The sequence below is a fragment of the Planktotalea frisia genome (genome assembly GCF_001890925.1).
In the GTDB taxonomy this organism is placed as follows: Bacteria; Pseudomonadota; Alphaproteobacteria; order Rhodobacterales; family Rhodobacteraceae; genus Planktotalea; species Planktotalea frisia.
Map to the genome: position 1 here is coordinate 1 of NZ_MLCB01000099.1, position 47,260 is coordinate 47,260.

Below are 47,260 nucleotides of genomic sequence, written 5' to 3' on the forward strand. Positions count from 1 at the left end.
GATGGTTGAGCAAACTCTACATTAAACTGAGGGAAGTTTCGGGGGGCAGGTCACGGAAGATAGCGTTTTAGACGGCAAACCAAGTTTGCGCGCAATGCGCGTCAAAGTGAGGTCGGGATCAAGATAAAGCCGGCCCTCCTCCATCAACACATCGAGGCGCGCAATAATGACAGCATCCTCAGGCGTTGGGCTTTGGGATGGCTGCGATGTTGCATCCGTCTCAGCGCTTTTTTCAGGCACATCGCTAATCGCGCGTGACAGGCTAAGCGCGCTCAGCATTAAAAGCATGCCAGACGATCCAGCACCGATAATCCAGCCGCGCCATGCTTCAAAACCTGCGATGATCGCTGCAACGATCGCAACATCCACAAGCGCGGAGCAGATCAGCGCAGCCCCAATCCAACGCCAAACACGACCCGATGCTTCACCGCTTTCAAGCCGCACATGCGGCAGCGCATCTGCCCCTTTTAAAGAACGCAAAACAATCACAGTACCGTAGCCAATATACAAAAGCGGGATCATCACATCTAGCACATGAGGCTGAACCAAAATCGCAACCAAAGCAACTATTGGCCACAAAAGATGCACCCAAAACTGTGACGTCACAGTCGCGCCCAATCGGCACATCGTGATCCATACCAAGGGCGGAATCACCGATGCAACAATCGGTTGGAAAAAGCGCAGCGCCGTCACCTCATAATGTTGCACGAGCGCAATCAGCGCCGATTGAACAGCACAAAGCGCAAGCAATGCAACGAGCAGCACAGACCGCTCCCGCGCTAGCAGCATTTGAAGCGCCAGAAACCCCATCAAAAAGGCTCCGAACATCGGAAGTGGCAGGCTCGGCAGCATAAAAAGCGCTCCAAAAGGACTAAAACCGGTTTTGCTACGTCCCAAAACCCGTTTCAGGACGCAAGTTCAAGTGGGTTTGGCCAATCTGAGACCATCAACACCAAATTGGAAAGACCAAAACAATGACCATCAAACGACATATCACCCAGTTCCTTTCATTCAGTGCATGTAGTGCAGCTGCCCTCTTTGGAGGTGCATGGGCGCTCAGCACGCAAACGCCCGACCTTTTGCAAACCCGTGTTGGCTTTACTCAGATGCCGCTAGAAACCGAGCATCGCGAACGCGCTTTAGATTTGCACATTTGGTACCCCGCAAGCGCCAGCGCTGACGCAGATCTGATTGCGCAAAACGCGCTCATGTATGGTTTTCAAGCACAGCGCGACGCAGAGCCGCAAACCGGAGCGCATCCGTTGATCGTGTTCTCACACGGCTCTGGCGGACGCATGTCCCAGATCGCTTGGATGGCATCTGCCTTAGCGCAAGAAGGGTATATCGTTGCGGGGGTAAACCATCACGGCACCACGTCGCGTGACAGCGATCCCCATCAGACTGTGCAAACATGGATGCGTCCACAAGATATCAGCGCAGTGCTTGATGCCTTTGAAACGGGCGCGACTGGGATCACCGCAGACATGGAGCGCGTAGCGTCCAGCGGCTTTTCCTTCGGAGGCTATACAGCATTGGCAATGGCAGGCGCACAGCTGTCCAAAGCTCAATTCATCGATTATTGCGACGCGTTCAGTGGGATTTTGGATTGCGGTTGGTATCAAAATGCGGGCGTTGATATCACATCGATTGATGCAACCCGATATGAGGCGGACTTCAGCGATGCGCGTATAAGCGCCACCATTGCCATTGACCCTGCCTTGCCGCGCGCGATGACCAAAAGCTCCCTCAGCGCGATGGAATTGCCAACTTTGATCGTTAACTTTGGTCGCGCGGATGAGATCCCCGCAGGCGTGCGCGCAGACGGAATCGCTGCGACAATGCAAAACGCTCACTATGTGGACACCGCAAACGCGTGGCATTTCAGCGGGATCAACGCATGTAGCTGGCTTGGTTGGGGGATCATCGGTGCCTCAGGTTTCTTTACCGGCGAGGACAATATTTGCGCAGATGCCGGACGATCCCGTGGCGACGTACAACGCGAGGTACTCGAACCGATCCTCGCCTTCGCAAAAGAGCATATCTAGAAAGGAATAATGATAGGGCAGCGCGGTTTTAGCTGCCCCAAATCACCTTTACATAGTTGCGTGTCTCTTTGAACGGAGGCACGCCACCATGATTTTGAACCGCACCGGGACCCGCATTATAGGCCGCAAGCGCAAGACGCCACGATCCAAACTTGCGGTATTGCTCTTTAAGATAGCGCGCGCCGCCTTCGAGGTTCTGCGCCGGATCGCTTGGATCAACGCGCAAGTACTGTGCCGTACCGGGCATCAACTGCGCCAAACCTTGCGCGCCCGCGTGCGAAACGGCGTTCGGGTTCCAATTGCTCTCTTGTTGGACGAGGCGCAAAAACAGATCCTCTGGGATACCATGTTTGCGCGCCGCTTCGCGGGCCATCTTGGAATAGATACCCTTGTAGCGTCCTTTGTATTTCGGAGAAGCGTTCTTGGTGCTCCACTTCGTCGGTGTTTCAACGGTTGGCGGCTTGAGCCGCACAGAGGCTTTGTATTGCTGCGATGCGCGGTTATCCAAAACTTTAGACTGGGACTTGAACAATTTCTGGCGAGACTTCGAAGATAGGCTGTCCGCCGCGACAGGAGTTGCCAATGCGACAATCAGCAACGCCGCAATGCCTTTGCGTCCACGCTTTGAAAATACGCTCATCCAGAAAAACCTGCCTGCCTGTTAACCAGTTATTGGGCGCAATATAGTGGATTTTCGCCGCTCGCCTAGGGGTAGCGTCGTTATTCCGTTTTTAACCATGATATGGTGGTGTAGGTTCGGCAAAAGTTCGCTGACTGAGTCGGTGGATTTGATGCGACAATATTTTTCAAGAGGGACAACAATGGCCGGTTCAGTTAACAAAGTCATCATCATTGGTAATCTTGGGGCCAACCCAGAAGTCCGCACATTCCAAAATGGTGGAAAAGTGTGCAACCTTCGGATTGCAACGTCTGAAAACTGGAAAGACAAAAACACCGGCGAGCGTCGTGAAAAGACGGAGTGGCATACGGTTGCTATTTTCCAAGAGGGTCTTGTGCGCATCGCAGAGCAATATCTGCGCAAAGGTTCAAAAGTTTACATCGAGGGCAAGCTGCAGACCCGCAAATGGCAGGACCAATCCGGTCAAGATCGCTATTCCACAGAAGTTGTTTTGAATGGCTATGATGGTGTTATGACGATGCTTGATGGACGCAATGACAATCAAGGCGGCAGCCAAGGCGGCGGTTACGATGGTGGCCAGGGCGGCGGCGGCTACGGCGGCGGTGGTCAAAGCGGCGGCCAAGGTGGTGGCTATGACCAAGGCGGCGGTTATGGCAGTGGCAGCAACCAAAGCGGTGGTGGCGGTGGCGGCGGTGCCCCATCGCGTGATCTGGATGATGAAATCCCGTTTTAATCACTTCGAAATCAAAAGACCCAGCGCCTCAAACCTTTCGTTTGGGGCGTTTTATTTTTGGTGACAGCTTTTCAACTTCTGCTTAGGCTCATGGGATTAAACCACCCTAGTTTGAAAAGAGACTTTTATGTTTGCTGCCACAAACGCATTTTCCATCCCCCTATCCAACACTTCGCGCATCGTTTTGCTGACTTGCTTGGCCCTGTCTTTGAGCGCCTGCGGCTCTAAGACACCCGATGTTATCACCGTTGCTTCGAACATTCGAACGACAGGAGACGACGGCTTTGTTGTTTGGGACACGCTCTTTGAAGAGCAAAACACCCAACACTTAGACGACGATAATGTCGGCTATGCATTGAAAACAGGTGTGAACAGCAATGGCACAGCCATTGCCTTTGTTGGAATGTTTAATGAGGATCAGATCGAGCCGCCCACTGGGTCCGGCACCGCAGTGTATCGCGGAACGTCACGTGCCGTAAGCATGCGCACGCCAAATCTTATCGAAGCAATTGCGACATTAGGATTGGTTGACGGATCGTTCGTGCGCGCGCATCACACCGCCCCTGTGACCCTTCAAGCAAACCTTGATGACGGCACATTCCAAGGCGAAAACGGGGAAACAACAGACGACGGCGGCTTTACTCATCGCTTTAATGGTCAATTTACAAATGGCCGAATGACAGGCGAAGGTCTTATCAATACCGGAACATTGTCTTCCCTCGGAACAAAGCTTGAGGGCCGCATCGGGGACGACAAAACAACGCTCGTTTTCAAAGCAACGCGCACGGATCAGATCGCCATCGCGGGCGGTATGAACTTGGAGCGTTCAAACTAGAAGCATTAAGCCCTGTCGTTCAACGCGTCTTTGAGCAATTGTAAAACGGTGTCCTTTGGAACGTCTGACGTGACAAAGGCATCGCCAATGCTGCGCGCAAGGATAAAGCGCAACTGGCCGTCGACGACTTTTTTGTCCTGCCCCATCAGATCCAAAAGCACATCAGCGCTCGGCAAATCGCCCTCAATATCAGACATATCAACCTTCATGCCCATCTCGCGCAAATGCGCACGAACGCGGCTTGGATCTTCTTGAGAGCAAAGCCCAAGTCGTGAAGACAACTCAAACGCAAGGGCGCACCCGATTGAAACGCCCTCTCCGTGCAACAGTCGATCTGAATATCCTGTCGCCGCCTCAAGCGCATGACAAAAGGTGTGACCAAGGTTCAAAAGCGCACGATCCCCTTGTTCTGTCTCGTCGCGCAAAACGATGTCAGCTTTCATTTGAACGGAACGCCGTACAGCTTCTATGCGGGCAGCTTGGTCACCTGAACGCAGCTTGGGGCCGTTAATCTCAAGCCATGCAAAAAATTCTGCATCCCCCAGCATGCCATACTTGGCAACTTCGCCGTAGCCAGACAGAAAATCACGCGGTGTAAGCGTGTTGAGAGCATCGGTATCGGCCAAAACCAGCGCGGGCTGGTGAAACGCACCAATCAGGTTTTTGCCCTGCGGCGCATTGATACCAGTCTTGCCACCCACAGAGCTATCGACCTGCGCCAACAACGATGTTGGCACTTGCACAAATCGGATACCCCGGCGCAAAACTGCAGCCGCAAACCCAACGAGATCTCCGATAACACCACCACCAAGCGCTATGACAATATCACGCCGCTCGATCTTTTGCTCTAGCAGCCATTCTACGCAGCGGGTGAATTCGGGCCACGCTTTCGTGCTTTCCCCAGCAGGTAATTCGAGCGAGACCATATCGATCCCCTCAGCGTTCAACCCTGCGCGCAGAGTTTCCAGATGCAGCGGGCCTACGTTCGCTTCCGTTACAACTGCAACACGCGGGCGCGCCAAGAAAGGAGCGATGTTTTTGCCAGCTTGCGCAATTAAGCCCGGTCCAATGCGCACCTCATATGCGCGTCCGCCTAAAGGAACGTGAACAGTTTCAAGCATTGGCCTTCTCCAAAACATCCATACGGCTTTGCAAAGACGTCAGAACGCGCTGCGCCATGTCCTCGATCGAATACATTGGGTTCGCTTTCACGGACACATCCGCCAAATTGTAGATTGGTGCACGCGCGTCAAAAAGCGCGCTCAAGGTTGCTTTTGGGTCCGCAGTTTGCAGCAATGGGCGCGTATCTTTGCTGCGGACGCGCGACCATAAAAGCGGCAACTCCGCCTCTAAACACACAGATACGCCGCGCGCAGAGATTAAGCTGCGATTGCGTTCTGCCAAAAACGCGCCGCCCCCTGTCGAGAGCACACAGGGCGTGCCATCCAAAAGCCGACTGATCACTTCACTTTCTCGCGCCCGAAAAAACGGCTCGCCGTCCCGTTCAAAAATCTCGGCGATGCTCATGTTTGCCGCACTGACGATTTCTGCATCCGAATCAAGAAATGGTACACCAAGCAAATGCGCCAGTGCTTTGCCCACAGCCGTTTTGCCCGCACCCATCATGCCGACCAGAACAACCGTTTTGTGCAATTTCCAAACCATTTGAGTTAAATCCAAGCAATGACATCGGCCAATGCCCGCCAAATTTCGATTTGTCTTCTCAATGACGTGAACTTACCAAAAAGGCCATATATAAACGTGACAAAAGACGGCAGGCAGGCAATGATCAACTTCATGTGGCGCATTATCAAATTGTTGTTGTATCTCGCGATACTCGCTGGGCTGGCGTTGATCGCTTACGCCTATCTTGGGCCGTTCTTTGGTGCGGACTTTTCTGCGCCATTGCATGAAATTCGCGTGCCGGTGGATTTGAATGACGGGAGTTAAGCGCTCAATCACACTCGCGGGCTTGGCTTGGGCTATGTTCTCGTTTCCAGCATTGGCGAATGATCCGCTCTCAGCCATTGAGTGGTTGGAGAAGCGGCCCAAACAAATCGTCGTGCCGCTCAGCGAATTCCCGCAATCAAATACAATCGACGAGCCCGCTGTCGCGGGGTCCGTTGTCACGCCGCAGGTCACAGTTTCCCCGCTCGGTGCCCCTGTTCGCGCGGCAGCAGGTTTGCTTCCGAGCAATGTAACAGGTCTGCCGCGCACGCTGTGGCAAGGCAGCGACGTAGAAACATTAACCACATTGATGTCTGCAATAGATGTTGAACAACACCCAGCGCTTCAGTCGTTGTTGTACACACTTTTGCTCGCAGAGGCCGATCCCCCCCAAACCGATCAAAATGAAAGCTTCATACGTGCACGGGTCCAAAAGCTGCTCGAACTTGGTGCATTGGATCCCGCGACGGCACTGCTCGAACGCGCGGATCCTGCGCATGTGGACCTGTTTAAGCTCTACTTTGACGTCTCGCTTTTGAACGGCAACGCGGAAGCCCCTTGCGAAGCGTTGCGTCGTAATCCCAACCTAAGCCGCGATTTTGCACCGCGCATCTATTGCGACGCCTTGGGTCAAAAGTGGGACAGCGCAGCCCTCACCCTCGCCACCGCGGATGCGATTGGCGCGTTAGAACCATTAGACGTTGCGCTGCTCGAGGGGTTCCTTGATCCAGAATTGTTTGACACCGTACCCCCTGTCCCCCAGCGACCAACGGTTTTGCAATTCAGGTTGTTTGAAGCCATCGGCGAAGCACTGCCAACCTCGTCGCTCCCGCGCGAATTTACGGCGACAGATATCTCCGGCGATGCCGGCTGGAAACCGCAGCTGGATGCGGCAGAGCGATTAGCACGCGTCGGCGCGATCTCTGAAAACCGTCTATTGGGCATTTATACCAGCCGTATTCCATCTGCATCTGGCGGCATTTGGGACCGAGTGGAATCGATGCAACGCCTTGAAACCGCATTGAAATCAGGTGATCCAACTGCGATCCTCAAGCAACTCAAACGCGCATGGGGCAAAGTGAAAGAAGCCAATCTCGAAGTGCCAATCGCCACGCTGTTTTCACAGGACTTGCTACGCTTGCCAAGCACTGGCGCGGATGCCGACCTTATTTCTCGCATCGCATTACTCTCACCTGATTATGAAAGCGTGGCGCAGCGCGAAACCAGCGATGCAACCCTCAAAGTCGCGCAAAGTATTGCGATAGGAGAACCCGAAGCGGATAGCACTGTCCTAATAAGTGCCGCAATCGAGGCTGGCTTTAGCGGCTCCGGTGCGCCTGCCCGTTTGAGCGAAATGGTTGCAGATAATCGTCTCGGCGAAGCAATATTACGCGCAATGGCTTTGACTGCTTCAGGGGCTGCTGGCGATTCCGCCGCTTTGCAAAGCGGGCTCGCATTTCTGCGCAGTGTTGGTTTGGAAGACACGGCAAGACGCACCGCGCTGCAAGTGCTCTTGCTCGAGCGCAGAGATCAAGGATGACGCCAACACACGATCATCTGCGCTGGATCTCGACCTTTTTGGACGCACAAGCGGCCGAACTGGGCGCAGCAAACAATACACAGCTCGCATATGCGCGTGATCTAAAAGACTTTGCAGGTTGGCTTTCGGGGAAGTCCGTCGGTTTCGATGCGGCAAGCCGTGATGATGTCGAAGCCTATCTAATCTATTGTGATGCGCAGGGCTTGGCAAAATCGACCCGCGCGCGACGGCTGTCTGCGATCAAACAACTCTACCGGTTCGGCTTTGAAGAAGGTTGGCGCGAGGATAATCCGGCCATACAGATCGCGGGTCCAGGTAAAGATAAACGACTGCCCAAAACACTGAGCATGGCCGAAGTTGATGGCCTGCTCGTCTCTGCACGCGAAGTTGGTCGCAGCAAATCGGATCGCGTCCGCAACACATGTCTGATGGAACTGCTCTACGCCACAGGTATGCGCGTAAGCGAGCTGGTTTCCCTGCCCGTTGCGGCCGCGCGTGGCAATCCGCGCATGCTGCTCATTCGTGGAAAGGGCGACAAAGAACGCATGGTTCCGCTCTCGCCGCCTGCGCGCGACGCTTTGGTTGTTTGGCTGGAGCTTTGGCAAGAAACACAAGACGCCGCCCGTCTCAAAGGCAAAGCTGCCTCGCGCTTTTTGTTCCCGTCACGCGGTAAAGAAGGGCACCTGACGCGGCACCGTTTCTACATCTTGATCAAAGAACTCGCGGTCCACGCTGGAGTTTCGCCAGCCAAGGTAACACCGCATACATTGCGCCACGCCTTTGCTACGCATCTTTTAGAAAACGGCGCTGATTTGCGCTCGATCCAAACATTGCTAGGCCACGCGGATGTGGCCACAACAGAGATTTACACCCATGTTCTAGAGGCGCGTTTACAAGAGCTCGTTCTGACGCACCACCCTCTCGCAAAGGATAAAGACTAACGCCTAAGCGCCTGAGGTAAAACATCTTCTGAAGGCCAGACACCTGAGCTCAACGCGCGATGATACCCTTGTGTTAGTCCTGCGTCTTGCATGTCTTTCACTGCGCTATCCACATCATAGCTCAATCGCTCAAAACGATATTCACCGATATCAGAAATGCGCAAAAATTCGGTCCGCGCGGTCCCATCATGCGGCGGCATCCCGATCACGCCCGCGTTGATCCAACGCACGCCTGCAATCTCGCGCTCGAAAGCGATGCCAGAATGCCCTGCAATCACCACATCCACATCGCCACACAGTATATTCAACGCATCAAGTTCCTCTAAGAAGTGCTGCTCAGGCGAAACACTCCATAAAAATAGCGCCACATCCGTGATGCCGCCATGCAATAACGCCGTTTTGCGACCCATTTGAGTGAATGTTAAAACATCAGGCAACCGCGCCATCCAAGCCCGTGCATCCGCGCCAACCTGAGCGTTCGCATAAGCATACCAAGCTGAAGACAAAAGATCGCAAGTCGTGCCATCCTCAAATCCGCACCCACAATCCAGGGCATTGGCCGCGAGTTGCTTTTCACAATTCCCGGCAAGAAGATGGACATCGCTTTCTTGAATCCGCTCGATCACTGCATTAGGTGATCCACAATAGGCAACCAGATCACCCGTGCAAATCAATGTGCCGCGCGCCGTCGCCATGAGCGCGACTAGCGCCTGAATATTGGAATACGGACCACCAAAGACCGTAACTTCACCGTTCAATTCGCCCAAATCGTCTATACGCATGACCCGTTCCCTTGAAGTGCCGACCGCCCGCCCCCATAAGATGAATAGCATAAGGAAAGACAAGCCCGATGGACACCATTTCACCCGTTCTTGATAGCGCATTCTGGATCACAGCTGGATCAATCCTGCTGTTGCTGGTCCTGTCTGGCTTCTTCTCAGGGTCGGAAACAGCTTTGACGGCAGCGTCGCGCGGAAAGTTACGTACCCAAGCAGATAAAGGGTCGCGCGGGGCACAGCGCGCCCTGGATATTACGGAAGACAACGAACGCCTGATCGGCTCTGTGTTGCTGGGCAATAACTTGGTTAATATCCTTGCTACATCTCTGGCGACGGCGCTTTTCACGCGCGCATTCGGTGAAAGCGGCGTGGCGATGGCAACTTTGGTCATGACCTTGCTGGTCTTGGTCTTTGCTGAAGTTTTACCCAAAACCTACGCCATTACGAATGCCGAACGCGCAGCCGCGCTTGTTTCGCCTATTATCCAATTGGTTGTCACAGTTTTCTCGCCGGTGGTAACTGCAGTGCGCTTTTTCGTGCGCGGTATACTGCGGATTTTTGGAATTCAAACCGACCCTGATAGCCATATTCTCGCGGTGAAAGAAGAAATTGAGGGCGCTCTAAACCTTGGTCACTCCGAAGGTATCGTCGAAAAAGAAGACCGTGATCGCATTTTGGGCGCGCTCGATCTGAGCGAACGTGCGGTCGAAGAAATCATGCTTCACCGTTCGGGCATCGAGATGATTAACGCAGCGACAGATCCCGCTGCAATCTTGCGCCAGTGTTTAGAGAGCCGCCATACCCGCTTGCCAGTTTACGATGGTGAGCCAGAAAATATTATCGGCACAATTCACGCAAAAGATTTGTTGCGCGCGATGCATCGTTTGATCGATGCGGATACTGGCTCTGTCACTGGGTTAACTAAATTCGACATTCGCGAAGTCGCGATGCCACCCTATTTCGTGCCTGAAACCACGACTCTAGATGACCAAATGCGCAATTTCCTGCGTCGTCGCACGCATTTTGCGTTGGTTGTCGATGAATATGGCACGTTGCAGGGCTTGATCACGCTCGAAGATATTCTCGAAGAAATTGTGGGCGAAATCACGGATGAGTTTGACCTTGAGGAAGATGCCACCCTCGCCCCAGACGAAGATGGCCACTACAAAATTGATGGCTCAATGACGATCCGCGATCTCAACCGCGCGGTTGATTGGAACTTGCCGGACGAAGAGGCCAACACAGTCGCCGGTTTGGTGATCCATGAAGCGCAAATGATCCCAACAACGGGTCAAGTGTTTAGCTTTCATGGATTTCGCTTTGAAGTCGCGGAACGCGAAGGTAATCGGATCACTCTACTGAAGATCCGACCACTCTAGCATCATTTTGCGGCCGCGCGTTTGGCCGCAACTTCCAGCATCGGCTTTAGATAATGGCCTGTGTAACTGCCTTCCGTCTCGGCGACCTTTTCTGGCGTTCCGGTTGCGACAACTTCTCCGCCACCATCACCGCCCTCAGGACCGATATCGATAATCCAGTCTGCGGTTTTGATCACATCTAGATTGTGCTCAATCACGATGACTGTATTGCCTGCTTCGACCAGTTCATGCAGGACTTCCAACAGCTTACGCACATCTTCAAAGTGCAAGCCTGTTGTAGGTTCGTCCAAAATATACAATGTGCGTCCGGTGGAACGTTTGCTTAGTTCTTTAGAGAGCTTCACGCGTTGCGCTTCACCACCCGACAGGGTCGTCGCTTGTTGACCAACCTTAATATAGCCGAGACCAACACGCATAAGAGCATCCATTTTCTCACGAATGCTTGGCACTGCTTTAAAGAAATCTTGCGCGTCTTCGACCGTCATGTTCAGAACGTCGGCGATGCTCTTGCCCTTGAACCTGATTTCGAGCGTTTCACGGTTGTATCGCGCACCTTTACACGTCTCGCACTCGACATAGACGTCTGGCAAGAAGTGCATCTCGATCTTGATGACACCGTCACCCTGACAGGCCTCACAACGCCCACCTTTGACGTTGAAACTAAAGCGTCCGGGCTTGTAGCCGCGCGTTTTAGCTTCAGGCAGTCCAGCGAACCAATCACGGATCGGGGTGAACGCCCCTGTATAGGTCGCCGGGTTTGATCGCGGCGTCCGACCGATCGCACGTTGATCAATGTCGATCACCTTATCAAGATGCTCTAGTCCTTTGATCGTTTCACAAGGCGCAGGTGTCTGTCGCGCGCCATTCAAACGCATAGAAGCAGTCTTGAACAATGTTTCAATCGTCAGAGTAGACTTACCCCCACCAGAAACACCGGTAACGCAGACAAACATTCCAAGCGGGAAATCAACGTTGACATTCTGAAGATTATTGCCTGTTGCTTTAACAACCTTAAGCTTCTTCTTGTTCCCTTTACGACGCTCCGTAGGCACTTCAATCTGGCGTTTTCCACTTAAGTATTGCCCCGTGACCGAATTTTCGTCCGCAATAATTTCTGCAGGTGTCCCTTTCGAAACGACTTGCCCGCCATGCACCCCTGCCCCTGGGCCGATGTCGAAAACATAGTCGGCTTCACGAATAGCCTCTTCATCATGTTCCACTACGATCACAGTATTTCCCTGATCTCGCAGGTTCTTGAGCGTCAGCAACAACCGGTCATTGTCGCGCTGGTGCAAACCGATGGATGGCTCATCGAGCACGTATAAAACGCCTTGCAAACCAGAACCGATTTGACTTGCCAATCTAATTCTCTGGCTTTCTCCCCCACTCAAAGTGCCGCTTGCACGCGACAATGTGAGGTACTCTAGGCCGACATTGTTAAGAAAACCCAAACGCTCCTGAATTTCCTTCAAAATCGCTTTGGCAATCTCATTGCGCTGAACGGTCAACGACGCAGGCACCGTCGCACACCACTCATATGCCTCACGGATCGACATTTGAACGACGTGACCCACGTGCAGCCCTGCGATTTTCACGGCCAACGCTTCTTCGCGCAGACGGAAACCTTCGCATGTGCCACAAGGTCTATTGTTTTGATAACGCTCAAACTCTTCGCGAATCCAGTTGCTATCAGTTTCGCGGTAACGCCTCTCCATATTCGGAATGACGCCCTCGAAAACACGGGTCACTTGGTAAACGCGCCCGCCTTCATCATAGCGAAACGCGATCTCTTCCTCGCCCGAACCATAGAGGAAAACTTGCTGTACATTCTCAGGCAAATCTTTCCATTTGGTGCTCTGGTCGAACTTATAATGTTTTGCAATAGCTTCAATGGTTTGCAGGAAATATGGCGACTTCCCTTTGCGCCAAGGAGCCAAAGCTCCGTCAGAAATTTTCAAAGCAGCGTCGGGAACCACCAAACGTTCATCAAAAAATAACTCTTTTCCCAGACCATCGCATTCAGGACAGGCACCAAACGGTGCGTTGAAACTAAACAGACGAGGTTCGATTTCTGGAATGGTGAAGCCACTGACAGGACAGGCAAATTTCTCTGAAAAGGTGAAGCGCTCAGGCTCTCCTTCAGATGGTGCAGACTCAAGAATCGCAATGCCATCCGCAAGATCCAAAGCTGTTCTGAGACTGTCCGCGAGCCGTGTTTCGAGACCTTTTCGGATCACAATCCGATCCACAACAACGTCGATGTCATGACGGAATTTCTTGTCCAGTGTTGGCGGTTCATCCAACTCATAAAACGCGCCATCCACTTTGACCCGTTGAAAACCTTGCTTACGCAACTCCATGAATTCTTTGCGGTATTCGCCTTTTCGATCCCGAATAATTGGGGCCAAAAGATACCCACGCGTTCCCTCTTCCATGGCCATGATACGATCGACCATGTCCTGCACCTGCTGCGCTTCAATAGGCAAACCAGTCGTTGGCGAGAACGGCGTTCCAACGCGTGCAAACAACAATCGCATATAGTCATAAATTTCGGTTACAGTCCCGACGGTGGAACGCGGGTTTTTCGACGTTGTCTTTTGTTCGATTGAAATAGCAGGGCTAAGACCACTGATGTGATCCACATCAGGTTTTTGCATCATATCAAGGAATTGGCGGGCATAGGCACTTAGCGATTCAACGTATCTGCGCTGGCCTTCAGCATAAATGGTATCAAAGGCAAGAGATGACTTTCCAGATCCAGAAAGTCCGGTGATAACAACGAGTTGATCACGGGGGATATCAACATCAATCGACTTAAGATTGTGTTCACGTGCACCGCGTACTTCGATATTTTTCAGCTCAGCCATTTTGCGCCCCTATGCTTCAGCACTTACACATAGGCAAAGCCTCGGATTCGACCAGCCCTCATGTGAAGAATAGAAGTAGAACAAATCAAGAATATACGAAAGATTAATCTCTCTGCGCTATGTGGGTTGAGCGTTGCCGTGCGAGCAAGACGTGGACGAAAACACCAAAAAAGCAGAACAGAAGGACAAAACCGACAGTTCCGTATACTCCTGATATCGAAATAATCGCAGCTAACAACGGCGGACCGCAACTCGTACCCAAGTTGCCCAACTGAGCAATGGCACCTGTCGCGTAAGCCCTGTCCTGATCGGTCAAATTGAGTTCCGCCAATGCCGCAAATGACGCGCCGGGCACAATACCTGTAGATCCAAGCAAAATGATGCTGAACACGACGAATAACGGATCGTTTCCAACCACAAACAAGAGCGGAAATGCGCAAGCACCAATCAGAAGATACCCAATGATAACTGCATTTACCGGACGAACAAAGCGTAACAAGACAACGCCAAACGTGAGTGACGTGACAATGGAAGCAAACGGAAGACTTGCAGACAAGCCAGTTCTTAACGCGGGTGCAACGAACTCGGGAATGTAGGTAAGAAGCGCAATATAGAGGCCAGTGTAAAACACAAAACCCAACGCAGCAGCACTGAGCCAAGGCGACTTATAAATCTTCAAATGCAATTTTAAGAGGTTCGGAAGATCAAAATTGTCGTGTTCTAAATCAAAGCTGGTTTGCGTTTTAGCAATTGGCAGCGCCTGAGAAAGTAATGCTCCAAGCACCAACATGTAAAAAGCGTGCCCTATGAACAGGCTTTGCAGGCCAAAATGGCCAATGACCCAAGGCGCAATCAACGCAACCAGCATGTATGAGAGGCCAAAAAAACTACTCCAAAGCGTCATGATGCCTGGACGCGTGCGCGAAGAGCTATGCCGCGCCATAAGTATGGGCCCCGCGATAACAATAAAAAGGTGGCTGGCCCCCTCCAAAACCCGCAAAATGATCATTGCCGAATACGGAATCGAAAAGGATTGTAGCGCTGACAAAATCGCTGCAGAAAACATCCCCAATATGAACATTCTCTTGATGCCTAATCTCGGACTTAAGATCCCTCCGACAACTCCGAAAAGAAGTCCGACAAAACCCACGCAAGAAATCAAAAACCCTAACGCGACCTCGCTGACCGCATAGATGTCTCGAAATGCATCAAGCGTTACAGCGATTTTGCCAAATTGCGCTGCGGCTCCTAGACCAGCGGCCCAGACCAGCAAAACGATGAGCCAATCGGTGCGGTCTTCAGGCTTTGACAGAGACCGTGAGCCAGCAGAAGTTTCAGATTTTTTGTGCAAGCGCCCAAGCCGTAATCGGGAACACGGGATCGTTCGTCAACTCATCTGTTTCAGGCTCATGTTCAGGTGGCCAGACCTCTTCAAGGTTTCGCAGAGCAGCGGCGCGATTACCCCATTGGCCCGTGCGAATACCTGTTTCGTCAAACCCACATTCAACCAAAAGATTCTTCAAACCACGCGCGGACCAACGCGAATTATCCTGCGGTGCCGCATGAAAAGGAATAAAAAACGGGGTCGCTAGATAAAAATAAGAACCTCTTTTCATCATCTTACGGACATTTTTTGTTGCTGCATAAGGACGATCCAGATGTTCCCAAACCTGATCCGCAATGATCAAATCAAATTTACGCGGGCGTCCATCCTCACCTTCAAAGAGTCCTTTGCAGATATCATATTTTGGAAACCGAAACTGCTCATAAGACCCAAAGTTGAAATACTTCCCCCACTGGCCCGAAATCTCAGCAACAGACATACCGCTCAAAGGCAGTTCCTTCAGCCAAGAACGGCTGATGCGGCGCATCTCGATGCGGTTCAAAGAGGGCATGTTAAATCCTTAAAAGTGGATCGCACGATCATAGGCGTCGAGGACACTTTCATGCATCATTTCGGACAACGTCGGATGCGGGAATACGGTGTGCATCAGATCATCTTCTGTCGTCTCTAGTTGACGTCCGATTACATACCCTTGGATCATTTCAGTCACTTCAGCGCCGATCATATGCGCGCCCAGAAGTTCACCGGTCTCGGCGTCAAAAATCGTTTTAACCAAGCCTTCGGCCTCGCCAAGTGCAATGGCTTTGCCATTTCCCATAAACGGGAAGCGGCCCACTTTGATGTCATGCCCAGCCTCTTTTGCAGCGGCTTCCGTCATGCCGACACTCGCAACTTGCGGATGACAATACGTGCAGCCCGCGATGGACCCCGGCTTTATCGGATGCACGGTTTTGCCTGCAATGAGTTCAGCAACAAGCACCCCTTCATGCGAGGCTTTGTGAGCAAGCCAAGGTGCGCCAGCAATATCGCCAATCGCATAAAGTCCTTCGACCCCTGTGCGGCAATATTCGTCGGTCAAAACATGCGTGCGATCAACGGTGACGCCAGCCGCCTCAAGCCCCAAGTCTTCGACATTTCCAACGATGCCAACAGCAGAGATAACGGTGTCGAACTCTTCCTTAACAGTTTTCCCACCCGTCTCGATATGCGCCGTAACTTTGCCCTTGCCGCGATCTAGCTGTTTCACCATCGACTTTTCGCGGATCTTCATCCCTTGCGCAGTAAAACTTTTCTTCGCAAATGCACTGATTTCAGCGTCCTCAACAGGTAAAACGCGATCCATGACTTCGACGACAGTCGTGTCTGAACCGAGCGTGTTATAAAAACTCGCGAACTCGATCCCGATTGCGCCAGAACCGATCACCAGCAACTTTTTAGGCATACGCGGCGGTGTCAGCGCGTCTTTGTAGGTCCAAACCAAATCGCCATCGCCTTCGAGACCTGGCAATTCGCGCGCACGCGCACCAGTGGCGAGAATGATATGTTTGGAGCTAAGCGTTTGCTCGCCTTTGTCGCCTTTTACAGCGACACTGCCCTTACCGGCCAAACGGGCTTGCCCCATCACGACGGTGATCTTGTTCTTTTTCATAAGATGAGAGATTCCGGAAGACAGCTGGCCCGCAACTTTGCGCGAGCGCTTCACAACAGCCTCCAAATCATAATCGATGCCTGTCGCGCTTAGTCCAAATTCCTTTGCGCGATGCATGAGGTGGAAGACCTCCGCAGAGCGCAACATGGCTTTGGTTGGAATACAGCCCCAGTTCAAACAAATGCCACCCATGTGCTCGCGCTCGATAATCGCAACGCTCAGGCCCAATTGTGCGCCGCGAATGGCTGCAACATAGCCCCCCGGTCCTGCTCCAATCACGATCATGTCGTATGAATCTTGGGCCATGGATAGCTCTCCTGTTTTTAAGTGCTCAAAGACAGGCTAACCAGCGCGCGCGCAAAAGAAAAGGGCAGCCAAGCAGCCACCCTTAACGAATTCGCCTTAAACGACTTTATGCAGTGACAAGCTGCTGATCACGCACAGTCGAGCCATATCCACCAGCCTGAATATAGTCTTTTTCAATCTGCGTGTAGCGACGTGAAAGCGCGTCGTTTCGATAAGGAAAGCGACCAAACTTGCGGATCACTTCACGGTGCGCTTTAGCGTGAAGCAAATTGCTGTCACCCGAGTTTGGCATACGTTCTTTCATCAGACGGATGCAGCGCTCTTGGTCACATAGGCTTTCGGAATGCATCAAGGGCATGTAGAAAAACTGACGCGCAGGTTCATCAATGCGCAGATCCCATTGCCGATCAATTGCGATTTTGGAGGCCGTAAGCGCGACACGATCAGACGCGAATGCCTTGCCAGTGCCGCGAAACATATTTCGTGAAAACTGATCGGTCAGAACGATATAAGCCAAAGCCCCACTTGGGTAGGTTAGCCAAAGCCCAAACTTGCCATCCATCGCAGCTTGCCACGTGTCGCCAAAGCGTTCTCGTATCTCTTGATCAAGGCTGTCATCTGCCTTGTACCAATCTTCAGGGCTCTTCTCGTCAAGCCAGAAGCTCAAAACCTCATCAGGGGCCGCGATCATGTTAGTTCTCCCATTTGGGCGTGGACGCTTTAGAAACGTTACAATCAGGTTAATCTCTGAATCTAGTAACAAAATAGGTCATTTACGACATAATTAGGGGGAAATTTCTTCCATCTGCTCCTCAATTGCGTTTTCGATCGCAATTTCTTGCGCAACCTCAACGAAGACCGGAGAAGACGACGGCATAATTGCCTGAAAACCTGCGGTGTCATCGACAGAGGGCGACGCACGCTGTGTCATACGGAAAGCCGCGTAGACTGCGATGGCCATCATGAGAGCCCCGATCAACCCAAAGAAAGCACCAGGCCCAACAGTCGTCATCAGCCAACCCGTAACAATAGGGCCAGAAATCGCACCGAGCCCACTGACGAAAACCATGCCACCAGAGGCGGCAGCCATGTCTTCATGCTCAAGAAAGTCGTTGGTGTACGCGAGAAACAGCGAATAGAGCGGGTTAGATGTGCCCCCAATGACAAAAGCTGCAGCCAATAAGATAATGATGTCTTCCCCCCAAATGACTGCAACAATTGAGGCAACGCCCCCCAAAGCCGCGGTCAAAAGGATTAAGAAACGGCGATCCATCCGGTCCGAGATATAGCCCAAAGGATATTGCATAATCAAAGCGCCGACATAGAACGCCGACACAAAAAGCGAGATTTGCGCGATGCTAAGCCCTGCTTTACCGCCATAAACCGCAGCCATGCCGAACTGCGCCGAAAACACGCCACCGAGCAGGAACATGCCAACCACGCCAAGCGGGGACACTTCGTAGAGCTTTTTAAGCGACATAGGCTTGGTCGTATCGAATGCAGGAGTCGGCGTGATCGATAGCAAAATAGGGGCAAACGCGACGGAGACCAAAACCGAAGGGATAATGAACAATATGTAGCCAGAAGGATCGCCAAGCAGCAACACACCTTGCGCCGCAACGATACCGATCATCTGAACAATCATATAGAGCGACAAAGTCTGCCCGCGGTTTTCATTTGTCGCAGAGTTATTCAGCCAGCTCTCTGCGGTCACATAAACAGCCGAGAAACAAAAACCGATAATGACACGACCAACCATCCACGCTTCTGCATTTGCAAGTGCAGGATAAAGGATCAGAACGGCCGAAATGAGCGAGCCAAGCGCCGCAAAGACCCGCACATGCCCGACGCGACGGATCATTTCAGGGGCAGCATGCGACCCCCCTAGAAAGCCGACGAAATAGGCAGACATGACGAGCGACATCTCGAAGGTCGAAAATCCCTCTATCTCACCGCGCACACCCAAAAGCGTGCCTTGCAAGCCATTGCCAAGCATCAAGAGCATCATACCGAGCAAAAGTGCCCATGAATTTTGAAGAACTGAAAACACCGCACGCCCCGCATGACAGAATGATTAAGATTCGAGCGCTATACCTGTTCGCTCTAAACAACTGGTTTACACGCGACACACTATGTCGCTGCGGCGAACTATTTCGAGGGCACCAAGAGCGAGCTGTCACCATAAGAAAAGAAGCGGTAATTCTCTGCGATGGCGTGCGCATAGATCTCATCCATGCGCGCTTTGCCCATCAAAGCAGCGACCAGCATCATCAACGTGCTCTTGGGTAGATGAAAGTTCGTCATCAGCGCATCAGCAACGTTAAATTTGAAACCGGGGTAGATGAAAATATCGGTTTCCCCTTCCCACGGCGCAATTTCACCGCTTGCGGCAGCGGCGCTTTCGATCAAGCGCAGCGCAGTTGTGCCAACTGGGATGACACGACGCCCTTCCTTTTTTGCTCGCAAGATCTGATCTGCGGCGGTCGCGCTGACCTGTCCCCATTCCGCATGCATCTTGTGGGTTGTCACATCATCGACCTTTACAGGCAGAAACGTCCCTGCCCCGACATGCAGCGTGACATGCGCAAATTCAACGCCGCGCCCGCGCAGGTTTTCAAGCAAGTCCTCATCGAAATGGAGCGACGCCGTTGGCGCCGCGACCGCGCCGGAATGCTCTGCAAACACTGTTTGGTAATCGTCTTTGTCCTGCTCATCTGCCGCGCGTTTGGCCGCGATATATGGCGGCAAAGGCATTGCGCCCGCATCCGCCAAAGCCGCGTCGAAATCATCCCCTTGAAGGTTGAACTTTAGCACACCTTGACCGACTTCTTTGCCTGTCAATGTCGCACTCAGCACATCGGAAAAGACGATGACTTCCCCCTCTTTCACCTTGCGCAGCGGCTTGATCAGCGCGCGCCAGCTGCCTTGGTCCGCGCTTGGCTCTAACAACGTCACTTCAATCTTTGCTTCGCCCGATCCATGTTCGCTTTCGCGGCGGCGTAGACCGAACAGACGCGCGGGTATGACTTTAGTATTGTTCAAAACCAGCACATCACCGGGCAGAAATATCTCTGGCAAATCATAGACATGCCAATCTTGGATACTTCCAGCCTGCGCCAGTAACAAACGCGCGGAGGAACGCGGGGAAACAGGTCGTGTTGCAATCAAACGATCCGGCAGATCAAAATCAAAGTCACTTAATTTCATTGGTCTTTACTGGCTCAACTTAGGAGGAGGACGGCGGAATATTTCACGAAACATTCCTGGGGTGAACAGGCTAAGCGGATTTACATCAAATTTGGGCGCACTCGCAGGTCCGCGCGCGTTGAAGTTGAAGCCAATAAGCCCCTCACCCCGTCGGGTAAAGATCGAACCGATCCCATTGATTACGAAAAACGGTGAGACGACACCCTGCATATCTAGCTGTTTGTTTGCGACGTCATAATATCCATCAACCGAAAAGCCGAGCGAGGGCCCAATCGCGTTTCCTTCGGACACCACAATCGTTTTGGGTGTGATCCTGAATGTGCTGTTCACATCCGTAAACACAAGGCCGCGCCCATCGAGTTGCTCGAGCAGTCCAATCCCGCTGGCCGCACTCAAAAGTGCCAAAGCAGGCGGCGCATCACGCAAACGCAGATTTTTAATGTTGAGGTTGCCGTCATATTGGCCCGCCGCCTCTCGCGGAAACAGATTCAGCGTCATCGCGCCCTCGTTGGCATTCTTCAACAAGCCCGCATCGCTCAAGGTCGCCCCTGCATTTGCACTGGTGATCTGCACCGCTGTACGCCCGTTGCGCGGTGTGGTGCGTCCTTCGATCCGCCCTTTGCCATTCAGACGTGCGTTGAAGTTTCCATTCAGGCCACCACTTGATTGAAACTGACCTTCAAAATTGCGCAATGCGATTTCTTTTGTGACCTGCATGCGATCCAGCGACACATTCAAAGGGGTTGCGCCCGCGCTCGCAGCACCCGCGTTTTGAGCAGGTATGCGGCGCAGGTCCAAGAAACCACCATTGAGTGACACCGCCGGCGACGCATTGCGTCCGCGTCCCGTCAGTGTCACGGGGGAGTCGAGCCAATCCCCGACCTGAACACGCCCGAACTGCGCACGCTCTAGAATGCCTGACGCGCTGATCGTGATGGAACCATTCGCCTTCAATCCCGGCGCATCAAAAGCCAAGCTTTCGACCACAGGCGGGCCTGTCTTTTTGCTGCCAAGCACGCCACGTACGTTCAGCGATCCGCGCGCATTGGCAGATTTGCGATAGCCAAGCGGTGCAATCGCCACATTCAGTCCACGCAGATTAGAGCTGAGCGCAAAGCGCGCGGGTCCATCCGCGCGCAGATCAAGCGTCACATCCCCACGGCCTTTTCCCGAGATCGAGCCCGGCGGCAGACCAATATTGAACGTCTCAACAAATTTGTCCGACAACTCCACTTGGCCGCTCAAGCGACTGCCTGCCCTAGCTTTACCAAGCGGCATACGCCACGTGCCTTCCACCGGTATTGCATCAATGCGTCCAGCACCTGTCAGCGTGATTTCATCGGTTTTTGCACGCAGCGCCAAACGCTCAGCAGCAATGAGCCGCCCTGCGACCAAGCGATCGCTTCGCACGTTCGTGATGTCCCCCGCGATGTTGAAATTAATCTCAGACGCTGGGATCTTTTGCTTCAGCGCGAACCCGATGTCGCCGCTCACATTTGCGCGCCCTTCTGCCAGATTTACTGATTGGCCCGCTTTACTCAAAAACGCAAACGGCTCTTGGTCAAGCAAAGACAAGGCCGCCGTCACGCTGCTTTGAGTTGTGAGTTGCACATTTGCCGGCGCGCCGCGAACGCTCACATCCGGAATTTCAAAGACTGTTCCGCTTACGTCGATGCGACCGCCTTCTGGGGGCGTCACATAGCCAGCTTCGGTCGCCGCCAAAAAACGCGCCCCTTCAAGACGCACATATCCACGCGCCCCGTTTATGGGCGGCATCGATTTCATAAAGCGCAGCGAGGCGTCATCATAAGCGAAATCTAAATGCAGATCTGGCGGCGCATCAGGCACAGCACGAAAGGCAAGGCGCGCATTTTTGATGTCACCTTGCAGGATATTCTGCTCGATCCAATCGTGGGTCTTGGGCTTCACACTATCCGGCCAAACCGCCAAGACACGTTTGATATCAAGTGTATCCGCACGCGCATCGAGTGCAACGCGCCAGCCCTCGTCGCCGATATCAGCGCGACCACTTGCAATAAGCGTTTGATCGCCCTCGCGCAAAACCAACTGACCGATATCAAGTCGAAACGGATCAAACACGACCCGCATATCCAGATCCGCTTGTTCCAACGTCACAGGTGTTGCGTAAAGCTGATTGGGATTGGCGCGCACGCTGCTGAGACGAAACTGCCCGAGCAACTCTTCTGGCCAGCCAGCTTCGGCATTTTGGAGGCGCGCAAATCCTTCACCGCGCGCTTCGATCCATGCAGATTTCACAATGACTTCTGAGAATTCCAAAGTGTTCTGGTTCGGATCGAAGGCGAAATAGGCTTGCGCCCCGTCAAACGGGATAGGTTTTGCTTCATCTTCAGGCTGTACGACGCCTTTGCCGATTTGCAGCGTCGCGTTAAGCAACCCCAAGTTGCCCTTGTCATCCACTTGCGTGCGTAGAGAACCCGAAATCGGTGCTCTCAAAGCTTCCATCCAAGCCATCGCACCACTTTGGCTGGCAATATCCTCAGACGGCGCATCCGCCAGCGAAACGCCAATCCGCGCAGCGGGTGAGCCGATTTCGCTCTCGTAGCTCAACTCTAAAGTGGTTGCATAGTCCTGCCCGCCTAGCAGCGCAAAATCAGCACCGATCGAAAGGACCTCGTTTCTGGCTGTGACCCGCATCCGGCCGCCATCAACCGTCCAAGCCCGCCCCGCGCGCGCATCTTCATAAAGCACCGTAAGGCTCGTCGCATCCACTTCGCGCAGGTAGCGAAGTTCTGGCGCAACAAGCAACTGATCAAGCCGTTCCACCAACTCGATCAGGCTCGCCCCCTCGCCACTGGCTTGCAGCGCAGAGCCGATAGTCAGATCAAATCCCCCATCACGGTCACGGCGCAACTTCATCAGGGCACCAGAGAGCGAAATTTTCTTTGGCAAAAACTGCCCACGCACTGCGGCGGGAAACGACGCGCGCACACTGAGCTCGCCCAAGGAGGCAAAGGGCAGCCCTGTGTCATCCTTCACCGTCACATTTTGAAAAAATACACGCGGGCTGAGATCAGAGCGTTCAACGCGCAAGGACATTGTGCCGATCCCCACATCGACGCCGGGCAAAGCTTGCGCAATCTTGCGATCAATCTGCTCTTGCAACCAATCAGGAGCTTCAATGTCGCGCCCGACCAGTAGTATAAAGCCTATCGCCAAAGCCACGGCAAAACCGCCAAGCCCCGTCAAAACTGCACGCGTCGCGTACCATCCCCAAGGATGCTTTACGCGCGCACCCGCTTGGGGTGCGTCTGTTGGCGTGTGCGGCGCATCGCTCATATTTGTCGGCTTAGCCCTTTGCGTCAAAGCTGGCGTTCTCTTGATCCGCCTCTTCTAATATGAAACGTAGTGCAAGCAAAACCAAGGAGATGCCACATGATTGATATCGGTGATAAAGCGCCTGACTTTAACCTGCCAGCAAGCGGCGAAACCGCCCAATTGAGCCTTGCGGATGCAAAGGGCCCTTTGGTGCTCTTCTTTTACCCACGCGACGACACCCCCGGCTGCACAAAAGAAGCGATTGCCTTCACAGGTATGGAAGCTGATTTTGCAGCTCTTGGCGTCACGATTTGGGGAATTTCCGCAGATAGCGTTGCCAGCCACGAGAAGTTCGCGGCGAAACACGCACTCTCCATGCCACTACTCTCTGATGAAGATAATGCAGTGTGCGAAGCATTTGGCGTTTGGAAAGAAAAGAACATGTACGGCAAAAAGTTCTTCGGAATTGAGCGTGCAACGTTTTTGATCAATGCAGATGGCACAATCGCGCAGGCGTGGCGCAAAGTGAAAGTCCCGGGCCACGCAGAAGCAGTGCTTGAAGCCGCAAAAGCGCTTAGCGCATGAAACCTTTGGCGCAGATGGCCTTGGATGTGTTGCAAACCGCAGATGGGCGCGAAAAAACCGCGCTTTCACATAAATACGCGGCTGAGTGGCGCGCAGCGCGCAAAAACGGCGATGCCGTCGAGATTGGCAGCGCCAACCCACCAATGCACCCTGCCCGACCGTCTGCGCCTGAACTGCTGTCGCCGCGTGATGTGCCACGACGCAAGCCCGGCTCCCCTGAGGGGCGCATCGCTTTGCTACATGCGGTCGCACATATCGAACTCAACGCAGTCGATTTGCACTGGGACATCATCGCGCGCTTTTGCCATATTCCTCTGCCCACGGGATTTTTTGACGACTGGGTCAGCGCGGCAGATGACGAATCCAAACATTTCAATCTGATGTGCGACTGCCTTGAAGAATTGGGCAGTTTTTACGGCGCCTTGCCTGCACATGCTGGCATGTGGCGTGCCGCAGAAGACACCGCAGAGGATTTCATGGGGCGTTTGGCTGTCGTTCCGATGGTGTTAGAAGCGCGCGGACTTGATGTGACACCGGGCATGATCAAAGTATTTCAAAACGCCAAAGCAAAAAGCGCCGTTGCCGCGCTAGAAACCATCTACGCCGAAGAAGTCAGTCACGTGGCATACGGCTCAAAGTGGTTCAATTTTATGTGTGGGCGTGAAAACACCGACCCGAAAGAAGTGTTCCACACACTCGTGCGTAAATATATCCACAGCACCTTGAAGCCACCGTTCAACGAAGAAAAGCGCGCGGATGCGGGAATTCCTCCTGACTTTTACTGGCCTCTGACCGAAGACTTACCAACCAAAGATCATGCTTGACCTAGAGATCAAGTCATTGAGTTCGGCGATTTATTGCCACAATTTACCTCTAAAACGTGCCACAGTCGCACAGTAGCTTTCAAATAACTTGCGCCATTGGACCCTGCTGGCTATTCAGGCAACCAAGGTGCCGTGGGACTTTCACTCAAGTCCCGAAATGAGCGCTATATGTTGGGCTGGGACGAAAAGGGATGCTGGTTTGCGAAAACGGCTTTCGATGAAAATTAATATGCTCTTGGAGCGTCACTTCCCCGAGCGCAGGCTATTCCTGCGCTCTGATGCTGACACGCGCTTTATCCGCTTGCGTCCTGTGACGCAGATGGTTGGGTTTGCGGGTGCTGCCGCGATTGTTGCTTGGGCGATTATTGCGACCTCTATCCTTTTGATGGACAGCATTGGTTCTGGGAACTTCCGCGACCAAGCGAAGCGCGATCAAAATGCCTATGAGAGGCGTTTGAATGAGCTTTCCGCAGAACGCGATTCTCGTGCAGCCGAAGCTTTGGCCGCGCAAGAACGCTTTAATGCGGCGCTTAGTCAGATCTCTATAATGCAATCCGAACTCCTGAATTCCGAAACGCGTCGTCGCGAATTGGAAACCGGGATTGAGGTGATCCAAACAACCCTGCGCAAAACGATGAAAGATCGTGAAGCAGCGCGCGATAAGGTAGCCGAACTATCTGAAGGTGGTGCGACCTCAACTGGGACGAGTGCGACTGACGATGCAGCGGTTAATTTCTTGACCACAGCACTCGAAGCGACCGCCCAAGAACGAGATCAGGTTGTGGCTGACGCCCAAGACGCACTGGTCCAAGCAGATGAAATGAAGGCCGAAATCGAAGAGATGGCCGACAAGAACGACCAGATCTTCCGTCAACTCGAAGAAGCGATGACAGTTTCAGTCAAGCCACTGGACAAAATGTTCAAAGCCGCGGGCATGAACACAGATCGCATTCTAAACGAAGTGCGCAAAGGGTATTCCGGCCAAGGTGGTCCTTTGATGCCTCTGAGCTTCTCGACACGTGGCAATGCTGAAACGGCAGACACGAACCGTGCGAACGACATCCTGAAAGATATGGATCGTTTGAACCTTTACCGGATCGCTGCGCAAAAAGCGCCCTTCGCGAACCCGGTCAAATCCTCCTTCCGCTTCACATCCGGCTTTGGCTATCGCTGGGGTCGCATGCACAAAGGCACTGACTTTGCTGCGCCACATGGCACACCGATCTATTCCACCGCAGACGGCGTCGTCACACATGCAGGCTGGCTGTCTGGCTATGGTAAGCTGATCAAGATTCAACACCAATTCGGAATCGAAACCCGCTACGCGCATTTGTCAAAATTTCGCGTGAAGGTTGGACAAAGGGTCTCGCGTGGACAACGTATTGGTGATATGGGCAATACAGGACGCTCTACCGGCACGCATTTACACTACGAAGTTCGCGTCGGCGGGAAAGCCGTCAATCCGATGATATTCATTAAGGCTGCAAACGATGTTTTCTAAAAGCAAAATCAATGAACCCGGCCCTAAGGCAGACGGTTCAACACCAAGCACTCCGGACGCGCCTGCATCGTCAGCCGCCCCTGCGGTTCCACCGCGCTCTACGGATTTCAAAGCGTCTGCACCAAAGGCCAAGCCGCCTGCGTCCACGCTGTCCGCTGATCTGCACATCACTGGAAACCTAAAGACAACCGGCGACATTCAGGTCGAAGGCACTGTTGAGGGCGACATCCGTGCGCACCTGCTGACAATCGGGGAAACCGCGACGATCAAAGGCGAAGTCATTGCTGATGACGTTGTCGTCAACGGTCGCATCGTTGGCCGTGTACGTGGCTTGAAAGTGCGTCTGACTTCGACTGCACGTGTTGAGGGTGACATCATCCACAAGACAATCGCGATCGAAAGCGGTGCGCATTTTGAAGGCTCTGTGCAGCGTCAGGACGATCCGCTCAACACCAAAGGTGCGAGCAAAATTCCAACAGGCAGCACTGCGCCGAAAACCGAGTGATTTTTTCACTCGACAAGAACTCGGAAAAGGGTCGCGTTTTGCGGCCCTTTTTCATGTTCGCCCTTCAAGACATGAGCTTATCATGAACGGCAAATACGACGCCTTTTTCGCAAATACGCCCGCAACGCCGCTCGTTGAAAACCCGTTGGATCGTCTTGGCTGGTCGAGTTTCTTCGCCCAACAGACCGACGCTGACGCGCTTCTTGCGACCCCCCCTGTTCGTGTCACATCCGTGCATCGCAGCGGGTTGCAGGTCCAAGGAGCTGATATCAATGCAATCCTTCCACCGCGCAAAGACGCAACTGTTGGCGATTGGTTCCTCTACGAAGCAGAAAACGTTCCTGAGAGCCATTTGCTTGAACGCAAAAGCCTGATCAAGCGCCGCTCGCCCGGTAAAGACCGCTTTGAGCAACTTATCGCCGCTAACATAGACACAGCGTTCATCGTCACCTCATGTAACGCCGACTTCAACATCGCGCGGCTTGAGCGCTACGTCGCGCTTGCCTTTGATGCTGATGTGACGCCTGTGATTTTGCTGACCAAGCCTGATCTGTGTGACGACACGCAGCCCTACAAAACCGAGGCGCAAAGCATCTCTGATTTTGTCGCCGTCGAGGTGATAAACGCAACGTCCGATAGCGTGGCAAAGCAGTTGGCAACTTGGTGCAAAATGGGCCAAACCGTCGCATTCCTTGGCTCTTCTGGTGTTGGCAAATCTACGCTCGCCAACGCGCTGGCAGGCAATGAGAACATCGAAACTGGTGCGATCCGCGAGATTGACAGCAAAGGGCGTCACACAACCACGCGGCGCGAATTGCACTTTGTCGGCACAGGCTGCGCCGTGCTCGACACCCCGGGCATGCGCGAGTTGCAATTGACCGATGCGGCGGCGGGTGTCAGCGATCTATTCGCGGATCTCCAAACGCTGGAAAACCAATGCAAATTTCGCGATTGCGCTCATGATAGCGAGCCAAATTGCGCGATCAAAGCTGCGCTCAAACGCGGCGAGATTGATCAAGCCCGCGTAACGCGTTGGCGCCGCCTTGTGGCCGAGGATACATTCAATACGTTGTCCCTGTCCGAGCGCAAACACAAAGAAAAAGACCTGAGCAAGATCATCAAGTCATTGGATTTAAAGAATAGAAATGAACGCCCTAAATAGCGCGTCACCCTTCTAGGTCAGCTCCCCAATAAAGAAAATCGAGCCATGTTTGGTGCAATTCCTTTTGCACCCGCGCCAATTTGCGTCCAACCTTGTCCAGCTCATGCGGGCTCGGGGCACGCGGTTTGCGCAGCAGCTTCATCCCCGCTTCACGTGGTGTTTTGTTGGCCTTGCGCAGATTGCACGACTGGCACGCAGCGACGATGTTCTCGAACGTCGCTGGCCCTTTGCGAGAGCGCGGTAAAACGTGGTCAAACGTCAGATCTTTGGCGGCTTTTTTCGTCCCGCAATACTGACAGCAAAACCCGTCGCGCAGGAACAGGTTGTAGCGCGTAAAGGCTGCATTCTTGCGTTTATGATATTGGCGCAGACAGACAACAGCGGGCACTTCAAACGCTTGAGACGCGCTGCGCACTGTCAATTCTTCGTATGTTTTCAGCTGGATAACGCGATCTTGTAAAACGGCGGTCATCGCTTCCTGCCAAGACCACGTAGACAAAGGCATCCAGCTCAGCGGCTGCATATCCGCATTCAAAACCAACGTGCGATGCGTGTTAAGCTGATGCACATGTGGGTCAATTTCAATCAAGTCAGTGTTCATGCGGCCCGCCTCGTGTGAGGTCGATACCGCAAGCAGCTATGGCTGCCTTTAAACGATACTTTTTTGAAGCTTTAATCCCCCGAGGATCGCAGTAACGAAGCAGGACTAGCCCTGCCCCTTCTGCGACCCACTATATCTAGGGAAAGTGTCCTGACAAGCCGTAGAATTACGGCCTGTCTGAGCACGGCTTCAGAGGTTCAATTTGTCCCGCATAAACGCCAATGCAACGGACAGGCCATCAGGGGCAATTCCATGCGCAGTACCTTTCATGATATGCGCAAAGACCTCTTCAAAGCCCGCCTTTTGCAACGCATCCGCCGCATCAGGAAGCGATTGCACAGGCACCACATCATCCGCATCGCCGTGCACCAGCAAAATTGGCGGGCGCACCACCACTTCATCCGCAAGCGACTCGGGCGAAAGCAAACGTCCAGAAAAGCCAACCACGCCAGCAATCGCATCTTCACGGCGCGGTGCGACATGCAAGCTCATCATCGTGCCTTGGGAAAAGCCAAAAAGAACGACCTGTTCAGGCAGAACATCTTCATCCACCATAAGTGCATCAAGAAACGCGTTGAGGTCTTCAACGGCGGAATTCATGCCACGCTCGGCTTCTTCTTCTGATGAGTTGTCGATCCAAGGGATTGGGAACCACTGATAACCCATCGGCGAGCCAGCGCAGTCTTCGGGCGCATCCGGAGCGATAAAAAGAGTGTCAGGCAAGTGTTCACCAAGCGGATCCGCCAGCCCCAACAAGTCAGCGCCATTCGCGCCGTAACCATGAAGGAACACCACAACCGAGCGCGTCTCGCCCGAAATCGGCTCGCGCCGCTCTGCATTCAAAACTCGTGTCATCGGATCCCTTCCCGTGATTTTACAACGCGGTAGTAGGCCCAAAGGACGCGCGCTGCAACCGAACGCCACGGCGACCAGTCCGCCGCGATGATTTTCATCTGTTTTTCTTTGGGACGCTCTTCTAGGTCGAGAAGCACCCGCGCCGCTTCTTGCAGCGCAAGATCACCATGCGCAAACACATCCGCGCGCCCGAGGCTAAACATCGCGTAAATCTCGGCCGTCCATTGGCCAATCCCGGTGACCTGTGTGAGCGTTTTGATAACAGCATCCGAAGGCATCTCGCGCAAAGCATCATAGTCGATCCGCGCCTCAGCCAAAGCGCGTGCATAACGCATCTTTTGCTGGCTCAACCCTGCGGCGCGCAAATCCTCATCGCTCGCGCGCGCAATGGTGTCCTCAGAGGTCAGATCAAGCGCAACCATCCGCGCCCAAATCGCATTCGCAGAGGCGACAGAAACTTGCTGTCCGATGATCGCATTAAGCAGTTGATCGAACCCTTCGGGCTTGAGCCGCAAGGGCAAAGGTCCAGTTTGCGCCATCGCCGCCGCAAAGCGCGCATCATAGCCTGCCAGCCATTCCGCCCCTTCCAAAACACATGTATCGCCAAGAATTACCCGTTCATCCAAAGGATTTCCCCCATTCAACAGCCTGTTCAATACTCGACACGCTTGGAGCGTCAGGCCGTTCTGGTCGTTTGATCATGCCAACCTTGAGTTTCAATGCGCGCGCGGCCTCTAGCTTGGAAAAACTCGCTGCGCCACCTGCGTTTTTCACAATAAGCCAATCGACTTTTAGTTTATCGAAAAGCGCTATCTCATCCTCAACCGAGAACGGAGGTCGTCCGATTAAGAACTCGCCGTTCGCAAATGGAAACGGCCCATCAGGCGGATCTATCTGGCGACAAATCAGCCGACACTTCGATAAATCAGCAAAGCGATGCAGTGTTTTGCGCCCTGTCGCGAGGAACACAGTCGCGCCTGCGCTGATATACTGTGCGGCGGCACTTTCATCCTCAAGCTCGGTCCAATCATCTTGCGCATTTGGCGTCCAAGGAGGACGTGCAAATATGCAATAGGGCAGCATTAGATCAGCGCAAATACGCGCGCTTCGTTCAGAGATTTCTGAAGCAAAAGGATGTGTAACATCGAGCACTGCAGAGATTTTCGCCTCCGCGAGATAGCGCCTAAAACCTTCTTCACCGCCAAATCCACCAATGCGCAAAGGCACTATTTGGTCTTTGGGGTTACGAGTCTCACCTGCCAGAGAGGCAATCAGATCAATGCCTTGGCTATGTAATTCAGCCGCAATACGCCGCCCTTCACCCGTTCCTGAAAGAATGAGTAGCGTCATGCGCGCGCCAAGACCTCGCCTTTGCGATCAATCACCACAACATCTGCGGCAACGCTTTCCGGCAACATCGCGCGTATCGTGACTAGCGCGTTTTGAGCGACCCACTTCGCCATTGGCGCACCAACGGTCTCATAAGCTTGCAAGGCTGTGTTCATCTCGGCCACGTCAGGCCGGTCTAGCACCTCGGCCAGACCCGCGAGATCCACCTGAGAGCGCCCCGAATGCAAATCGCGCGCGCCTTGGGCGAGTTTGGTCATCTTGCCGATCCCGCCCCCAATCGTGATCCGTGGCACAGGATGTTTGGCGAGATATTTCAACAAACCACCGACAAAATCCCCCATATCGAGCATCGCATGATCCGGCAGAGCAAACATGCCCTGCACAACTTTTTCGCTCGTCGCCCCTGTGCAACCTGCCACGTGGGGCAGACCTTCGGCGCAAGCCACATCAATTCCGCGATGGATCGACGCAATCCAAGCCGCACAACTAAAGGGGCGTACGATGCCAGTGGTGCCAAGGATCGACAGACCGCCAATAATCCCAAGGCGTGGATTCCATGTTTTGAGCGCAAGTTCAGCACCATTTGGCACACTCAACGTGATCTCAATATCAGGGCTTTCCCCCAAACGCCCAGCGGTGTCGCGCACAACCGTTTGCATCATTTCTCGTGGCACTGGATTGATCGCAGGTTCACCCACCGCAATGGGCAAGCCCGGGCGCGTGACCTTCCCGATGCCAACACCGCCTTTAAAAACCACGCCGCCACTAGCGCGCGTAACACGCGCCTCGATAAGCGCTTGGTGCGTTACATCAGGATCATCGCCCGCATCTTTGATGATAGCGGCGTAGGCCCAGCCGTCACCTATCTCGCTTCGCTCAATCTCAAACACAGGCGTTTCACCGCGCGGCAATGTAATTTGAACCGAACGCGGCACACGGCCCTCCCACAAGCCACCAAGCGCTGCTTGCACCGCAGCCGTCGCGCAAGCACCTGTGGTCCAGCCACGGCGTAACTCTGTGTCAGGCTTTCTATTCATCGAACGGACTATAGGCGCGCATTTAAGTGCCGCCAATTCCTCATTGCATGTCGCTTGCCCACTTTCGCAAGTTTTCTGCAAAGGCCATAAGGGGGTATGAGCGACTCATTTACCTCCCTGCCCGTTTTGCCGGGCAACGATTGGCCTGATTTCCAACCCGGCTGGGTTTGGCTTGCAGGCGCTGGTCCCGGTGATCCCGGCCTTTTGACGTTGCATGCACTCAACGCGCTGCGCCAGGCAGATGTGGTGGTCTATGATGCCCTCGTGCAGGACGCGATCCTCGCATGGGCGCCGCAGGCAGAGCATATTTACGCAGGCAAACGCGGCGGCAAACCATCCGCCAAACAGCGCGATATTTCACTGCATCTGGTTGAACTTGCACGTGCAGGGAAACGCGTTTTGCGGCTAAAAGGCGGAGATCCGTTTGTATTCGGGCGTGGTGGCGAAGAAGGCCAGACACTTGTGCAGCATGGTATTCCCATCCGCATTATTCCTGGCATCAGCGCTGGTATTGGCGGTCTCGCCTATGCGGGCATCCCAGTGACGCACCGCGATGTAAACCAATCAGTGACCTTTGTAACGGGCCATGATCAGACAGGCGACACGCCTTCGTCTTTGAACTGGCAAGCGATTGCAGATGGGGCGCAGGTTCTTGTGATCTACATGGGGATGAAACATGTGGACCGCATTGCGAAGGCGCTGCTTGACGCAGGTCGCGACCCTGATGAGCCTGCGGCGGTTGTTACGTCTGCGACCACACCGGATCAACATGTGTTGGAAACAACGCTTGGGACGATGGCGGTAGATATTGCGAATGCGGGACTGAAACCTCCTTCAATCCTGTGCATTGGTCGCTCCGTTCTGATGCGCCAAACGTTGGATTGGCAAGCAATTGCGCAGGGACTTGAGCCACGTAATGTGGACCCATTGGGACGAGGCAGACCCGCAGAAGCATCATGAAAGCTAGCTCAGGTTTTATTATTGCCGCACCCTCTTCCGGCTCTGGAAAAACAACGGTTACACTTGGATTATTGCGCGCCTTCAAACGCCGCGGCATCAACATTCGTGGTGCAAAATCAGGACCCGATTACATTGATCCGCGCTTTCATGAAGCCGCATCCGGGGCACCCTGTTTCAATATGGACGCTTGGGCGATGTCGCCAGAGCGTATCCAGTCGCTCGCCTCAACTGATGCCCCACTGATTATCGAAGGTGCAATGGGACTGTTTGACGGTGCACCGCCCGACGGGCGTGGATCTGTTGCAGACCTGGCTCGATTGTTAAACCTGCCAGTCGTGCTGGTGATCGATACGGCGCGCATGGCGCAATCAGTGGCACCGATTGTCTCTGGATTTGCGCACCACGATCCTGATGTGCGTATTGCTGGTGTAATTCTGAATAAGGTCGGTAGTGTGCGTCATGAACGGATGCTCAGGCGCGCATTAGACCCTTTGGGCATTCCTGTTCTTGGAGCCATACATCGAAGCTCACAGATCGAAACGCCAACGCGTCATTTAGGGCTGGTGCAAGCACAAGAGCGCGAAGACTTAGAGAGTTTTATTGAGCAAGCCGCTGATATATCAGAGCAAAGTGTTGATCTAGAAACCCTCGCAAATCTCGCAGCGCCCTTTGAGCGCGCCGATTTTTCTAGCAAAATCGCCCCCCCCGCGCAGCGGATCGCTATAGCATCAGATCGTGCCTTCGCTTTCGCATACCCGCACCTCTTGCAAGATTGGCGCAGCGCCGGGGCAGAGATTTCACCGTTCTCACCGCTGTCAAATGATCCAATCCCTGATGCTGATTTCGTTTTTCTACCCGGTGGTTATCCTGAGTTATACGCTGCGCAACTCGCGAGCGCTGATACGTTCATGAACACTTTGTGCACCCATGCCAAAACCAAACCCGTTTACGGCGAATGCGGCGGCTACATGGTGTTGGGCGCAGGTCTCATTGATGCGCAAGGCACACGTCATAAAATGGCGGGATTGCTGCAGCTCGAAACATCTTTTGCCCAGCGTAAACTTCATCTTGGCTATCGAAGACTAAACGCAGACCAAGGTGTTTTCGCAGGCAAATGGAACGCGCATGAGTTTCATTATGCCACAACGCAGCACGCGCAGGGCACGCCGTTGTTCAAAGCACACGATGCAGAAGAAACACCCCTGCCCGATATGGGACTGATCAACGGACATGTCAGCGGTTCATTTGCACATATTATAGATTGTGCATGAGTCCCTTGTTAAGACCGCGACACGGCTCTAAAGCTTGCACATGAGCCAAGCTATTTCTTCCCCCCGCCGCACCGTCATTGTCCTTATTTTGGCGCAAGCTACCCTTGGTGCGCAGATGCCAATGCTCTTTATCATCGCAGGGCTTGCGGGGCAGTCCATGGCGTCAAACATCTGTTTTGCGACAATGCCCATTTCGATGATCATCATCGGCTCCATGTGCGCAGCAACTCCGATTTCTTCGATCATGCAACGATACGGGCGGCGCTCGGGCTTCTGGATCGGCACAACAGGCGGCGCGCTTGGCGGTTTGATTGGCGCAATTGCACTCTATTACTCTAACTTCCCGCTCTTCTTGTTCGCGAGCTTCTGCACCGGCTTTTACATGAGCGCGCAAGGCTTTTATCGCTTCGCCGCCGCAGACACCGCCGATGAAGCTTTCCGACCCAAAGCGATTTCTTACGTTATGGCGGGCGGCCTCGCGGCGGCAATCATCGGGCCACAAATGGTCAAAGCCACAAACGGCATCGTGGAATCGGGCGATGCAAACGTCTCCGCATTCATGGGCGCTTATATCTTTGTGTTTTTGCTGAATGTCGTCGGCTCGCTGATCTTTTTGTTCATTAACATCCCTGCCCCGGCAGCCCCTGATGAAAATGCGCCTGCCGCACGCTCGCGCATTGAATTGCTGAAAACGCCGCGTATTGCAGTGGCGATGATCTGCGGAATGGTCTCTTACGCGTTGATGAACCTTGTGATGACCTCGACCCCTTTGGCCGTTGTGGGCTGCGGGTATACGACGAACAATGCAGCCGATATCGTCTCCGGCCACGTGCTCGCCATGTTTATCCCGTCCTTCTTTACTGGTCATTTGATCGCGCGCTTTGGCGTGGAAAAGATCGTGGGGGCCGGACTTGTGATCCTTGCCGCCGCTGGCGTTGTTGCTTTGAACGATGTGGAGCTTGAAAACTTTTTTGTCGCGCTCATCTTGCTCGGCATTGGTTGGAACTTTGGCTTTATCGGTGCAACAGCGATGCTGACATCGGCCCATGGCCCGCGGGATCGTGGGCGCGTTCAGGGTATGAACGATTTGTTCGTCTTTGGCGGTGTGACGATGGCCTCACTCGCTTCTGGTGGCTTGATGAACTGCTCTGGCGGCAATCCCGTGCAAGGCTGGACGGCCGTTAACCTCGCGATGATCCCGTTCCTACTGCTAGCAGGATCGGCGCTTATCTGGTTGGTGATGCGTCCGAAAGATCCGCTACCAGCGACCTAACAACGCCGCTTTGGACAGCCTGAAAGACCCTTGAAAGGCCCCCACGCCAAGGCGCCCATCAGCAACGGCATAAGGATCAGATGCCGCCTGCTTCAAAATCGGCTCTGCATGTGCAAGTGAAATACAGGCTGCTTTGGCAAGTTTATCACGCTCGGCGCGCGCGCGTTTAAATCGCGCTAAGCCACCTTTTGCGAGTTCGACAATTGCTTCTGCACGACCATCAAGCAATGGCACGCGCTTTGCTTCTTCAAGTGCGGGGATCGCTTGGAAAAATCCGGCCAACCCTGCGGCATAGCCCGCATCATTCGCACTCTGACTATCGCAACAACCAAGCGCGTCACACGCCGCAAAAAGCAGCCCGCCTGATGTGCGTTCCAGATATGTGGTGAAGGCGGGTTCATCCTCGAACGGGTCTTTGTAAATGTCCCACCTGCGGGCCGCGATAAGCGCATCTAGCGCTTCGGCCCCTGCTTTACTGAGCACCTTCGCAAGCGGTGTTGCAACCTCATGGCGGCGCACATCGCCGCCATCAATGATTTCTTCCATCACATCACGCCACCATTGCAGACGCATCTCCGCAATCATCGGCTCCTGCGTTACCCAAGGCGCTCGCGTGATTTCAACGTTAGCAGCGTAGATCGGGAAAAGCATCGCCCGCGCGCTTGCAGGCGCTGCCATAGCCGCGCGAAAGCGAGGGGGGTCGCCCCGCTCCACGATTGCAGCACATGCGTGCCAGTCTGGTATCTTGCTCACTTGAAAGTCTCTTTGATCAAACCTTCGGTCGCGGCTGCATCTACTACGCTCAGATGGGACTCACCATCAATAATGTGGTAGCTGCCTTTGTCGGTCACTGCGCTCATTAACTCTTCGTATTTATCTGCAAAAAATGCCTCATCCTCACTGCCTGCGATCAACGTGAATTTGGGCAGCGCGGCGATATCCGTGAGATAGTCCATGCGCGGAGCAAAGCCAGTGTTTAGACGGTAGGAATAGGCCAAAGTAGCGAGGTGGCCATATTTCCCCTCGCGCGCAGCTTTGGGCATATTGAACTGGATGATCTCCAAATGATTGAGCGCTGTGATACCAAAGGTGTTGAGCATAGAGAGCCCAATGATGCGGCGCGTCATTGCATGGGCCCAACCGCCAGAGTTGGTGCGCGTTGTTGGCGCGTTGTGCTTCAAGAACGGGGCAAGCAGAACGGCATGATCCATCAGCGCGCCATGTTCGCCACCCGCAAAGCGTACAACCAGCCCGCCACCGGAGGAGTGACCGGCAAGGATCACTTGTTGATCCGGCAGTGCTTCGGCCTTTATCAACGCTGCGAGATCATCCTCCATCTGTCCGATGTAGTCCACATCGCCGCGACGCTCAGGGCTTTCTCCGTGTCCACGTAAATCGGGTGCGATTACATAAGCATCGCTCGATAAGGAGTTGGCAATGTTGTTAAATTGCAGACCGCCCCAGCCAGACCCGTGCACCATGATCAACAATGGTTTGGTGGCGTCCTGCGTGCCATAACGGCGTACCGGCATGTCCCAACCAGTCTCTGTGGCAATACCAACTTGCTCGGGCACATTGTCGAATCCGCGCGCAACGGTGCTCTCAAAACTAAGGCCATTTGACTCTTCGCTTTGCGTAAAGCGTTTAGGGCGATCCGATACGATCAGGCCGAGAGCAATCAGGGCGGTAATCACAAGGCTTACCGCAGTAAAAGTCATAATTTTCATAAGCATGTTAGTCGTCTTTCACGTAAAAAATGTCATGAACAGAACAGTCCAGAGCGTGAGCTATTTGCAAAGCAAGCAGCGTTGAGGGAGTGAACACACGGTTTTCAATCGTGTTGATAGATTTGCGCGACACACCAACGGCCTCTGCCAATGAGGCTTGGGTAAAGCCCTTGTCAGTGCGGTGCGCTTTGAGGGTGTTGTGCAACTCAGCCATGGCTCAGGATCGCAAATTCAGGATGCAATAGGCCAGCATTGGGGCAGCACCCGCTGCCGTACCCATAGCGGCGATAGATGTGGTTGGCTCGATCCAGCCAAGCGCCATAAAAATGCCAAACAGCGGATAAAGCGCGATAGAAAACCAGTAGGAAAACTTCACCGCTTGGCCCCACTCGACCCAGAACAATTCATCATGAGCCATGCCTGCAACACGCGGCCCCGCAGAGATAGCCGAAAGCCACATCACTAAACCAGCCGCAAAACCGGACGCTCCGGGCAACCAAGGAGAGAACGGGCGCGGTGAGTTACCCAGCAAAGCCAGCGCGCTGTAAGAGGCACAGACCAGTCCAGCGAGGCCGAACACGACTATACGAATTTTTGAAAGAGTTTCAGTGTTCATCCCTTATCCTTCCGCCAGCTTAAAGCCGGCAATGCCGATCACAATCAGCGCAGCACTGGCCAAGCGCATCGGGCTTGCGGCTTCGCCAAAGGCGTAAATGCCAACAGCGAAAGAGCCGACCGCGCCGATGCCGACCCAAACAGGATAGGCCGTGCCAAGCGGCAGCAATTTCATTGCATAGGCGAGCAGCCAAAAACTGACAAAGGCAGCAACCGCAACAATCACGCTATAAAGCGGCTTGGTGAAACCATCAGAGGCTTTGAGCGCAGTGGCCCATACAACTTCTAGACAGCCAGAAATTGCGAGAACGATCCAAGGCATATATAAACACTCCATGTAACCTGTGAGTTACATGGGTAGCTAAGGTTACATGTAACGTCAAGGTTACTTATGCACTTTCTCCGAAGTATCTCGGATAAGCTTCCATTGGATCGCATCCAAGAGCGCTTCAAAACTCGCGTCCACAATGTTGGGCGATGCCCCAACCGTGCTCCAACGATTGCCTTTGGAATCAGCGCTATCAATGATCACACGTGTCACCGCTTCGGTGCCGCCTTGGGTGATGCGCACCTTGAAATCTACGAGACGCATATCGTCGATCATCTCTTGATATTGCCCTAAATCTTTAGCCAACGCCTTGGACAAAGCATTCACAGGCCCCCGATCAGAGCCTGTGTCATCCATAGATTCGCTGACAGAGAGCTTCTTTTCGCCGTCCACTTTCAGCACGACGACCGCCTCCGAGAGCGAGATCATCTTGTCGTACTTATTCTTGCGCCGCTCGACCGTGACTTTGTAGCGCTTCACTTCGAAAAATGTTGGCAACTGCCCCAAAGCTTTGCGCGCGAGCAACTCAAAACTGGCTTGTGCCGTATCATAAGAATAGCCCTGCGCTTCGCGTTCTTTAATTTCGTCGAGCAAGAAACCAAGAGCGGGATCACCCTTTTTCACACTCAGCCCTGCATCAGAAAGACGCTTGCGCAGGTTCGATTGCCCTGCTTGATTGGACATCGGGATAACCCGTTCGTTGCCGACGATATGTGGCTCGATATGTTCATAGGTGCTTGGGTTTTTCAGGATTGCGCTCGCGTGCAGACCCGCTTTATGGGCAAAAGCGGACGAGCCAACAAATGGTGCTTGGCGCAGCGGTACACGGTTTAGAATATCGTCCAAAGTACGCGAAATATGCGTAAGCGTTTGCAGGTTTTCAATCGTCACGCCTGTTTCAAATTTGCTCGCATAAGGCTCTTTTAGCAAAAGGATCGGGATCAGCGTGGTCAGGTTGGCGTTGCCGCAACGCTCGCCCAGACCATTCAATGTTCCTTGGATTTGACGCGCACCGGCGTCTATCGCCGCGAGCGAACAGGCAACCGCATTCGCCGTGTCGTCATGGGTATGGATTGCTACGTTTTCACCGCTGATGCCAGAAGCGATGACCGCTTTGGTGATCTCGTGGATTTCGTTTGGTAAAGTGCCACCGTTGGTATCGCACAAAACAACCCACCGCGCGCCCGCTTCCATCGCAGCGTGCAAAGTTTCGAGCGAATAATCGGGATCGGCTTTGTAGCCGTCAAAGAAGTGTTCCGCGTCAAACAGCGCTTCGCGATCTTGGCCAGTGATGTGCGAAAAAGAGGCCGCAATATTGGCAGTGTTTTCCGCTTTGGTAATGCCGAGCGCGTCCGAGACATGAAAGGCGCTGGATTTGCCGACAAGACAGACCGCGCTTGTGTTGGCGTTCATCACTTGCGCGAGAACATCGTCGTTCTCAGCGGACCTACCAGTCCTTTTCGTCATCCCGAAAGCGGTCATTTTGGCGCGTGTTTTGGGCGCATTCTCAAAAAATTCACTGTCGGTCGGGTTCGCACCCGGCCAGCCGCCCTCAATATAGTCGAGGCCGAGTTGGTCGAGCATTTCAGCGATCTGAATTTTTTCGGTAGTGGAGAACTGCACCCCTTGGGTTTGTTGCCCGTCGCGCAAAGTGGTGTCGTAGAGGTAGAGACGTTCCATCTATGCCTCCCCCCGCTTGATGCTGTGCAATCTGTCTGCGTCAAAAGCGCTCGTTGGCTTCAACTCGACTGTGTCCTTGCCCATTTGGACTTCCAAACCAGCATCCCGCGCATCGCTTCGCAGACGGTCCACTTCGCTAAAATCACCACTCAGTTTTGCAGCATTGCGCGCAGAGCGCAGCCAGCTTTCGACGTCCATAATCTTTTCATGATCAAGACCTCCGCCAAAGCTTGGCGCGACCCAATCGTCCATTTCATCGCTGAGCAGGCCCAAAAGTTGCGCAGAACGTTTCAACACAGCTGGATCACCATTGCGCGCGATATCGTGCAACGCTTGGATTGCCTTGTGGGTGTTAAGATCATCAGCCAGAGCTTCAATCACATCTGCATTCGGAGCGTCCGCCGCAGTCACGCCTTCGATTTTGGCGTGCCAGCCACGCAGTGTGCGTTCTGCCTCGGCCCGTTTGGTTTCGGTCCAATCCATCGGCTTGCGGTAATGCGTGCTGAGCATCACAAAGCGAATAACCTCACCCGGAACACCTTGGTCCAACAAATCGCGCACCGTGAAGAAGTTGCCAAGCGACTTGGACATCTTCTTGCCCTCGACCTGCAACATCTCGTTGTGTATCCAAATGTTCGCGAACTCGTGGCCAACGCATTTGCTCTGGGCGATCTCGTTCTCATGATGCGGGAACATCAGGTCGTTGCCGCCGCCGTGAATGTCAAAACTCTCGCCCAACAATTCGTGCGCCATGGCGGAGCATTCGATATGCCAGCCCGGACGCCCCTTGCCCCAGGGGCTGTCCCAGCCGGGGGTGTCAGCGTCAGAGGGTTTCCACAGGACGAAATCCATCGGATTACGCTTATAGGGTGCCACTTCGACGCGCGAGCCTGCGATCATGTCGTCAATGCTGCGACCGGAAAATTTACCGTAATCGGCATAACTTTCGACCGCGAACAGAACATGGCCCTTCGCCTCATAAGCGAAACCTTTTTCAATAAGATCCGCGCTCATATCAACCATTGGCTGAATATATTCCGTCGCACGCGGCATATGCGTGGGATGCATCGCGCCGACAGCATCCATGTCGTCCAGATACAGACCAATCGTGCCATCCGTTATCTCACGGATCGACTGCCCCGTCTGTGCCGCACGCGCGTTGATCTTGTCATCCACATCCGTGAAATTGCGCACGTAAGTGACCTTATCCTCACCGTAAACATGGCGCAGAAGGCGGAACAGAGTATCGAAAATGATCACGGGTCGCGCGTTGCCCAGATGGGCGCGATCATAGACCGTAGGGCCACAGACATACATCGACACTTCACCAGATTTAATTGGCTCCAAGACCTCTTTTTGACGGGTCTGAGTGTTTTGCAGTGTGATCTGTGTCATGTCACAAGTCCTTATAGCGCGCGCAAATGGTGCGGCGGACTTAGCAACTCAGATCAATGAAAGAAATGTGAAACCTGCCCGCCTAACGAAGTTAGTGGGAAATACAGCAGATAATTGTGATGATCTGTACGTGGTTCATTGCAATTGCATAGCGACAGAAATCGCATCCGTCCAGAGGATTGACGAATCCTGCATGCCTTGGCCAAGTGGCGCATCGCGTTTTAGGAGATCGCCATGCCTGTTCTGTCCCCCACATTGACCAACCTGATTGAAGGCGGATCTGACGGCTGGGAAGTCTTCATGCGCGCGCGCAAAATGATCGCAAACGGGACGCCTGTGACAGAGTTGACGATTGGCGAGCACGACATTCGCACGGATCCAAGTATTTTGGCAGCGATGGATGTCTCCGCGCGCGGTGGTCATACGGGATACGCAACGGTCCCTGGCATTGCAGAATTGCGTGCCGAAGTGGCCGCGCGGGTGCAAACGCGCACAGGCGTTCCAACCGAGCCCGAGAATGTAATGATCACACCGGGGGGGCAATCCGCGCTGTTTGCGAGCCACCTTGCCGCCTGCCCGTTTGGCCAAAAAGCGCTCTACCTTGATCCATATTACGCCACCTACCCCGGCACCCTGCGCGGGGTTGGTGCTGTCGCGGTGCCTATTCAAACGCGTGCTGAGGATGGCTTTCAACCCGATGCGCGCGAGATTGACGCTCATGCGGACGGTGCCGCGAGCCTACTGATCAACTCGCCTAACAACCCGACGGGGGTGATTTACACGCGTGAAACCCTCGAAGGCATCGCCGATGTGTGCAAGCGTCATGACCTTTGGCTGATCTCTGACGAAGTTTATGACACACAGGTTTGGGAGGGCGCGCACCTCTCACCGCGCGCCCTGCCTGATATGGCTGAACGCACGCTGGTGATCGGCTCTATGTCGAAAAGCCATGCGATGACGGGAAGTCGCATTGGATGGATTGTTGGTCCGAAAGACGCGATTGCCCATATCGCCAATCTTGCCACACATACGACCTACGGCGTTGCAGGATTTGTTCAAGACGCCGCACTCTTTGCCTTGCGTGAAGGACCTGAGTTTGAAGCAAAGATCGCCGCCCCGTTCGAGCGTCGCCGCGCGTTAACTGTTGATATCCTAAAAGGGCAAAATCACGTCAAGCTGATCCCGGCGGATGGCGCGATGTATGTAATGCTCAATATCCGCGCGACAGGGCTAAGCGGTGAAGACTTCGCCAATCAGTTGCTCGACACCCATCATATCGCTGTCATGCCCGGTGAGAGTTTCGGCAAAGCAGCAGCAGGTCACATCCGTGTGGCGATGACGATTGATGATGAACGCTACGCAGAGGCTTTGCGGACTTTATGCGAGTACGTCGCGAGCCTTTGTGAATAGGCATTTATACGTTAGGCTCTGTGCATTCTAACTTGGAAAGCCCTTTATCATGATACGTATCTTCGCGATTTTCGCTTTTTTAATCTGCGCCACGACAGCTTTGGCGCAATCCTATCCTGAGTATAACTCAACCACTGTGAACGATTACGCGGGTCTTCTTGATGACGCTTCAGAAGCACGCTTAGTCGCGCAACTCGAAGAATTGAAAAAAGACACTGGCGTTGAGATGACGGTTCTGACCCTCTCGCGCCAAGACATGTTCGCACCGGATCAAACGATTGAGCAATTCGCCACAGGTTTGTTCAATGAATGGGGCATTGGCAACAAGACCAGCAACGATGGCGTTTTGGTTTTGGTAATGCACACGGACCGTATAATGCGGATCGAACTTGGTGGTTCTTACGGACGTGACTGGGATCGCACTACTGCTAAAGTTATAGACCGCTCTTTTTTGCCCGCGTTTGGTGAAGACCGTTATCAAGACGGTATCGAGGCTGGGGTCACAGATACAATTGAAGCCATTGTTACTCCCTTCCTTGCAGGAGAAGAAGCGCCAAGTGGCGGTGAAGGCGACAATTGGATTTTCGCAATTGTTGCGGCTGTCTTTGCTGGGATCGGCGCGCTTATTTTTAAAGACAAATTCGTGAAGCTGAGGAAATGCCCCGAATGCGGCACGCGTCACTTGAACCGCTCGCGTCATATCAAAAACAGTGCCACCAAGACCTCGACAGGCAATGGCGATATGATCACGGAATGCTCCAATTGTTCCTATCGCTCTGTGGTGCCTTACACGATCAGCCGTGTGAGTTCGTCCAAGTCGAGCTCCAGCTTCGGTGGCGGCTCTTCTGGCGGCGGTGGCGCAAGTGGCAAATGGTAGGGTCTGAAAACGACCTTTCGTCGTATTTGGCGTAGCAAGCGCTGAAATTTCGCTCTCAACTCGGTTTAAAGCCGTTGGGAGAACACGTTTGGTTAACTCACTTTGGAAACTCACACTGACACGCGTCACGATTGGCGCGCGACGTGGACGTGCTGCACGCGGACGTCCCTGAAGGAAGCTTTTTACCCTTCCCTTCAGTTCGTTTCGAAAGTCAAATACAATGAATGATCAATCCCCATCCCGACGCTCCGGTGGCCGCTCTGCCCGCCGCGAAGCCCGATCCACCAAGCTCGCCGATCACCTACGCCCTATTCGCGCAGGTATGGAGGGCGGCAAATACAAACCTCTCAGCGACATCGACGTCGAGAAAATTCACCAAGCCGCGCTGACAGCTTTGGAGACCATCGGCCTTGCAGACGCTCCGCCCTCAGGTGTTGAGATTCTGACTGGCGCTGGTGCAATCTTGGGCGATGACGGACGTATCCGTTTCCCGCGCGCTTTGGTTGAAGATTCTTTGGCAAAAGCCAATCGCGAGGTGACGCTGTTCAGCCGCGACGGGAAAAATGATCTCGATCTAACAGGACAGCGGGTCCATTACGGAACCGCAGGGGCAGCAGTTCATTTGGTGAACGTCGAGGGCAATGAATACCGCGAAAGCACGCTTCAGGATCTGCATGACGCCGCACGCATTTGCGATGTCTTGGACAATATCAATTTTGTTCAACGACCCATGGTTGCGCGCGACATTCTCGACACCATGGAAGGCGAGCTAAATGCGATTTATGCCTGCACCAGTGGCACGACAAAACATGTCGGTATTTCGTTTTCAGAGGCGAGCATCGTACCGCATGCCGTCGAAATGCTGCATCAAATCGCGGGTGGCAAAGACAAATGGTTAGAGCGTCCATTTATGTCCAATTCCAACTGCTTTGTTGTTCCTCCGATGAAATTCGCGACTGAGTCTTGCGAGGTTATGGAGGCCTGCATCGCAGGTGGCATTCCTGTATTGCTTTTGTCCGCGGGCATGGCAGGCGCGACGGCGCCGTCCACCATTGCAGGCGCAATCACCCAAGCCTGTGCGGAATGCCTTGCAGGCCTGGTGTATGTGAACGCGATTGCGCCGGGGCATCCGGCGATCTTCGGTACTTGGCCTTTCGGTCTGGATTTGCGCACGGGCGCGATGACTGTTGGCTCCGGTGAGCAAGCGCTTTTATCCGCAGGCTGCGCGCAGATGCATGCATTTTACGGCGTTCCAGGTGGTGCGGCTGGTGGCGCGACCGATTCAAAAATGCCGGACATGCAGGCGGGATGGGAGCAGATGTGTTCCAACGTGATGGGCGGTCTTGCGGGTCTCAACATGGTTTACGAGGCGGCGGGAATGCATTCTTCACTGCTCGGGTTTTGCCATGAGAGCCTGATCCTGAGCGACGATCTGATCGGCCAAGCGATGCGCTGTGTGCGGGGGATTGAAGTGAGTGATGAAACTCTTGCGCTCGATCAAATGGCGCAAGTCTGTATGGGCGGGCCCGGACATTATCTGGGGACCGAACAAACGCTCGGACGGATGCAGGCGGATCACGTCTATCCAAGCCATGGGGATCGCACCTCGCCCAAGGAATGGGTCGAGCTTGGCAAACCTGTTTTGATCGAAAAAGCGAAGGCCAAAAAGGAAGAGATATTGGCCACCCGTTCTGCTGCGAGATTCGATGCCGATTTGGATCGCGAAATTCGCGAGCGTTTCAAAATCCATCTTCCTGTATAATCGCCTCCGGCAAGGATGTTTTTAAAATGAAGAAGCAGAGTTCCGCGCTCTATTAAGGGTGCGGCGCTATTTCACTGGCCTTTTGAGCAGCGTGCCTATAACGGGGGCGCAACTCAGTTAAAGGCAGACACCAATGGACCTTCGCAATATTGCGATCATCGCACACGTTGACCACGGCAAAACGACGCTGGTGGACGAACTACTTAAGCAATCTGGCGCGTTTCGCGAGAACCAAGCCGTGGCCGAGCGCGCCATGGACAATGACGCAATCGAGCGCGAGCGCGGAATCACTATTTTTGCCAAGCCCACTTCGGTCGAGTGGAAAAATACACGTATCAACATCGTTGACACGCCCGGTCACGCGGATTTCGGCGGCGAAGTTGAGCGTATCCTGTCGATGGTTGACGGCGTTGTGCTCCTTGTTGATGCGGCTGAAGGCCCGATGCCACAGACAAAATTTGTGACGTCCAAAGCATTGGCTTTGGGGCTACGTCCAATCGTCGTTTTGAACAAAGTGGACAAAGGCGACGCAGAGCCTGATCGTGCTTTGAATGAATGTTTCGATCTCTTCGCGTCTTTGGATGCGAATGATGATCAGCTTGATTTCCCGCATATGTATGCCTCTGGTCGTAATGGCTGGGCTGACAATGAATTGGATGGTCCGCGCAAAGATTTGACAGCGTTGTTCGATCTGATCGTGAACCACGTCCCGCGCCCGACACAAATATCGCGTCAGGACGAAGATTTCCGTATGTTGGCCACCACACTTGGTGCAGACGCCTTTGTCGGTCGTTTGCTGACGGGTCGCGTTGAAAGCGGCAAGTTGAAAGTGGGCGCAACGGTTCAAGCGCTTAGCCGCATCGGCCAAAAGATCGAACAGTTTCGCGTCACACGTATCCAAGCCTTCCGCGGCCTTGCACAGCAAGACGTAGAAGAAGCGATCTCAGGCGATATCGTGTCCATTGCAGGCATGTCCAAAGCGACAGTTGCAGACACGATCTGTGCGTTGGCTGTTGATACCGCCCTGCCCGCGCAGCCAATCGATCCGCCCACCATTACAGTAACTTTCGGCATCAACGACAGCCCATTGGCTGGCCGCGATGGTAAGAAAGTTCAATCGCGCGTTATTCGAGATCGTTTGCACAAAGAAGCCGAAAGCAACGTTGCGATTAAAATCGCTGACACACCTGGTGGCGATGCTTTTGAGGTTTCTGGTCGCGGCGAACTTCAGATGGGTGTTTTGATTGAAAACATGCGTCGCGAAGGTTTCGAACTTTCGATCTCGCGCCCGCAGGTCATCATGAAAGAAGGCCCCAACGGCGAGCGTATGGAGCCTGTCGAAGAAGCTACAATCGACGTGGATGACGAATATTCAGGCGTTGTGATTGAAAAGCTGACGGGCGCTCGCAAAGGCGATATCGTTGAAATGCGCCCTGCTGGTGCTGGCAAAACCCGCATCATTCTGCATGTCCCCTCACGTGGCTTGATCGGCTATCACGGTGAATTCCTGACCGACACACGCGGTACTGGCGTGCTGAACCGTGTTTTCCATGGCTGGACCCCGCACAAAGGATCGATCCCAGGTCGTCGTGCTGGCGTTCTGTTGTCTATGGACAATGGTCAATCCGTGGCTTTCGCGCTTTGGAACCTAGAAGATCGTGGTAAAATGTTCATCGGCGCTCAGGCTGACGTATACACAGGCATGATCATTGGTGAGCACAGCCGTGAGAACGATCTGGAAGTGAACCCGCTGAAGGGTAAGAAACTGACGAACGTTCGCGCCTCGGGTACAGACGAAGCGGTGCGTTTGACGACGCCTGTGACGCTCAGCCTTGAAGAAGCGATTGCTTATATCAACGATGATGAGTTGGTAGAAGTGACGCCCAACGCTATTCGTTTGCGCAAGCGTTACCTTGACCCACATGAGCGTAAGCGCCAATCACGCGCGAGCTAAAACGCTCGCCTTATTGATTATACCGCTGCTACCCCAAAACCCGAATTTTTTCATGGGTTATGACGCGGAAATTGTCTGA

Annotated in this window: 44 protein-coding genes; 19 read left to right on the forward strand and 25 right to left on the reverse strand. The window is 53.6% G+C overall.

Going from position 1 to position 47,260, the window contains the following annotated elements; all coding sequences use genetic code 11:
* Positions 1-21: 21 nt before the first annotated feature.
* A complete protein-coding gene (locus PFRI_RS06660) occupies positions 22-852 on the reverse strand; it encodes a hypothetical protein (RefSeq protein WP_072629925.1) in 831 nt (276 codons plus the stop codon).
* A gap of 122 nt (positions 853-974) precedes the next feature.
* Between PFRI_RS06660 and PFRI_RS06665 the strand changes: the two genes are divergently transcribed.
* Positions 975-2,045: an alpha/beta hydrolase family protein gene (locus PFRI_RS06665; RefSeq protein WP_072629926.1), complete on the forward strand. Its 1,071-nt coding sequence runs from the start codon at positions 975-977 to the stop codon at positions 2,043-2,045.
* 28 nt (positions 2,046-2,073) lie between these two features.
* On the opposite strand, the gene PFRI_RS06670 is transcribed toward PFRI_RS06665, so the two are convergent.
* Positions 2,074-2,685 carry a lytic transglycosylase domain-containing protein gene (locus tag PFRI_RS06670; RefSeq protein WP_072629927.1) on the reverse strand — a complete coding sequence of 204 codons (612 nt, stop codon included), beginning with the start codon at positions 2,683-2,685 and terminating at the stop codon, positions 2,074-2,076.
* 181 nt (positions 2,686-2,866) lie between these two features.
* On the opposite strand from PFRI_RS06670, the gene ssb reads away from it, so the two are divergent.
* Entirely contained in the window at positions 2,867-3,418 is a 552-nt protein-coding gene (gene ssb / locus PFRI_RS06675; RefSeq protein ID WP_072629928.1) for a single-stranded DNA-binding protein, read from the forward strand.
* A 127-nt stretch (positions 3,419-3,545) separates the two neighbouring features.
* On the forward strand, positions 3,546-4,253 hold the full coding sequence (locus PFRI_RS06680) for a hypothetical protein (RefSeq protein WP_072629929.1): 708 nt from the start codon (positions 3,546-3,548) through the stop codon (positions 4,251-4,253).
* 5 nt (positions 4,254-4,258) lie between these two features.
* On the opposite strand, the gene aroB is transcribed toward PFRI_RS06680, so the two are convergent.
* A complete protein-coding gene (gene aroB / locus PFRI_RS06685) occupies positions 4,259-5,374 on the reverse strand; it encodes a 3-dehydroquinate synthase (protein ID WP_072629930.1) in 1,116 nt (371 codons plus the stop codon).
* Positions 5,367-5,918, reverse strand: a complete 552-nt coding sequence (locus tag PFRI_RS06690; RefSeq protein ID WP_072629931.1) for a shikimate kinase — start codon at positions 5,916-5,918, stop codon at positions 5,367-5,369. The genes aroB and PFRI_RS06690 overlap by 8 nt, the downstream gene beginning before the upstream one ends.
* A 120-nt stretch (positions 5,919-6,038) precedes the next feature.
* Between PFRI_RS06690 and PFRI_RS21320 the strand changes: the two genes are divergently transcribed.
* Genes PFRI_RS21320 through PFRI_RS06700 form a run of 3 tightly spaced genes read left to right on the forward strand, consistent with a single transcriptional unit; the run spans position 6,039 to position 8,681 of the window.
* A complete protein-coding gene (locus tag PFRI_RS21320) occupies positions 6,039-6,203 on the forward strand; it encodes a hypothetical protein (RefSeq protein WP_170124855.1) in 165 nt (54 codons plus the stop codon).
* Entirely contained in the window at positions 6,190-7,740 is a 1,551-nt protein-coding gene (locus tag PFRI_RS06695; protein ID WP_139292102.1) for a hypothetical protein, read from the forward strand. Before PFRI_RS21320 ends, PFRI_RS06695 begins: the two co-directional genes overlap by 14 nt.
* On the forward strand, positions 7,737-8,681 hold the full coding sequence (locus PFRI_RS06700; protein WP_072629933.1) for a site-specific tyrosine recombinase XerD: 945 nt from the start codon (positions 7,737-7,739) through the stop codon (positions 8,679-8,681). The genes PFRI_RS06695 and PFRI_RS06700 overlap by 4 nt, the downstream gene beginning before the upstream one ends.
* Here PFRI_RS06700 and PFRI_RS06705 read toward each other — a convergent pair.
* Positions 8,678-9,463 carry a metallophosphoesterase family protein gene (locus PFRI_RS06705; protein ID WP_072629934.1) on the reverse strand — a complete coding sequence of 262 codons (786 nt, stop codon included), beginning with the start codon at positions 9,461-9,463 and terminating at the stop codon, positions 8,678-8,680. The two genes, PFRI_RS06700 and PFRI_RS06705, sit on opposite strands and share 4 nt — an antisense overlap.
* 68 nt (positions 9,464-9,531) lie before the next feature.
* On the opposite strand from PFRI_RS06705, the gene PFRI_RS06710 reads away from it, so the two are divergent.
* Complete coding sequence (locus PFRI_RS06710) at positions 9,532-10,839, forward strand: HlyC/CorC family transporter (protein WP_072629935.1); 1,308 nt, start codon at positions 9,532-9,534, stop codon at positions 10,837-10,839.
* A gap of 2 nt (positions 10,840-10,841) precedes the next feature.
* Here PFRI_RS06710 and uvrA read toward each other — a convergent pair whose 3' ends face one another.
* The 8 genes from uvrA to PFRI_RS06750 form a co-directional block, all read right to left on the reverse strand.
* Positions 10,842-13,706, reverse strand: a complete 2,865-nt coding sequence (uvrA, locus tag PFRI_RS06715) for an excinuclease ABC subunit UvrA (RefSeq protein WP_072629936.1) — start codon at positions 13,704-13,706, stop codon at positions 10,842-10,844.
* Between the two features lie 103 nt (positions 13,707-13,809).
* Complete coding sequence (locus PFRI_RS06720) at positions 13,810-15,057, reverse strand: MFS transporter (RefSeq protein ID WP_170124856.1); 1,248 nt, start codon at positions 15,055-15,057, stop codon at positions 13,810-13,812.
* Positions 15,041-15,601 (reverse strand): class I SAM-dependent methyltransferase, encoded by a 561-nt coding sequence (locus PFRI_RS06725; protein ID WP_072629937.1) that lies wholly within the window; start codon positions 15,599-15,601, stop codon positions 15,041-15,043. The genes PFRI_RS06720 and PFRI_RS06725 overlap by 17 nt, the downstream gene beginning before the upstream one ends.
* Positions 15,602-15,610: 9 nt before the next feature.
* The gene (gene lpdA, locus PFRI_RS06730) at positions 15,611-17,005 is read right to left on the reverse strand and encodes a dihydrolipoyl dehydrogenase (protein WP_072629938.1); all 1,395 of its coding nucleotides are present in this window, start codon (positions 17,003-17,005) and stop codon (positions 15,611-15,613) included.
* A 106-nt stretch (positions 17,006-17,111) separates the two neighbouring features.
* The gene (locus tag PFRI_RS06735; protein ID WP_420541329.1) at positions 17,112-17,696 is read right to left on the reverse strand and encodes a DUF924 family protein; all 585 of its coding nucleotides are present in this window, start codon (positions 17,694-17,696) and stop codon (positions 17,112-17,114) included.
* 93 nt (positions 17,697-17,789) lie between these two features.
* A complete protein-coding gene (locus PFRI_RS06740) occupies positions 17,790-19,055 on the reverse strand; it encodes an MFS transporter (RefSeq protein WP_084649633.1) in 1,266 nt (421 codons plus the stop codon).
* A 98-nt stretch (positions 19,056-19,153) separates the two neighbouring features.
* The gene (gene queA, locus PFRI_RS06745; RefSeq protein WP_072629940.1) at positions 19,154-20,212 is read right to left on the reverse strand and encodes a tRNA preQ1(34) S-adenosylmethionine ribosyltransferase-isomerase QueA; all 1,059 of its coding nucleotides are present in this window, start codon (positions 20,210-20,212) and stop codon (positions 19,154-19,156) included.
* A 6-nt stretch (positions 20,213-20,218) separates the two neighbouring features.
* Positions 20,219-23,530, reverse strand: a complete 3,312-nt coding sequence (locus PFRI_RS06750; RefSeq protein ID WP_072629941.1) for a YhdP family protein — start codon at positions 23,528-23,530, stop codon at positions 20,219-20,221.
* A 96-nt stretch (positions 23,531-23,626) separates the two neighbouring features.
* On the opposite strand from PFRI_RS06750, the gene PFRI_RS06755 reads away from it, so the two are divergent.
* The 5 genes from PFRI_RS06755 (at position 23,627) to rsgA (ending at position 28,086) form a co-directional block, all read left to right on the forward strand.
* Positions 23,627-24,094, forward strand: a complete 468-nt coding sequence (locus tag PFRI_RS06755; protein ID WP_072629942.1) for a peroxiredoxin — start codon at positions 23,627-23,629, stop codon at positions 24,092-24,094.
* The gene (locus PFRI_RS06760; RefSeq protein WP_072629943.1) at positions 24,091-24,918 is read left to right on the forward strand and encodes a ferritin-like domain-containing protein; all 828 of its coding nucleotides are present in this window, start codon (positions 24,091-24,093) and stop codon (positions 24,916-24,918) included. The genes PFRI_RS06755 and PFRI_RS06760 overlap by 4 nt, the downstream gene beginning before the upstream one ends.
* A gap of 199 nt (positions 24,919-25,117) precedes the next feature.
* Entirely contained in the window at positions 25,118-26,419 is a 1,302-nt protein-coding gene (locus tag PFRI_RS06765; protein ID WP_175549236.1) for a M23 family metallopeptidase, read from the forward strand.
* Positions 26,409-26,924, forward strand: a complete 516-nt coding sequence (locus tag PFRI_RS06770; protein ID WP_072629944.1) for a bactofilin family protein — start codon at positions 26,409-26,411, stop codon at positions 26,922-26,924. Before PFRI_RS06765 ends, PFRI_RS06770 begins: the two co-directional genes overlap by 11 nt.
* Before the next feature lie 82 nt (positions 26,925-27,006).
* Positions 27,007-28,086 (forward strand): ribosome small subunit-dependent GTPase A, encoded by a 1,080-nt coding sequence (rsgA, locus tag PFRI_RS06775; protein ID WP_072629945.1) that lies wholly within the window; start codon positions 27,007-27,009, stop codon positions 28,084-28,086.
* A 4-nt stretch (positions 28,087-28,090) separates the two neighbouring features.
* Here the strand turns inward: rsgA and PFRI_RS06780 are convergent, their stop codons facing one another.
* The 5 genes from PFRI_RS06780 to PFRI_RS06800 form a co-directional block, all read right to left on the reverse strand.
* Positions 28,091-28,687: an HNH endonuclease gene (locus PFRI_RS06780; protein ID WP_072629946.1), complete on the reverse strand. Its 597-nt coding sequence runs from the start codon at positions 28,685-28,687 to the stop codon at positions 28,091-28,093.
* Between the two features lie 189 nt (positions 28,688-28,876).
* A complete protein-coding gene (locus PFRI_RS06785; protein ID WP_072629947.1) occupies positions 28,877-29,542 on the reverse strand; it encodes an alpha/beta hydrolase in 666 nt (221 codons plus the stop codon).
* On the reverse strand, positions 29,539-30,168 hold the full coding sequence (locus tag PFRI_RS06790) for a DNA-3-methyladenine glycosylase family protein (protein ID WP_072629948.1): 630 nt from the start codon (positions 30,166-30,168) through the stop codon (positions 29,539-29,541). The genes PFRI_RS06785 and PFRI_RS06790 overlap by 4 nt, the downstream gene beginning before the upstream one ends.
* On the reverse strand, positions 30,161-30,892 hold the full coding sequence (locus tag PFRI_RS06795) for a cobalt-precorrin-6A reductase (RefSeq protein WP_072629949.1): 732 nt from the start codon (positions 30,890-30,892) through the stop codon (positions 30,161-30,163). Before PFRI_RS06795 ends, PFRI_RS06790 begins: the two co-directional genes overlap by 8 nt.
* Positions 30,889-31,929, reverse strand: coding sequence for a cobalt-precorrin-5B (C(1))-methyltransferase (locus PFRI_RS06800; RefSeq protein WP_072629950.1), 1,041 nt, complete (start codon positions 31,927-31,929; stop codon positions 30,889-30,891). The genes PFRI_RS06795 and PFRI_RS06800 overlap by 4 nt, the downstream gene beginning before the upstream one ends.
* Positions 31,930-32,025: 96 nt before the next feature.
* On the opposite strand from PFRI_RS06800, the gene cobA reads away from it, so the two are divergent.
* Genes cobA through PFRI_RS06815 form a run of 3 tightly spaced genes read left to right on the forward strand, consistent with a single transcriptional unit; the run spans position 32,026 to position 35,433 of the window.
* The gene (gene cobA, locus PFRI_RS06805; RefSeq protein ID WP_072629951.1) at positions 32,026-32,889 is read left to right on the forward strand and encodes a uroporphyrinogen-III C-methyltransferase; all 864 of its coding nucleotides are present in this window, start codon (positions 32,026-32,028) and stop codon (positions 32,887-32,889) included.
* Positions 32,886-34,160 (forward strand): cobyrinic acid a,c-diamide synthase CobB, encoded by a 1,275-nt coding sequence (locus PFRI_RS06810; protein ID WP_072629952.1) that lies wholly within the window; start codon positions 32,886-32,888, stop codon positions 34,158-34,160. Before cobA ends, PFRI_RS06810 begins: the two co-directional genes overlap by 4 nt.
* A 40-nt stretch (positions 34,161-34,200) precedes the next feature.
* A complete protein-coding gene (locus PFRI_RS06815) occupies positions 34,201-35,433 on the forward strand; it encodes an MFS transporter (protein ID WP_072629953.1) in 1,233 nt (410 codons plus the stop codon).
* On the opposite strand, the gene PFRI_RS06820 is transcribed toward PFRI_RS06815, so the two are convergent.
* The 7 genes from PFRI_RS06820 to cysS form a co-directional block, all read right to left on the reverse strand.
* Positions 35,419-36,186 (reverse strand): squalene/phytoene synthase family protein, encoded by a 768-nt coding sequence (locus tag PFRI_RS06820; protein WP_072629954.1) that lies wholly within the window; start codon positions 36,184-36,186, stop codon positions 35,419-35,421. The genes PFRI_RS06815 and PFRI_RS06820 overlap by 15 nt on opposite strands.
* Positions 36,183-37,166, reverse strand: a complete 984-nt coding sequence (locus PFRI_RS06825; RefSeq protein WP_072629955.1) for an alpha/beta hydrolase — start codon at positions 37,164-37,166, stop codon at positions 36,183-36,185. Before PFRI_RS06825 ends, PFRI_RS06820 begins: the two co-directional genes overlap by 4 nt.
* A 1-nt stretch (position 37,167) precedes the next feature.
* The gene (locus PFRI_RS06830; RefSeq protein ID WP_072629956.1) at positions 37,168-37,374 is read right to left on the reverse strand and encodes a helix-turn-helix transcriptional regulator; all 207 of its coding nucleotides are present in this window, start codon (positions 37,372-37,374) and stop codon (positions 37,168-37,170) included.
* 3 nt (positions 37,375-37,377) lie between these two features.
* Positions 37,378-37,776, reverse strand: a complete 399-nt coding sequence (locus PFRI_RS06835) for a hypothetical protein (protein ID WP_072629957.1) — start codon at positions 37,774-37,776, stop codon at positions 37,378-37,380.
* A 3-nt stretch (positions 37,777-37,779) separates the two neighbouring features.
* Entirely contained in the window at positions 37,780-38,097 is a 318-nt protein-coding gene (locus tag PFRI_RS06840) for a DMT family transporter (protein WP_072629958.1), read from the reverse strand.
* Between the two features lie 63 nt (positions 38,098-38,160).
* Positions 38,161-39,783: a citramalate synthase gene (cimA, locus tag PFRI_RS06845; protein ID WP_072629959.1), complete on the reverse strand. Its 1,623-nt coding sequence runs from the start codon at positions 39,781-39,783 to the stop codon at positions 38,161-38,163.
* Complete coding sequence (cysS, locus tag PFRI_RS06850; protein WP_175549237.1) at positions 39,784-41,178, reverse strand: cysteine--tRNA ligase; 1,395 nt, start codon at positions 41,176-41,178, stop codon at positions 39,784-39,786.
* 234 nt (positions 41,179-41,412) lie between these two features.
* Between cysS and PFRI_RS06855 the strand changes: the two genes are divergently transcribed.
* From PFRI_RS06855 to typA, 4 genes are all read left to right on the forward strand, one after another.
* A complete protein-coding gene (locus PFRI_RS06855; RefSeq protein ID WP_072629961.1) occupies positions 41,413-42,588 on the forward strand; it encodes a pyridoxal phosphate-dependent aminotransferase in 1,176 nt (391 codons plus the stop codon).
* Positions 42,589-42,637: 49 nt separating this feature from the next.
* Positions 42,638-43,465, forward strand: coding sequence for a TPM domain-containing protein (locus PFRI_RS06860; protein WP_072629962.1), 828 nt, complete (start codon positions 42,638-42,640; stop codon positions 43,463-43,465).
* A gap of 220 nt (positions 43,466-43,685) precedes the next feature.
* Entirely contained in the window at positions 43,686-45,227 is a 1,542-nt protein-coding gene (locus tag PFRI_RS06865) for a trimethylamine methyltransferase family protein (RefSeq protein WP_072629963.1), read from the forward strand.
* 133 nt (positions 45,228-45,360) lie between these two features.
* A complete protein-coding gene (typA, locus tag PFRI_RS06870; RefSeq protein ID WP_072629964.1) occupies positions 45,361-47,181 on the forward strand; it encodes a translational GTPase TypA in 1,821 nt (606 codons plus the stop codon).
* The last annotated feature ends 79 nt before the right edge of the window (positions 47,182-47,260 follow it).

What these genes read in the sequence shown, in the direction of transcription:
- PFRI_RS06660 (WP_072629925.1), bottom strand. Translation starts at nt 852, where the DNA reads ATGCTGCCGAGCCTGCCACTTCCGATGTTCGGAGCCTTTTTGATGGGG.
- PFRI_RS06665 (WP_072629926.1), top strand. Translation starts at nt 975, where the DNA reads ATGACCATCAAACGACATATCACCCAGTTCCTTTCATTCAGTGCATGT.
- PFRI_RS06670 (WP_072629927.1), bottom strand. Translation starts at nt 2,685, where the DNA reads ATGAGCGTATTTTCAAAGCGTGGACGCAAAGGCATTGCGGCGTTGCTG.
- ssb (WP_072629928.1), top strand. Translation starts at nt 2,867, where the DNA reads ATGGCCGGTTCAGTTAACAAAGTCATCATCATTGGTAATCTTGGGGCC.
- PFRI_RS06680 (WP_072629929.1), top strand. Translation starts at nt 3,546, where the DNA reads ATGTTTGCTGCCACAAACGCATTTTCCATCCCCCTATCCAACACTTCG.
- aroB (WP_072629930.1), bottom strand. Translation starts at nt 5,374, where the DNA reads ATGCTTGAAACTGTTCACGTTCCTTTAGGCGGACGCGCATATGAGGTG.
- PFRI_RS06690 (WP_072629931.1), bottom strand. Translation starts at nt 5,918, where the DNA reads ATGGTTTGGAAATTGCACAAAACGGTTGTTCTGGTCGGCATGATGGGT.
- PFRI_RS21320 (WP_170124855.1), top strand. Translation starts at nt 6,039, where the DNA reads ATGATCAACTTCATGTGGCGCATTATCAAATTGTTGTTGTATCTCGCG.
- PFRI_RS06695 (WP_139292102.1), top strand. Translation starts at nt 6,190, where the DNA reads ATGACGGGAGTTAAGCGCTCAATCACACTCGCGGGCTTGGCTTGGGCT.
- PFRI_RS06700 (WP_072629933.1), top strand. Translation starts at nt 7,737, where the DNA reads ATGACGCCAACACACGATCATCTGCGCTGGATCTCGACCTTTTTGGAC.
- PFRI_RS06705 (WP_072629934.1), bottom strand. Translation starts at nt 9,463, where the DNA reads ATGCGTATAGACGATTTGGGCGAATTGAACGGTGAAGTTACGGTCTTT.
- PFRI_RS06710 (WP_072629935.1), top strand. Translation starts at nt 9,532, where the DNA reads ATGGACACCATTTCACCCGTTCTTGATAGCGCATTCTGGATCACAGCT.
- uvrA (WP_072629936.1), bottom strand. Translation starts at nt 13,706, where the DNA reads ATGGCTGAGCTGAAAAATATCGAAGTACGCGGTGCACGTGAACACAAT.
- PFRI_RS06725 (WP_072629937.1), bottom strand. Translation starts at nt 15,601, where the DNA reads ATGCCCTCTTTGAACCGCATCGAGATGCGCCGCATCAGCCGTTCTTGG.
- lpdA (WP_072629938.1), bottom strand. Translation starts at nt 17,005, where the DNA reads ATGGCCCAAGATTCATACGACATGATCGTGATTGGAGCAGGACCGGGG.
- PFRI_RS06735 (WP_420541329.1), bottom strand. Translation starts at nt 17,696, where the DNA reads ATGATCGCGGCCCCTGATGAGGTTTTGAGCTTCTGGCTTGACGAGAAG.
- queA (WP_072629940.1), bottom strand. Translation starts at nt 20,212, where the DNA reads ATGAAATTAAGTGACTTTGATTTTGATCTGCCGGATCGTTTGATTGCA.
- PFRI_RS06750 (WP_072629941.1), bottom strand. Translation starts at nt 23,530, where the DNA reads ATGAGCGATGCGCCGCACACGCCAACAGACGCACCCCAAGCGGGTGCG.
- PFRI_RS06755 (WP_072629942.1), top strand. Translation starts at nt 23,627, where the DNA reads ATGATTGATATCGGTGATAAAGCGCCTGACTTTAACCTGCCAGCAAGC.
- PFRI_RS06760 (WP_072629943.1), top strand. Translation starts at nt 24,091, where the DNA reads ATGAAACCTTTGGCGCAGATGGCCTTGGATGTGTTGCAAACCGCAGAT.
- PFRI_RS06770 (WP_072629944.1), top strand. Translation starts at nt 26,409, where the DNA reads ATGTTTTCTAAAAGCAAAATCAATGAACCCGGCCCTAAGGCAGACGGT.
- rsgA (WP_072629945.1), top strand. Translation starts at nt 27,007, where the DNA reads ATGAACGGCAAATACGACGCCTTTTTCGCAAATACGCCCGCAACGCCG.
- PFRI_RS06780 (WP_072629946.1), bottom strand. Translation starts at nt 28,687, where the DNA reads ATGAACACTGACTTGATTGAAATTGACCCACATGTGCATCAGCTTAAC.
- PFRI_RS06785 (WP_072629947.1), bottom strand. Translation starts at nt 29,542, where the DNA reads ATGACACGAGTTTTGAATGCAGAGCGGCGCGAGCCGATTTCGGGCGAG.
- PFRI_RS06795 (WP_072629949.1), bottom strand. Translation starts at nt 30,892, where the DNA reads ATGACGCTACTCATTCTTTCAGGAACGGGTGAAGGGCGGCGTATTGCG.
- PFRI_RS06800 (WP_072629950.1), bottom strand. Translation starts at nt 31,929, where the DNA reads ATGAATAGAAAGCCTGACACAGAGTTACGCCGTGGCTGGACCACAGGT.
- cobA (WP_072629951.1), top strand. Translation starts at nt 32,026, where the DNA reads ATGAGCGACTCATTTACCTCCCTGCCCGTTTTGCCGGGCAACGATTGG.
- PFRI_RS06810 (WP_072629952.1), top strand. Translation starts at nt 32,886, where the DNA reads ATGAAAGCTAGCTCAGGTTTTATTATTGCCGCACCCTCTTCCGGCTCT.
- PFRI_RS06815 (WP_072629953.1), top strand. Translation starts at nt 34,201, where the DNA reads ATGAGCCAAGCTATTTCTTCCCCCCGCCGCACCGTCATTGTCCTTATT.
- PFRI_RS06825 (WP_072629955.1), bottom strand. Translation starts at nt 37,166, where the DNA reads ATGCTTATGAAAATTATGACTTTTACTGCGGTAAGCCTTGTGATTACC.
- PFRI_RS06830 (WP_072629956.1), bottom strand. Translation starts at nt 37,374, where the DNA reads ATGGCTGAGTTGCACAACACCCTCAAAGCGCACCGCACTGACAAGGGC.
- PFRI_RS06835 (WP_072629957.1), bottom strand. Translation starts at nt 37,776, where the DNA reads ATGAACACTGAAACTCTTTCAAAAATTCGTATAGTCGTGTTCGGCCTC.
- PFRI_RS06840 (WP_072629958.1), bottom strand. Translation starts at nt 38,097, where the DNA reads ATGCCTTGGATCGTTCTCGCAATTTCTGGCTGTCTAGAAGTTGTATGG.
- cimA (WP_072629959.1), bottom strand. Translation starts at nt 39,783, where the DNA reads ATGGAACGTCTCTACCTCTACGACACCACTTTGCGCGACGGGCAACAA.
- cysS (WP_175549237.1), bottom strand. Translation starts at nt 41,178, where the DNA reads ATGACACAGATCACACTGCAAAACACTCAGACCCGTCAAAAAGAGGTC.
- PFRI_RS06855 (WP_072629961.1), top strand. Translation starts at nt 41,413, where the DNA reads ATGCCTGTTCTGTCCCCCACATTGACCAACCTGATTGAAGGCGGATCT.
- PFRI_RS06860 (WP_072629962.1), top strand. Translation starts at nt 42,638, where the DNA reads ATGATACGTATCTTCGCGATTTTCGCTTTTTTAATCTGCGCCACGACA.
- PFRI_RS06865 (WP_072629963.1), top strand. Translation starts at nt 43,686, where the DNA reads ATGAATGATCAATCCCCATCCCGACGCTCCGGTGGCCGCTCTGCCCGC.
- typA (WP_072629964.1), top strand. Translation starts at nt 45,361, where the DNA reads ATGGACCTTCGCAATATTGCGATCATCGCACACGTTGACCACGGCAAA.